Origin of the sequence: Pantoea sp. AN62, assembly GCF_050432985.1 — a bacterium.
GTDB classification, from domain to species: domain Bacteria; phylum Pseudomonadota; class Gammaproteobacteria; order Enterobacterales; family Enterobacteriaceae; genus Pantoea; species Pantoea brenneri.
Map to the genome: position 1 here is coordinate 1 of NZ_JBNPYB010000009.1, position 57671 is coordinate 57671.

The following is a 57671-nucleotide window of genomic DNA, read 5'->3' on the forward strand; positions in this document are numbered from 1 at the left end:
TCTGAATTTGCGGCGGGCTGGAGAAAGGGTAATTCTGAAAATGAAGGTTCCGACATTACTAAGTGAGCGTTGTATCTAATCCTGGGGGCAGGTCAGTTTTGCGATTAAACGTGAGCAGTAGAGGAAGAAATGCAAAGGGCTCATTCAGAGGAGGCACCAGTGCGGGCCGTTGCTGAGGCAACGTTATGCACGTTAGTGCAGCCTGAACAATGAGAACGCTATAAGACGCTGAGGAGATAATGATATCGAAAGAGATGGTGCATCCAGGAGGATTCGAACCTCCGACCGCTCGGTTCGTAGCCGAGTACTCTATCCAGCTGAGCTATGGATGCAACGGAAATCTGGGGGATTACGGAGCAGGTTGCTAACCGGCAAAACAGCAAAGTGAAGAGTGCATCGCGGATAATGTCTCAGCTTACTTTTCGGCCTGCGGGCCGTTGCTGAGGCAACGCTATCCTCGTTAGTGCAGTCTGACGATTTTCACGCTATGACACACTAAGGCACTTCCCTATCCGAAGATATGGTGCATCCAGGAGGATTCGAACCTCCGACCGCTCGGTTCGTAGCCGAGTACTCTATCCAGCTGAGCTATGGATGCATTGGGGAATTACTTTTTATGGACTTTCAGAAATCAACCTGGGAATGATACGAAGAATGGTGCATCCAGGAGGATTCGAACCTCCGACCGCTCGGTTCGTAGCCGAGTACTCTATCCAGCTGAGCTATGGATGCATTGATTTAATTCTTGTACAACGCAGGGTGCTAACTACTCACCATGAAAGGAATTGCTAGTTCACTTTGTTTTTATTCCGATGGTGCATCCAGGAGGATTACTCAGCTTGCGCTTCGCCCTGCGGGCCGTTGCTGATGCAACGTTAACCTCCTTAGTACGACCTGAACACTAATTGCGTCATGTCACACTGAGGCACTTCTCCATATTCGAAAATATGGTGCATCCAGGAGGATTCGAACCTCCGACCGCTCGGTTCGTAGCCGAGTACTCTATCCAGCTGAGCTATGGATGCATCGGAAATGGCGGTGAGGGAGGGATTCGAACCCTCGATACAGCTTTTGACCGTATACTCCCTTAGCAGGGGAGCGCCTTCAGCCTCTCGGCCACCTCACCTTACGCGTTCTTCCGAACTGCGCCGCTGAACTTTGTTTCCGCTCATCGGCACTGCGTGGCGCACATATTACTTTCCCGCACTTATAAGTCAAACAATTTTTCCGAAGGTTTGTTTGATTGAACAAATGACAGACAATTGGGGCAAAATGACGGCAAAAAGAGTGAATTATCAACAATGAAAGATGATGCAGTTAACAAAAAAGGGAATAAGAGGGAGAAAAGAAAAAGGAGGGAATGGGTCGATAAAGCGGTAGCGCCTCGCACAGGTGCGAGACGCTGAATCCGTTAAACGCTGGTTTGTTGCGTTTTTTCAGCCTGGATGCGTTGATAGATCTCTTCGCGATGCACAGACACTTCTTTCGGAGCGTTAACCCCGATGCGAACCTGGTTACCTTTAACACCCAGCACCGTTACAGTCACCTCATCACCGATCATGAGGGTTTCACCAACTCGACGAGTTAGAATAAGCATTCTTTGCTCCTTGAAAGATTAAAAGAGTCGGGCTTGTACAGGCTCCCGGCATTATCCATCATTTAACGCTGCACAATGAGTATGACAAATACACCAATGCACATCGATGCGCTAATACATTCTGCTGATAGTTAGTTTAGCCGAAATACACTACATCAACCTGACTTTGTCATTTGCTACTCTGACATCGTATGAAAAAGCGCCGGAACAACCGTTCTGACGCTTTATACGATGCCTTGTTTTAATTCACTTACAGACGGCTGCTGACCCAGTCCTCAACCCCTGCTAACGCGCCTTTCAGGGCCGCCACATCGGTTCCACCAGCCTGCGCCATATCCGGGCGTCCACCGCCCTTGCCGCCGACCTGCTGCGCCAGACCTGCAATCAGTTCACCGGCTTTAACCCGGTCAGTCAGATCTTTGGTCACGCCAGCGATTAACGACACTTTACCTTCCGCAACCGTCGCTAACACAATGATGGCCGAACCCAACTGGTTTTTCAGGTCATCCACCATGGTACGTAACATTTTCGGCTCAACGTTATTCAGCTCACTGACCAGCAGCTTCACGCCTTTCACGTCGATGGCACTGCTGCTCAGAGACGCGCTCTCCTGCGCTGCTTGCTGATCGCGCAGTTGCTGCAACTCTTTCTCCAGCGCCCGTACGTGATCCACCAGACCACGTACTTTTTCATTCAGGTTGCTGCTGTTGGCTTTCACCAGCTGCGCCAGATCGTGCAGCTGGCTGCTCTGCGCATTGACCTGCGCCAGGGCGCCTTCACCGGTAATCGCTTCAATACGACGAACACCCGCCGCAGTGCCTGACTCAGCCTGGATACGGAACAGACCGATGTCGCCGGTACGTGCCGCGTGCGTGCCGCCGCACAGCTCAACCGAGAAATCACCCATGGTCAGGACGCGCACGCGCTGATCATATTTTTCGCCAAACAGCGCCATGGCACCTTTAGATTTCGCCGCCTCAAGATCCATCACGTCGGTTTCAACCGGCAAGTTGCGACGAATCTGCGCGTTGACAATATCTTCGACCTGGCGAATCTCCTGAGGTTTCATCGCTTCGAAATGCGAGAAGTCAAAACGCAGGTATTTATCGTTAACCAGAGATCCCTTCTGTGCAACATGCTCACCTAATACCTGACGCAGCGCGGCATGCAATAAGTGGGTTGCAGAGTGGTTAAGACGGATACGCGCCCGGCGTGCCGCATCAACTTTTGCTTCAAGGCGATCGCCGATACGTAACTGCCCTGCCGTCAGCTTACCGATATGACCGATTGCCTGACCATATTTTTGTGTGTCCTGTACGCTAAATTCAGCATTCTTCCCTGTCAGCACGCCGGTATCGCCGACCTGTCCGCCTGATTCGCCATAGAATGGCGTTTCATCCAGTACCACAACCGCTTCCTGGCCTTCGGTGACTTCATTCACCGACTCGCCTGCCACGTACAGCGCTTTCACCGTCGCGGCTAAATCCAGCTGGTCGTAGCCTTTGAACGAGGACGCCGCATCGATACGAATAACGTTGCTGTAATCCGCGCCGAAACCACTCGCTTCACGTGCGCGCTGGCGCTGTTGCTCCATCGCCTGCTCGAAGCCCGCTTCGTCGATCTTCAGATTGCGTTCGCGGCAGACATCAGCCGTCAGGTCAGCCGGGAAGCCAAAGGTATCGTACAGACGGAAGACCGTTTCGCCATCCAGCGTATCACCCTGCAGTTTCGCCAGCTCTTCGTCCAGCAGCGCCAGGCCGCGTTCCAGAGTCTTAGCGAATTGCTCTTCTTCGCTTTTCAGCACCTGCTCAACCTGAGCCTGCTGACGCTGTAACTCTTCACCGGCCGATCCCATCACCTCAACCAGCGGCGCGACCAGCTTATAGAAGAATGCGTCTTTCGCGCCCAGCATGTTGCCATGACGTACGGCACGACGAATGATGCGACGCAGCACGTAACCACGGTTCTCATTCGACGGGATCACGCCATCGGCAATCAGGAATGCACAGGAGCGGATATGATCGGCAATCACGCGCAGTGATTTATTGCTCAGATCGGTGGCACCGGTCACCTGCGCTACCGCCTGGATCAGTTTCTGGAACAGGTCGATTTCATAGTTAGAGTTGACGTGTTGCAGTACGGCAGTAATGCGCTCCAGGCCCATGCCGGTATCAACCGACGGTTTCGGCAGCGGCAGCATGGTGCCATCCGCCTGACGATTGAACTGCATGAAGACGATGTTCCAGATCTCAATGTAGCGGTCGCCATCCTCTTCCGGGCTGCCTGGTGGTCCACCCCAGATGTGATCGCCGTGATCGTAGAAAATTTCGCTGCAGGGACCGCAAGGGCCGGTGTCGCCCATCTGCCAGAAGTTATCTGACGCGTAAGCCCCGCCCTTGTTGTCGCCGATACGGATAATGCGTTCGTGCGGCACGCCAATCTCGTTGGCCCAGATGGCATAAGCTTCATCATCGGTTTCATATACCGTAACCCACAGACGCTCTTTTGGCAGGCCGAACCACTGCTCGCTCGTCAACAGTTCCCAGGCAAAAGCGATTGCCTCTTTCTTGAAGTAGTCACCAAAGCTGAAATTACCCAGCATTTCAAAGAAAGTGTGGTGACGTGCGGTGTAGCCGACATTTTCAAGATCGTTGTGTTTGCCACCGGCACGCACGCAGCGCTGTGAAGTGGTCGCACGTGAGTAATCACGCTTGTCCTGGCCGAGGAAAACATCTTTGAACTGGTTCATTCCGGCGTTGGTAAACAGCAACGTCGGATCGTTATTCGGTACGAGGGAGCTGCTGGTTACAACCTGATGTCCCTTGCTATGAAAAAAGTCGAGAAACGCTTGACGGATCTCAGCAGTGCTCTTGCTCATATATATCCTGGAATCACGCTAACGAACGTTCCATCTTTTCCGCGATGCCACATCCTGGCGGCGCCTGATTAGAGGAACAAAAAGTGGGAATAAGATAAATTTTCTTCAGTGGGAAGTAAAATTACATCGGCTTTTAGTCGTCAAAATTTCTGAAAACGGACTGAATATCTTCGCTCATGAAGCCTTTTGACTGTAGATAGCGTAGTACTTTGGCTTTCTCTTTCCATTCTTTCGGTAACGGGTGTCCGAATTTACGTTCAGCCAGCTGGGCAGCACAGGCAGACCAGTCCACCTCGGTCTCTTCCATCGCAATATCAATCGCCTCGCGATCGATCCCCTTCTGCGCCAGTTCCAGACGTACCCGCTGTGAACCAAAACCTTTGCGGCTTCGGCTCTGAATAAAACGTTCGGTGAAACGCGCGTCGTTTAGCCAGCCATTTTCCTGGCACCAGTTGAGCACTTTTTCCAGCAGCTCTTCGGTGACGATTTCCGGCTCTTTCTGCTGTGCCCACGCCGCACGCTGCGCCGACTGTTGCAGCTTACGCGCTAATTCGGCACGACTGTGATCGCGCTGTCCAAGAATGCGCATCGCACGGTCGAGCAGACGAGAAAAAGAGACAATGTTGGGTTGGGGCTGGGATTGTTCAGACATACTGCGCACCTTGTACTAACGGGAAGGGGATTATGGCGACAGATCGGGAGAGAAGAAAGGTAAGAAAGAGAGGGTAAGTGGTAAAAAACAACGGGAGTGGATTTCTCCACCCCCGCGTGAGTGATTAGAAGTCTTCGTTCGCTTCACTGGCTGCGTTTTCAACTTTGTCAGCAGACTGCTCTGCGGCAAGCTTATCGTCAGCGCCGTTCAGTAACATTTCACGTAACTTCAGATCAATCTCGTTTGCGACAGCCGCATTCTCTTTGAGGAAGTTGCTGGCATTCGATTTACCCTGACCAATCTTATCGCCCTGGTAGCTGTACCATGCACCCGCTTTTTCGATCAGCTTGTGCTTCACGCCCAGGTCGACCAGTTCGCCGAAGGTGTTGATGCCTTCGCCGTACATGATCTGGAACTCTGCCTGTTTAAATGGCGCCGCGATTTTGTTTTTCACCACTTTAACGCGGGTCTCACTGCCCACCACGTTATCGCCCTCTTTGATAGCGCCGATACGGCGGATATCAAGACGGACAGAAGCGTAGAACTTCAGCGCGTTACCACCGGTAGTGGTTTCCGGGTTACCAAACATCACACCAATTTTCATACGGATCTGGTTGATGAAGATCAGCAGGGTGTTGGACTGCTTCAGGTTACCGGCAAGCTTACGCATCGCCTGGCTCATCATACGTGCCGCCAGGCCCATGTGTGAGTCACCGATTTCACCTTCAATTTCCGCTTTCGGCGTCAGTGCCGCCACGGAGTCGACAATGATTACGTCAACCGCGCCTGAGCGGGCCAGCGCATCACAAATCTCCAGCGCCTGCTCACCGGTGTCTGGCTGCGAACAAAGCAGGTTGTCGATGTCTACGCCCAGTTTCTTGGCGTAAACCGGATCCAGCGCATGCTCAGCATCGATAAAGGCACAGGTTTTGCCTTTACGCTGTGCTGACGCGATTACCTGCAGGGTCAGCGTGGTTTTACCTGAAGACTCTGGCCCGTAAATCTCAACGATACGGCCCATTGGCAGACCGCCTGCGCCTAACGCAATGTCCAGCGACAGCGAACCGGTAGAGATGGTTTCCACATCCATTGAGCGGTCTTCACCCAAGCGCATGATGGAGCCTTTACCAAATTGCTTCTCAATCTGGCCCAGCGCGGCAGCTAAAGCCTTTTGTTTGTTTTCATCAATCGCCATTTCAACTCCTAATCAAGCCGGGTAAACACGCACTCAGGGGTGCCTGCACTCTTTCTGTTGCCGACAATTATACTGTATAGTCATACAGTATCAAGTTTAATTTGTCAGAAATTCGCCATACAGCCGCTGTAGTGCCCAGGCGACGGACTGGCGGCGTACCGCCTCACGGTCACCGGAGAAATGCTGCTGAAAAGTCAGGACTTTATCCTGCGGACCGGCAAAACCGAACCAGACGGTGCCGACCGGTTTTTCCGCACTGCCGCCATCCGGCCCGGCAATACCGCTCACGGAGATGGCGTAGTCTGCCCGGGCGGCGTGCCTTGCGCCCAGCGCCATTTCGCGCACCACGGCTTCACTCACCGCTCCGTACTGTTCCAGCGACGTTGCCTGAACGCCCACCAGCTGCTGCTTGGCATCATTACTGTAGGTCACGAAGCCGCGTTCAAACCAGGCTGAGCTGCCACTGATGTCAGTAAACACCTTGGCAATCCACCCTCCGGTGCAGGATTCTGCACAGGTTACGGTGGCGTTTTGCTGCTTAAGTTTCTCACCGATCTGCGCGCTAAGCGCCTGCAACTGCCGATCATCCATCGTGTTTCTCCCTCAGGTGGTGCAATGAAAGTGGTGCAACACCGCCACTTTTTCAAGCCCTGTCTTAAGTATTGCCCGCTTTTTGCGGCCTGTTTTCCCTTAACCTCAGCTTTTTTTCACGGCAACGATAAAAAGACGCGGGAAAGCGAGCAGAACCTGACCATCGCGCTGCGCCGGATAGGCGCTGAGCAAACGCTGATGATAGGCCGCCAGAAAATCCGCCTGTTCGGCTTCATCCAGCATGGCCAGAAACGGGCGCAGGCCGGTCGCCTGTAGCCAGCTGATAATCGCCTGTGCATCGGCCATCACGTGATAATAGGTGGTGCGCCAGATATCCACGTCACAGCCGGTGCCGGTGAGCAGATCGTAATAGTCGCCGGTCGGGAGCAGCTGTTTACGGTCCGCCGTTTTGGCATCAATACGGGAATGCCAGGGTTCAGACGCCGCCACGTCGCGCATCAATCGATGCGAGGGCTCATTGAGATTATCGGGCATCTGCACTGCCAGCACGCCGCCGGGTGCCAGTTGTTCCACCAGATGGGGAAACAGCGTCGCGTGGTTATCCAGCCACTGTAGCGACGCATTGGCATAGATCACCTGCTGAGGCGTTTCTGCCTGCCAGCTGCGAATGTCCGCCTGTACAAAGCGGCAGTGCGGTAACCGTTCGCGCGCCTGGGCTAACATCGCTGCTGAACTGTCGAGCCCGCAGACCGTGGCCAGCGGCCAGGCTTCAGCCAGCAATTCGGTGCTGTTGCCCGGACCGCAGCCCAAATCGGTCACCTGTTCAACCTCTTCAACGCTGATGCGCGCCAGCAGTTCACGTGCCGGGCGGGTGCGTTCCGCCTCAAACTTGCGATACAACTCAGGATCCCACTCTTTCATGCTCACCTCCGGTTTGGTTATCTGACGTGACCGATCGATAAGACGCTTTAAACGCGGAAAAGTGCGACCTGTTGCTCATTTCTGAATCGAATGCTGGCGGTGCTGAGGCGGAATAATTAAGTTAAAACACTGTTTCATTTTCCCTAAACGCTACTCAGGAGTGAGTCATGACTGCAGAATCTGCCTTTGCCGGCGTCTGGTGTCCCTCGGTGACCCCGTTTAATGCGCAGGGTGCGATCGATATCGATGCGCTCGGACGCCATTTTTCGCGCCTCAACCGTTCAGGCATTGATACCTTACTGATCATGGGCAGTATTGGCGAGTTCGCCTCATTGACGCAGCAGGAACGTTTACAGCTGATTAAAGAAGCCCGTCCCCTATCGCCGCTGACAATGGTGGCTAATGTCTCCGCTACCTGCGTCGCGGATATGCTGTCGCTGGCTGAAGCGGCATGGGAAAGTGGTTACGACGCGGTGATGGTTCTGCCGCCCTACTACTACGGCCAGACGCAGAACCAGCTGATGCATTATTTTGAAACGCTCGATCAGCAGTTAGGCGGCAAGTGGTTTGCCTATAATTTTCCGGCGCGCACCGGCTGCGACCTCTCCCCCACGCTGGTCGCCGCGTTAGCAGCAAAACTGCCGAATTTCATCGGCATTAAGGATACCGTCGACTGCCTGTCGCATAACCGGGCAATGATTGACGAGACAAAAAAGGTACGCAGCGATTTTGCGGTGCTGTCGGGCTATGACGAATATCTGTTGCCCAATCTGCTGGCGGGTGGCGCCGGGGTAATCTCGGGACTGAACAATATTGTGCCGGAGGTTTTTGCCCAAATGATGCAGGCGTGGCGTGACGGCAATATGGCTGAACTGACGCGTATCCAGCAACAGATTGGCCGGATGATGGCGATTTACAGCATCGGTGATGACTTTGTGACCACGATAAAAACCGCGGTGTCGCGTCGCTATGATTCAATGCGTAGCGCATCGCGTAATTACGGTGGCACTTTAGACGCGCAACAGTGTGCGGCGCTCGATCGGTTATTCAGCTAATCAGCATTACGGGCGCCTCCCTGCGCCCGCCAGCCTCAGTTCTTTTTGACGAACTCAGACTTCAATTTCATCGGACCAAAACCGTCGATCTTACAGTCGATGTTGTGGTCCCCTTCAACCAGACGGATACTTTTCACTTTGGTGCCAATCTTCAGCGACGAAGAACTCCCCTTCACCTTGAGATCTTTAATCACTGTGACGCTGTCGCCATCTGCCAGCAGATTGCCGTTAGCGTCACGCACTTCCAGCGACTGATTGCTGCTGTCACTTTCCGCCTCGGTCCAGATATGACCACAGGAAGGACAGTTAAGGTTATCGCCATCTTGCCAGGTGTAATCGGCGTGACAGGCTGGGCAGGCAGGTAAAGACATAACGACTCCAGAGATAACAAGGGCTGATGGGCCTGAAAAAGGGCGTCATCATATAACCTTACAGTTGATAAGGACAGTCTTTATAGCATTCCGCCCTGCCGCGCCTTGCTAACGGCCTCGCCTAACTGCCACACCGCCATCGCGTAATGGGTGCTGTGGTTATAACGGGTAATGACATAAAAGTTGGGTAAACCGTACCAGTACTGATAGCTGGTGCCCAAATCAAGCCGTAGTAGGCTCACCTGGTCGTTGCCATTGAGTGAGCCCTGCGGTGACAGGCCGGAGGCAGCCAGCATGCCTACGCTGTAGCGGGTCTTGAAGCCATCTTCAAGCAAGGGCGCCTGACCACTGGCCGGGACCGCAATGTTTTCGCCGCTGCGCCAGCCGTGCTGCTGGAAGTAGTGCGCCACGCTGCCGATGGCATCAACCGGATCCCACAGGTTGGCGTGGCCATCACCGTTGAAGTCCACCGCGTACTCTTTGTAGGACGATGGCATGAACTGACCATAGCCCATCGCCCCGGCAAACGAGCCTTTCAGCGCCAGCGGATCGTCCTGCTCATTACGCGCCATCAACAGGAAGGTTTCCAGTTCGCTGCTGAAGTAAGCCGCGCGACGCGGATAGTTGAAGGATAAGGTAGCTAGCGCATCCAGAATACGCGTTTTCCCCATCACGCGCCCCCAGCGGGTTTCAACGCCAATGATGCCGACGATGATTTCAGGCGGCACGCCGTAGACCTGCTGCGCGCGTTGCAGCGCATCCTGATATTGATCCCAGAAGGCGACGCCGTTTTGGACGTTGTCCGGCGTAATAAACTTATTGCGATAGCGAATCCAGGCACCGTTAGGTCCCGGTGCCGGCGTATAGCTCGGTGCCTGGCGATCCATCAGGCGCAGCACATAGTCCAGCCGCTTTGCCTGACCAATAATGTTATGCAGTTGCTGGCGATCGAAGCCGTGCTTCTCCACCATCTGATCGATAAATTGTTCTGCCGCCGGGTTGCCGGCAAAGTCACCAAACATCGCGGATCCACTGTGCGACGGCTGGAGCAAGAATCCACCTTGCGGTGCAGCCAGCATCTTTTGCTGTTGGGGGACTTCAGGTTTGCTGCTGCAGGAGGCCAGTAACGGGATGAACGCAAGGAGAGCTAGCTTGAGACGCATCGGTAATCCATAAACGAGGGGGTAGATTCAGATGCGCTAATAGTAGTCGTTCAGCGCAACGACATACAGGTCAAATTCTTAAAAAAACGTCAAGAAACTGCCCCGAAAAACGGTCACCGGACGCGCTGTGCCGGTGACCGTCACCTCGTCAGCGGCGATTTCTCACCAGCTGATAACGACGGGTGAGATACTCCACCGGCGCGCTCCAGATATGCACCAGGCGGCAGAATGGAAACAGCAGGAATAACGTCATTCCCAGCACCATATGTAGCCGGTAGATCAGAGCCACGCCGTCAAGATGATGGGATGCACCGCCATGGAAGGTCACCACTGCCTGCGCCCAGCCCACCAGCTTCATCATCTCGCTGCCATCCATATGCTGTGCCGAGAAAGGAATGGTCAGCAGTCCGAGGGTAGCCTGCGCCACCAGTAAGCTCAGGATAAGGATATCGCCGACGCTGCTGGTTGCCCGCACCCGAGGGTTAGTCAGACGGCGTTTCAGCAACAGTGCGCCACCGGCCAGCGTCATCGCGCCAAACACGCCACCGGCAATCATCGCCAGTTTTTGCTTCACGTCGAGCGGCAGAAAGGATTGATACATCCAGTGAGGCGTCAGCATCCCGACGATATGGCCGAAAAAGATACCGATGATGCCGATGTGGAACAGGTTAGAGGCGAGCCGCATCCCTTTTTTATCCAGCATCTGGCTGGAACCGGCGCGCCAGCTGTACTGCCCGTAATCGTAGCGCAGCCAGCTGCCGACCAGAAAGACCGTCCCGGCAAGGTAGGGGTAAATATCAAAGAAGAAAGTGTTGAGAAAATTCATGCTGATTCTCCTGTGGCGCGCGGAGTAGCCTGAGCGATATCCAGATACTGCGGCGCAACCGCTGCGGCGAAACGGCGCTGATGCGCGGCCTGTTGCGCCGAGGCGCAGCCCTGTTCGCCAAGAAATTTAACCTGCTCCTCTTCCCAGACGGCATCCAGGGCCGCCGGGGTATCGTCGCGTGCTTCCTGTGCCACCTGCGGCCGTAAGGCGTCAGGCTGGATAGCGGTACCCGAAAGCGTTAACAGCGCACTGAACAGATCGGCATAGGGACTTTCACGTTCCACCAGCCGCGCCGCCAGGAGCGCCAGGATCGGCGCGATATCCTCTAAACCCTGACGCACCTCATCAGCCGTTTTACAGGCGAGGTATTCAAGGTAAAGCGGGAGATAATCAGGCAGCTCTTTGCTATCCAGCTCCAGTCCGTCGGCCCGATACTGCGCCAGCAGATCGACCATCGCCTGACCGCGATCGCGTGACTCACCGTGCACATGTTCAAACAGCAACAGCGAGGTGGCGCGGCCGCGATCAAACAGTTCGCAGTAATCAGCCTGAACGTCGAGCAGTGGCCGGGCGCAGAGCTGGTGGATAAAGTCCACCAGCCGTGCGCTCTGCGCTGGGTCGAGTTCAGGGGCGCTTTCCAGCGCCTCAATCAGGTTCTGATGGTGGCTAAACAGCGCCTCATCCGGGTAATCCAGCAGGCGCGACAGCACACGTAGCGCAATCATGATGCATCCTCCGGGCGTACGGTTTGTTTAGTGATGTCGATGGCATCGATACGGCGGCTGTTGAACAGGTTGAATTTGCTGTCGCTGCCGTGGCAGCCATCGCCGAAGCTAAAGCCGCAGCCTTTACTTTCCGGGAAGGCTTCACGTGCCAGTTCGCGATGGCTGGACGGCACCACAAAGCGATCTTCATAGTTGGCGATAGCCAGATAACGGTACATCTCCTGCGCCTGCGCTTCGCTCAGACCGACCTGTTCCAGCGCCCGGACATCGCGTTTACCTTCGACGCTTTCTGCCCGCTTGTAATGACGCATCGCCAGCATGCGTTTCAGCGCCAGCAGCACCGGCGCGGTATCACCGGCGGTCAGCAGGTTCGCCAGATACTCGACCGGAATACGCAGGCTTTCAACGTCCGGCAGCACGCCGGTGTGCGCCAGTGCACCACCGTCGACGGCTGACTGAATCGGTGACAACGGCGGCACATACCACACCATCGGCAGGGTGCGATATTCCGGATGCAGCGGCAGCGCCAGCTTCCAGTCCATCGCCATTTTGTACACCGGCGAACGTTGCGCCGCGTCAATCACGCTTTGCGCTACGCCATCTTTCAGCGCCTGGGCGATCACCGCCGGATCGTGTGGATCGAGGAAGATATCCAGCTGGCTCTGATAGAGATCTTTTTCGTTCTCTGCTGAGGCGGCCTGTTCAATACGGTCTGCGTCATACAGCAGTACGCCGAGATAGCGGATACGTCCGACACAGGTTTCCGAGCAGACGGTCGGCTGGCCGGCTTCAATACGCGGATAGCAGAAAATGCATTTTTCTGATTTGCCGCTCTTCCAGTTGAAGTAGATCTTTTTGTACGGGCAGCCGGTAAGGCACATACGCCAGCCACGGCATTTATCCTGGTCGATCAACACAATGCCATCTTCTTCACGCTTGTAGATGGCACCACTCGGACAGGTCGCCACGCAGGCAGGGTTGAGGCAATGCTCACACAGGCGCGGCAGATACATCATGAAGGTGTGTTCAAACTGGCCGTAAATATCCTTCTGGATATTGTCGAAGTTTTTATCCTGTGAACGTTTGGAAAATTCACCGCCGAGGATCTCTTCCCAGTTCGGGCCATTTTCGATTTTTTTCATCCGCTGACCGGTGATCAGTGAACGCGGGCGCGCAATCGGCTGGTGCTTACCGGCCGGCGCATTGTGCAGATGCTGGTAATCGAAATCGAACGGTTCGTAGTAATCATCCAGCGCCGGCACATCCGGGTTAGCGAAGATTTTTGACAGCACGCCGACACGGTTTCCCATGCGCGGCTCCAGCTTGCCGTTGATTTTCCGGATCCAGCCGCCCTTCCATTTCTGCTGATCTTCCCAGGCGTGGGGATAACCGACGCCGGGCTTGCTCTCTACGTTGTTGAACCAGGCATATTCCATCCCTTCACGACTGGTCCAGACGTTTTTGCAGGTTACCGAGCAGGTGTGGCAGCCGATACATTTGTCGAGGTTCAGCACCATGCCGACCTGTGAGCGAATTTTCATGGTTTTACCTCCTGCTGGCTGCCCTGACAGGCATCATTGCCTTCCCCGTCTAACCAGTTAATGTTGTTCATTTTTCTTACCACCACGAATTCATCGCGGTTAGAACCGACGGTGCCGTAATAGTTAAAGCCCCAGGAGAGCTGGGCATAGCCGCCGATCATATGGGTCGGTTTCGGACAGGTACGGGTGACGGAGTTATGAATACCGCCGCGCTGGCTGGTGATCTCTGAACCCGGAATATTCACAATACGTTCCTGGGCGTGATACATCATGGTCATCCCGGCCGGAATACGCTGGCTTACCACCGCACGCGCGGTCAGCGCACCGTTGGCATTGAACGCCTCAATCCAGTCGTTATCGACAATTCCCAGTTCACGGGCATCGTCTTCGCTCATCCAGACAATCGGTCCGCCGCGCGACAGGGTCAGCATCAGCAGGTTATCGCTGTAGGTGGAGTGAATGCCCCACTTCTGGTGTGGCGTCAGGAAGTTCAGCGCCTTCTCCGGATTACCGTTAGGTTTGCTGTTGAGCAACGGTTTGGCAGCACGGGTATCAATCGGCGGACGGTAGACCAGCAGGCTTTCACCAAAGGCACGCATCCACTCATGATCCTGATACAGTTGCTGGCGGCCACTCAGGGTGCGCCACGGAATCAGCTCGTGAACGTTGGTGTAGCAGGCGTTGTAGGAGACATGTTCGTCTTCCAGACCAGACCAGGTTGGGCTGGAGATGATTTTGCGCGGCTGTGCCTGGATATCGCGGAAGCGAATTTTTTCATCTTCCTTGTTCAGCGCCAGATGGGTATGGTCGCGGCCGGTAATCTCACCCAGCGCCTGCCAGGCTTTAACGGCTACCTGACCGTTGGTTTCCGGGGCCAGCGTCAGGATCACTTCTGCCGCGTCGATGGCCGTGTCGATATTCGGCCGTCCCGCTGCCGGGCCATCCGCTTTGACATAGTTAAGCTGCTTAAGGAAATCGACTTCTTTCTCAGTATTCCAGCCGATGCCTTTGCCGCCGTTACCCAGGGTATCAAGCAGCGGACCCAGTGAGGTAAAGCGCGCCCAGGTGGCCGGATAATCACGCTCTACCAGCATGATGTGTGGCGCGGTTTTACCTGGAATCAGCTCACATTCGCCTTTCTTCCAGTCTCTGGCGTCAAACGGCTGCGCCAGTTCGGCTGGCGAATCGTGCAGTACCGGCAGCGTGACCACATCCGTTTCTACCCCTAAATGGCCAGGGCAGAGATCGGAGAAGGCTTTTGCGATGCCCTTATAGATTTCCCAGTCGCTTTTTGAATCCCAGGCTGGATCGACCGCGGCAGAGAGCGGATGAATAAACGGATGCATATCCGAGGTATTCATGTCGTCTTTTTCATACCAGGTGGCGGTTGGCAGCACCACATCAGAGTAGAGGCAGGTACTCGACATACGGAAATCGAGGGTCACCACCAGATCCAGTTTGCCTTCAGCCCCCTGATCCAGCCACTCCACCTCTTCAGGCTTCACGCCGCCCTGCTTACCCAGATCTTTACCCTGAATGCCGTTTTCAGTACCCAGCAGGTACTTCAGCATATATTCGTGCCCTTTACCGGATGAGCCGAGCAGGTTAGAACGCCAGACAAACAGGTTACGCGGGAAGTTCTGCGGATCGTCTGGCTGTTCGGCGGCGAAACGCAGCGTGCCTTTTTTCAGACTCTCAACGGTGTAATCCAGCGGCGACAGGCCAGCGGCTTGCGCCTGTGCGGCGATACGCAGCGGGTTAACGTTGAGCTGCGGCGCCGACGGGAGCCAGCCCATGCGCTCAGAACGCACGTTAAGGTCGATCAGGCTGCCGCTGTAGCGACTTTTATCTGCCAGCGGCGACAGCAGTTCGCTGGTGGCGAGGGTTTCATAACGCCACTGGCTGGAGTGGTTATAGAAGAACGAGGTACTGTTCATCTGACGTGGCGGACGTTGCCAGTCGAGGCCAAATGCCAGCGGGGCCCAGCCGGTCTGCGGACGCAGTTTCTCCTGACCCACATAGTGCGCCCAGCCACCGCCGCTCTGACCGACGCAGCCGCAGAAGATCAGCATGTTCATCAGGCCACGGTAGTTCATGTCCATGTGATACCAGTGGTTCATACCGGCACCGACGATAATCATTGAGCGGCCGCGGGTCTTCTCAGCATTGTCGGCAAATTCACGGGCAATGCGGATAATATTCTGGCGCGAAACGCCGGTGATCTGCTCGGCCCAGGCCGGGCTGTACGCTTTCACCTCGTCGTAGTTTTGCGCGCAGTTGGCATCACCCAGTCCGCGCTCCAGACCGTAGTTTGCCAGCGTCAGATCGTAAACGCTGGTGACCAGCGCTTCGCTGCCATCGGCCAGTTGCAGACGTTTTACCGGCAGCTTATGCAGCAGGATTTCATCCAGCGCGACGCTGTTGAAATGCTCACTGGTGATCCCGCCAAAGTAAGGGAAACCAACTTCAACCACCTCGTCATGGCCACCCAGCAGACTGAGCTGCAGTTGAACTTCCTGCTGCGTCGTCCCGTCACGCTGCTCAAGGTTCCATTTACCTTTTTCACCCCAGCGGAAGCCGATTGAACCCTGCGGTGCCACCAGTTGGCCGGTCGCCTCGTTGATCGCCACCGTTTTCCATTCAGGATTATTATCCTGACCGAGACCATCGATCAGATCGCTGGCTCGCAGCTGGCGTCCGGCGGCGTAAAAGCCACCTTCACGCGGCTCCAGCAACACCAGCATTGGCATATCGGTATAACGACGCACGTAGTCGCTGAAATAGCTGACTTCGCGATCGAGATGAAACTCCTTCAGCATCACGTGGCCCATCGCCAGCGCCATTGCACTGTCGGTGCCCTGTTTCGGATTCAGCCACTGGTCGCACAGCTTGGCAACCTCGGCATAGTCCGGCGTCACCGCCACGGTTTTGGTGCCTTTGTAACGCACTTCGGTAAAGAAGTGCGCATCAGGGGTACGCGTCTGCGGCACGTTTGAGCCCCAGGCGATGATGTAAGAAGAGTTGTACCAGTCGGCCGATTCCGGCACGTCGGTCTGTTCGCCCCAGGTCATCGGTGATGCCGGAGGCAGATCGCAATACCAGTCGTAAAAACTCAGGCAGGTACCGCCAATCAACGACAGATAACGCGCGCCTGCCGCATAGGAGACCATCGACATCGCCGGAATAGGTGAGAAACCCATCACCCGGTCCGGACCGTAGGTTTTCGCAGTGCAGATGTTAGCGGCGGCGATCATCTCATTGACCTCCTGCCAGCTGGACCGCACAAACCCACCGCGGCCGCGCGCCTGCTTATAGCTTTTGGCTTTTTCCGGGTTGCTGATAATCGAGGCCCAGGCATCAACCGGATCGCTGTGCTGCTGTTTCGCCTCGCGCCACAGCTGAATCAGCTTCTTACGCATCAGTGGATATTTCAGCCGGTTGGCGCTGTAGAGATACTAGGAATAACTGGCACCACGCGGACAGCCACGCGGTTCGTGATTAGGCAGATCGGGACGGGTACGCGGATAGTCGGTCTGTTGCGTCTCCCAGGTCACCAGGCCATTTTTCACGTAGATTTTCCAGCTGCAGGAGCCGGTGCAGTTGACCCCATGCGTGGAGCGGACAATTTTATCGTGCTGCCAGCGACTGCGGTAACCATCTTCCCAGTCGCGGTTGCTGTTCAGTGACTGGCCATGTTCGCCAGAGAAAGGCTCCGCCAGCTGTTTAAAATAGCGAAACCGATCGAGAAACTTGCTCATCCGGAATACTCCTGAAGGCTTAATGTGACATTGCTAACTCTGCGTCGGTGAGGACGCAGAAAGTGAATAATGGCCGGCGCGCCACGCCGGCATTGTTGTTATCAGGCGCGGGACTTGCGTCCATAAACCAGCCAGGTAATGGCGATACAGCAGAGGTAAAACACCAGGAAAATTTTCATCGCGCCGGCTGGCGAGCCGGTCATAGAGAGCGAGAGGCCAAAGGTCTGCGGAATAAAGAAGCCGCCCAGCGCGCCAATCGCGGAGATAAAGCCCAGCGCGGCGGAGGTTTCAGTCCCGGCTTCACGCAGCGCCAGCGCATCGTCGCCGCCTTCGGCTTTAATGCGTTCCAGAGTGAGCTTGCGGAAAATCACCGCAATCATCTGATAGGTTGAGCCGCTGCCCAGTCCGGCAGTGAAGAACAGCCCCATAAAGATGGCGAAGAAAGCGATAAACGAGCCGTGGCCGTCAGCGCCCGGTAAGGTGAAAAACAGCAGTGCGGCAAACAGCGCCATCAGCACGTAGTTGATCAGCGTGACGCGGGTACCGCCGAAACGGTCAGAAATGATGCCGCCCGCTGAGCGGGCCAGCGCGCCAATAAACGGACCAAAAAAGGCGTAGTGCAGAATCACTACGTCCGGGAACTGCGTTTTGGTCAGCATGGCGAAACCGGCAGAAAATCCGATAAATGATCCGAACGTCGCCAGATAGAGCAGCGCCATCACCCACAGGTGTGGCCGTTTCAGTACCGGCAATTGCTCACGCAGCGAAGATTTCGCCGCCGCCAGGTCGTTCATTCCCAGCCAGGCGGCCAGCGTGGCGACCGCCAGCAACGGCAGCCAGATCCAGGCGGCGTTTTCCAGCCAGATCGCTTCGCCATTAACGGTAGTCTGACCCGCATCCGAAAAACCGAAGATGGCACAGGAGATCGCCAGCGGCGCGACAAACTGCATCACGCTGACACCGAGGTTACCGAGGCCGCCATTGATGCCCAGCGCGCCGCCCTGACGGGCTTTTGGAAAGAAGAAGCTGATGTTGCCCATGCTGGAAGCGAAGTTAGCCCCGGCAAAACCGCACAGCAGAGAAATAATCACAAAGGTGCTGAACGGCGTCTGGCTATCCTGCACCGCGAAACCGAGCCACAGGCAAGGGATCATCAGGATGCCGGTGCTAAAGGCGGTCCAGCGACGTCCCCCAACCAGCGGGATGACGAAAGAGTATGGAACGCGCAGCAGCGCGCCGGAAACCGACGGCAGTGCCGTCAGCAGAAACAACTGATCGGTAGTGAAACTGAAACCAACTTTATTCAGGTTGACCGCAACGGCGCTGAACAACATCCAGACGCAGAAGGCGAGCAGCAGACAGAAGACGGAAATCCACAGGTTACGGCTGGCGATACGTTTGCCGTGCGACTGCCAGAAAGCCTCATTTTCAGGCTGCCAGTCCTGGATTACCGCGCGGCGGGTGTCGGTTTGCAGAGGGACAGGTTGGGTCATAGCGTTCTCATCTACAGGATATTAATTGTGCATATCCTGCGCATCCGACCTGATGAGCAGCTTGATACAAATCAACGGCAAAGCAGGTAGTTATGCGACACTGGCGCGCAGATATCCCGGTTAAGTAGATGAACAGCCAGCAAATAACCTTTGTGAATCAGTGGTTTTTAAAACAGTTGCATAAAACCTGTCACAAGCGCGCCGGCAGTGGGAAATAAAGGAGTAGTCCATAAGGGGTATATAGCCACCCGTCTTCCCCGGTAAGATACCGCCTTTACTTCACTTCGCGATACGCGCGAATCCACTGAGCAGGAGCAGAGATGTGACGACAGAAAAGTTTACGCTCTTACTTATCGACGACCATCCGATGCTGCGTAACGGGCTGAAACAGCTGATCGCGCTGGATGAGAGGCTGGAAGTGGTGGCCGAAGCAGGCAACGGCATAGAGGGGGTGGCGCTGGCACAGCAGCACGATCCTGACCTGATCCTGCTCGATCTGAATATGCCGGGCCTCAACGGACTGGATACGCTGAGCCGGCTGCGCGAGATATCGCTCTCGGGTCGGGTAGTGGTTTTCAGCGTTTCTGATGATGAGGAAGATGTGGTCACCGCCTTAAAACGCGGTGCCGACGGTTATTTACTGAAAGATATGGAGCCGGAAGCGCTGCTGAAAGCCCTGCACCAAGCGGCGGCCGGGCAGACTGTCCTCAGCGAAACCTTAACCCCGATACTGGTGGCCCGCTTACGGGAAGATCGCCCGGCCCCGGCCCGGGATATCAATCAGCTGACCCGCCGTGAGCGCGATATTCTGCAGCTGATCAGCGCTGGGATGACCAATAAAGCCATTGCGCGCAAACTGGGCATCAGTGAAAGCACGGTCAAAGTTCACGTCAAATACCTGCTGAAAAAGATGAACCTGAAATCCCGGCTGGAGGCAGCCGTCTGGGCATTACAAAGCGGGCAACGTTAAGTAGCCGCGATCTGAACAGGAGACCGGCGGGATAAGGATTCAGGCAGCAGAATTCGCGAGCAGGCTCGCAGCCGCAGCTAAACAGCCGGAAAAACCGTTTTTTTCAGTCGCCAGCCGCGCCTGGTGTTTGATAGGGTGCCGGTCAGGCAACAACGGCTGAAGGTAACGGCGATGCATCAGACTGGTATATGCCCCGCCCTATTCGTTATCATCTGCTTATCCTGCACGCTGACGCTGAGCCGCTTCGGTTCAGCGACGTCGGCAGCCAGAATCTTACCGCTTTAAAAATGAGTTAAAACCCTATGCAAGAGCCAACCGAAAAGGATTTTCCTTCCCATACGCCGATGATGCAGCAATACCTGCGACTCAAGGCGGAACATCCTGACATTTTGCTGTTTTACCGGATGGGCGATTTCTACGAGCTGTTTTATGACGACGCCAGACGCGCCTCGCAGTTGCTGGAGATTTCACTCACCAAACGCGGCGCTTCGGCTGGCGAACCGATTCCGATGGCTGGCGTGCCCTATCACGCCGTTGAGAGTTATCTGGCGAAGCTGGTGCAGCTGGGCGAATCCGTCGCCATCTGCGAGCAGATTGGCGATCCCGCCCTGAGCAAAGGGCCGGTTGAACGCAAAGTGGTACGCATCGTCACGCCCGGCACTATCAGTGACGAAGCACTGCTGCAGGAGCGTCACGATAACCTGCTGGCGGCGATTGTTCAGAGCCCGCGCGGCTTTGGCTACGCAACGCTGGACATCAGTTCTGGCCGTTTCCGTCTGAGTGAACCGGGCGATGCGGAAACCATGGCAGCAGAATTGCAGCGCACTAATCCTGCCGAACTGCTCTATCCGGAAGATTTTCAGGCGATGTCGCTGATCGATCAGCGTCGTGGCCTGCGTCGTCGTCCGCTGTGGGAATTTGAGATCGATACCGCACGTCAGCAGCTCAATCTGCAGTTCGGCACCCGTGATCTGAACGGTTTTGGCGTCGAAAACGCGCATCTTGGCTTAAGTGCGGCGGGCTGTCTGCTGCAATATGTTAAAGATACCCAGCGCACTACCCTGCCCCACATCCGTTCCCTCAGTATGGAACGGCAGCAGGACAGCATCATTATGGATGCGGCGACCCGCCGTAACCTGGAGATCACCCAGAACCTGGCCGGCGGTACCGACAACACCCTGGCGGCGGTGCTGGATAAAACCGTCACCCCAATGGGCAGCCGGATGCTGAAGCGCTGGCTGCACATGCCGCTGCGCGATGCGCGCATCATCAATCAGCGTCAGGAGTCGATTGCCGAGCTGCAAAATCTCAGCGAAACCCTGCAACCGGTGCTGCGCCAGGTGGGTGACCTCGAGCGTATCCTGGCGCGTCTGGCATTGCGTACCGCGCGTCCGCGCGATCTGGCGCGGATGCGTCATGCGTTCCAGCAGCTGCCTGAGCTGAATCAGCTGCTGGCGGAAGTTGAGTCGACCCAGTTAAAACAGCTGCGTACCCAGATGGGCGAGTTTACCGCTTTACGCGAACTGCTGGAGCAGGCGGTGATTGAGTCGCCGCCGGTGTTGATCCGCGACGGCGGGGTAATCGCGCCCGGCTACAACGCCGAGCTGGATGAGTGGCGCGCCCTCGCCGACGGTGCCACCGATTATCTCGACAAGCTGGAGATACGCGAACGCGAAAAGCTGGGGCTGGATACCCTTAAGGTCGGCTTCAATGCGGTCCATGGTTACTACATTCAGGTCAGCCGCGGTCAGAGCCATCAGGTGCCGATGCACTATGTCCGCCGCCAGACGCTGAAAAATGCCGAGCGCTACATCATTCCGGAACTGAAAGAGTACGAAGACAAGGTGCTCACTTCGAAAGGCAAGGCGCTGGCGCTGGAAAAAAGTCTGTATGAGGCGCTGTTTGACCAGCTGCTGCCGCATCTGGAAGCGTTGCAGCTTAGCGCCGCCGCGCTGGCAGAGCTGGACGTGCTGAGCAACCTGGCGGAACGCGCCTGGTCACTCAACTATTGCCGTCCGGTGTTGCAGGACAAACCGGGGATTAAAATCAGCGGCGGCCGCCATCCGGTGGTTGAACAGGTTCTGAAAGAGCCGTTCATTGCTAACCCGCTTTCGCTGGCACCGCAGCGCCGGATGCTGATCATTACCGGCCCCAATATGGGCGGTAAAAGTACCTATATGCGGCAGACCGCGCTGATTGCACTGATGGCCTGGATCGGCAGCTTTGTGCCAGCTGATGAGACGCTGATTGGGCCGCTTGACCGTATCTTCACCCGTGTCGGCGCGGCTGACGATCTGGCGTCCGGCCGCTCGACCTTTATGGTAGAGATGACCGAAACGGCCAACATTCTGCATAACGCCACTGAAAACAGCCTGGTGCTGATGGATGAGATTGGCCGCGGTACTTCAACCTACGACGGGTTGTCGCTGGCCTGGGCCTGTGCCGAAAATCTGGCAAACCGCATCAAGGCGATGACGCTGTTCGCAACGCACTACTTTGAGCTGACCACCCTGCCGGAAAAAATGGAAGGTGTGGTCAATGTGCATCTTGATGCGGTGGAGCACGGTGACACCATCGCCTTTATGCACAGCGTGCAGGATGGCGCGGCCAGTAAGAGTTATGGTCTTGCTGTCGCCGCACTGGCGGGCGTACCGAAGGAAGTGATCAAGCGGGCGCGTAACAAGCTGAAGGAGCTGGAGACGGTTTCAAACCATACCGCCTCATCGACGGTGGATGGTTCGCAACTGCCGCTGCTGGTTGAAGAGACCTCGCCGGCGGTGGAAGCCCTTGAAGCGCTGGACCCGGATACCCTGACCCCACGTCAGGCGCTGGACTGGATCTATCGTCTAAAGTCACTGGTGTAATAACTGCGCGCATCGGGCTGAAGCCCGATGCGCGCAGGCTTTGCAGGCGCGCCAGGGTAAGGCGCTGAGCACTTCTTCTGCGGGTGAGTCGCTTATCTGCGGGCAACTATTATTTTAAATGGAAGTCCGTTGCCTGCAGGCAAATCAGTTCTCTGCGCGCAGATCGATTTTCTGCCGCAGAATCAGTTATCTGAACACAAATCGCTTATCGACTGGCAAAACATTTTTCTGCAGGTCAATCAGTTCTCTGTGAACAAATCACCTATCTGCACGCAAATCAGCTCCCTGAATGCAAATCACCTTTCACCCGGCAAATCACCTTTCTGCAGGCATAAAAAAAGCGGTGGTTTTCACCACCGCTTTTTAGATTCACACCTGAATCAGAGACTCACGACGCGATTATTCCCGAAAAAGTGCTTCGATGTTGAGGCCCTGCGCCTGCAGGATTTCGCGCAGACGACGCAAACCTTCAACCTGAATCTGACGGACACGCTCACGGGTTAAACCGATTTCACGGCCCACATCTTCAAGCGTTGCCGCTTCATAGCCTAACAGGCCAAAACGACGTGCCAGCACTTCACGCTGCTTGGCGTTCAGTTCGAACAGCCATTTGACGATGCTTTGTTTCATGTCATCGTCTTGCGTGGTGTCTTCCGGACCGTTGTCTTTCTCATCGGCCAGAATATCCAGCAGCGCTTTTTCAGAATCACCGCCTAACGGCGTATCGACTGACGTAATGCGTTCGTTGAGACGCAACATACGGCTTACGTCATCAACCGGTTTATCCAGCTGCTCTGCGATCTCTTCCGCGCTTGGCTCATGGTCAAGCTTGTGGGAGAGTTCACGCGCAGTACGCAGATAAACATTCAGTTCTTTAACAATATGAATCGGCAGACGAATGGTACGGGTTTGATTCATGATCGCCCGTTCAATAGTCTGACGAATCCACCAGGTAGCATAAGTTGAGAAACGGAACCCGCGCTCCGGGTCAAACTTCTCAACGGCACGAATCAGGCCGAGGTTACCTTCTTCAATCAGGTCCAGCAGGGCTAAACCACGATTGCTGTAACGACGGGCAATCTTCACTACCAGGCGTAAGTTACTTTCGATCATGCGGCGGCGGGAAGGAATGTCACCTCGCAATGCACGGCGAGCAAACAGCACTTCTTCCTCGGCCGTTAACAACGGAGAATAGCCAATCTCCCCGAGATAGAGCTGCGTCGCATCTAATACACGCTGCGTCGCACCCTGGGACAACAACTCTTCTTCCGCTACGTCGTTATCACCAGGTTCGTTTTCGACGAGAGCCTTCTCATCAAAAACCTCAGCTCCATTCTCCTCGAATTCCGCGTTCTCATGTAACTCGTTTACTTTCAGCGTATTCTGGCTCATAAGCGGCTCCTACCCGTGATTCCAGGGCAGAACATCAAAAGGTGCGTTCTGCCGGATTATCGCTGCGGTAAATAACGCAACGGGTTTACGGATTTCCCCTTGTAACGAATTTCAAAGTGTAATCTTACTGAACTGGTTCCGGTGCTACCCATGGTCGCGATCTTCTGCCCCGCCTTAACTTCCTGTTGTTCCCGGACCAGCATTGTATCGTTATGGGCGTAAGCACTCAGATAATCATCATTGTGTTTAATGATGATCAGATTACCGTAACCCCGGAGTGCGTTACCTGCGTAAACCACCCTTCCTGAAGCGGTGGCGACGACAGACTGTCCGCGCGTTCCGGCGATATCGATACCCTTGTTGCCCCCTTCGGCGGCAGAGAAGTTATCGATAATCTTACCATCGGTCGGCCAACGCCAGCTTCCTACCGGCGTAGAGCTATTGGTTGTGCTGCTGACCGTTGGCGGTGCGGTAACCACTGGAGCTGTTGTCGATGCAACATTTGCTCCTTTCGAAGGCAGCAGTTTACTGCCGCCCGAACTACCCGAATCATCAGAATACGTAATAACAGGTTGCTGTGCAACAGCGGCAGATTTAATTTGTGGCGCGGTCGGGACGCCGCCCTGCGTTGCATCAGCAACGGTAATGGCATTGCCACCGGTAATCGGCTGGCCGGAACCGTTGCCGATCTGCAAAGTTTGCCCGACATTCAGGCTGTAAGGCGCAGGAACGTTGTTACGCTGGGCTAAATCACGGAAATCGTTGCCGGTAATCCAGGCGATGTAAAACAACGTGTCGCCGCGTTTTACGGTATATGTTTCACCGGAGTAGCTACCTTTAGGAATATTCTGATAACTGCGGTTGTACACAATTCGGCCGTTTTGCGTCTCAACATTATTATTGGTACTAATCATTCCACCACTGCTGGGCGCAGATGCTGCATTTCCGCTTAACATTCCTCCCTGCCCCGGCATAGTGGGAACACCGCCTGAGGCGCTTGCCGCGCCACTCTGGCTGCTGTTCATGCCGCCACCATCACCAACGCGGCTAATGGGTGCTTGTGTGTTGTCGCTGGAGCTACAGCCTGCCAGCCAAAAACCTACCAGTGAAAGCGCCGCCAGACGGCGTAACTGAAAAATTGTGCTTCCCGTGCTCATTGATCCCCCGTGATGGCAACCCTGATGTACCTGTTTCACTGTACTTGCCAGCAGAATACTCTGCACGGCGCGATAAAATATGCGTTTTCGTTGATTAAAATGGATAGTAACAATATCAAGTACGTGGTGCCATGAAACAGTTGTGAAGAAATACGAAGCGGGTCAGGCGAGATCGCCCTGAACCAGCGGCACAAACCGCACCGGCTCAATCGTCTCTTCAATAATTTCTTCGCCCTGACGACGCAGACGTTTCAGCACCTGCTGGTCTTCACCAACTGGCAGCACCATAATGCCGCCTTCTGCCAGTTGCGCTATCAGCGCAATCGGAATTTCAGGCGGGGCGGCGGTGACGATGATGGCGTCGAACGGCCCGCGTGACGGCCAGCCCTGCCAGCCATCGCCATGTCGGGTCGAGACATTATGCAGATCGAGCTGCTTCAGTCGGCGCTTGGCCTGCCACTGCAACCCTTTGATGCGCTCAACCGAATACACATGATCCACCAGATGGGCAAGAATCGCGGTCTGATAGCCGGAACCGGTGCCGATTTCCAGCACCCGTGAATGCGGATTCAGCGCCAGCAGCGCCGTCATTCGCGCCACCATATAAGGTTGCGAGATGGTCTGGCCGGAGCCGATCGGCAGAGCCACATTATCCCAGGCCTTGTGTTCAAAAGCCTCGTCGATAAAACGTTCACGTGGCACATCGCTGATGGCTTTCAGCAGGTTTTCATCATCAATCCCCTGCTGACGCAGCTGTGACAGCAATGTCTCAATACGCCGATTCACCATGCCAGATTCACCTCAGCTTTAGCCAGCCAGTCATTCAGCACATCCTGCGCGCTGTGCGCGGTCAAATCGACATGCAGAGCCGTGATCGAAACATAGCCCTGATCAACCGCGGCAAAGTCGGTATCCGGGCCTGCATCCAGTTTCTCACCCGGCGGGCCAATCCAGTAAAGCGTATTGCCGCGCGGATCCTGCTGGGCGATCACCTGATCGGCAGGATGCCGGCTACCACAACGCGTAACGCGGATGCCCTTCAGCTCGGCCAGCGGCAGATCCGGCACGTTGATGTTAAGAATGCGGCCAGTGCGCAGCGGTTGCTGAGTCAGGGCCTTAAGGATAGCGCAGGTGACCGCTGCCGCAGTGGCATAGTGCTGGTGGCCATTAAGCGATACCGCGACGGCGGGTAAGCCAAGATGACGCCCTTCCATCGCCGCCGCCACCGTGCCGGAGTAGATCACATCATCGCCCAGGTTAGGACCGGCGTTGATACCGGATACCACGATGTCGGGACGCGGCTGCATCAGCGCGTTGACGCCCAGATAGACGCAATCTGTCGGGGTGCCCATCTGCACCGCAATATCGCCATTCTCATGAGTAAAGGTGCGCAGCGGCGTTTCCAGGGTTAAGGAGTTCGAGGCACCGCTTCGGTTACGATCGGGCGCGACGACCTGCACGTCAGCAAAGTGCCGCAGGGCTTTCGCCAGCGTTTGAATACCTGGCGCATGAATGCCGTCATCGTTGCTGAGCAATATCCGCATTTTGTTCTGACCTTTTTTTATTCGACTGGTCGCCGTGACTGGACCCGTTTGAACTGCATGGCAACAGGTGAAGACCGGACAGCGATTTTTGCATTCTAGCGAGGCACGCAACGAAGTGGTAGGCGTAAATCATACTACTGCGGGGGTTTGCCGCAACAATACCCACAATCGGGGTAATGTTGCAGCAGGGATTACTCGTCAATATTATCAAGCGCATCGGCGTGGGTGAGCAGTTCTCTCACCACGCTGGTGGCAAAGCTACCCGCAGGCAGCCAGAAAGCCAGTTCCAGCGTCGCCTCATCACACCAGTTCCAGTGCAAATCCCGCGGCACCACCAGCATCGCCCGGCGGGCGGCATCGACACGTTCGCGCGTCATCAGACTCAGCAAGGTGGTGGCATCAGCCAGCGCCTGCTGTTCAAAAGCCAGCGCATCGGCCTGTGGCCCGGCTTCACCATCGCCGGGCAACGGAGCGGTAATGCGCAGCTCGTGCTGATCGACGCGTGTTTGTAAGGATACAAGTTCATCGGGCTGGGCGACGAACCAGCTGCCGCGACCGGTAAGCTGCAGCGCATCACCGTTCATCACCTGGCTGAGACTACCCTGCTGTTGCAGGCGCGCGCTGGTGACCTGATTAAACAGTGCACTGCGCGCAGATGACAGCAGCAGGCTGCGCTTATTCCGGTCGCGCACCATAATCTCATTGCGCGCCCACTTCTCCGCCATGATCAGATTGTTGCCGTTGCGGCCAAAACGCTGCTCGCCAAAATAGTTCGGCACGCCAGCATCGCGTATCTGCGCCAGCCGGGCTTCCGCCGCCTGCCGATCGCTGATCTGGCGAATGACCAGACGGAAAGCATTGCCCGCCAGCGCACCGATGCGCAGCTTACGCTTGTGGCGCACCGCCTGCAGAATCTCTACCCCTTCCAGTGCAAAACCGCGCAGATCCGGCATCGCATTGCCCGGCAGGCGAAAACAGAGCGTCTGCTCGGTAACCGCATGCCGATCTTTCATGCCGGCGTAGCTCATATCACGCGGGTGAATGCCGAGGTATTTGGCCAGCGCTTCAGCGACAAAGCGGGTATTGGCACCCACTTTGCGGATGCGCACCAGCAGATGCTCGCCTTCCCCATCCGCGCCATAGCCGAGATCCTCAACCACCACAAAATCTTCTGGCTTAGCTTTGATTACGCCGGTAACAGCAGGCGCACCGTGCAGATAATGCAGCATCACTGGCTGTCGGCTTTGAGCAGCAGGGCCACCGCCTCACAGGCGATCCCTTCGCCACGACCGGTAAAACCAAGCTTTTCGGTGGTAGTGGCTTTTACGTTGACCGCATCCATATGGCAGCCGAGATCTTCAGCGATATTGATGCGCATTTGCGGCACGTGTGGCAGCATTTTCGGCGCCTGGGCAATCAGGGTGACATCGACGTTGCCGATGCGGTAGCCTTTGGCTTCAATACGTCGCCAGGCTTCACGCAGCAGGCCGCGGCTGTCTGCGCCTTTGAAGGCGGGATCGGTATCCGGGAACAGCTTCCCGATATCACCCATTGCCACCGCGCCTAACAGCGCGTCAGTCAGCGCATGCAGCGCCACGTCGCCATCAGAATGGGCGATAAAACCGTGTTCAAACGGGATTCGCACGCCGCCAATCACCAGCGGACCCTCGCCACCGAAGGCGTGAACGTCAAAACCGTGACCGATACGCATCATGCGCTCTCCTTTAATTGAATCTGACTCAGATAAAAAGCCGCCAGCGCCAGATCTTCTGGCCGGGTGACTTTGATGTTATCGCTGCGTCCGCTCACCAGCTCCGGATGGTAGCCGCAGTACTCCAGCGCCGACGCCTCATCCGTGATGGTCGCGCCTTCATTCAGCGCGCGCGTCAGGCAGGCGGTGAGCAATGCATGCGGGAAAAATTGCGGGGTTAAGGCGTGCCACAGATCCTCGCGCTCCACGGTATGGGCGATGGCCGCTTTGCCCGGCTCGCCCCGCTTCATGGTGTCGCGCACCGGGGCAGCGAGAATCCCGCCAACGTGGCTCTGATGCCGCACGTTTAGCAGACGCTGAAGATCGTCCGGATGGAGGCAGGGGCGCGCCGCATCGTGCACCAGCACCCAGGCGGAGCCTTTCGCTGCCTGCAGTCCGGCCAGTACCGATTCAGCGCGCGTCTCTCCGCCGATGACCCGCACCACACGCGGATCGCGTGCCAGCGGCAACGCGGCAAAATGCTGGTCATCGGGACTCAGGGCGACAATCACCAGTTTGATAGCGGGATGGGAAAACAGGCGTGCAATGCTGTGTTCCAGAAGGGTGTGCTGACCAATCGTCAGATACTGTTTAGGACAGGTTGCCTGCATCCGGCTGCCGATCCCGGCAGCGGGCACCACGGCAATCACATCCGCAAGGGAGGACAGATTGTTCATGTTTTATCGTTGTTGGTTAAGCGCTGCTTGTTGCGCGTTGCGTTTGTTCTGGTCAGGCACCAGGCGATAGAAGGTTTCACCAGGCCTAATCATGCCCAATTCATTGCGTGCGCGTTCCTCGATCGCTTCAGAGCCGCCATTGAGATCGTCAATTTCGGCAAACAGTTGATCGTTACGCGATTTAAGTTTGGCGTTATTCGCCTGTTGCACCGCGACGTCATCGTTGACGCGCGTATAGTCATGGATGCCATTTTTTCCCAGCCACAATGAATATTGCAGCCAGCCAAGCAGCACCAATAGCAGTAACGTCAGTTTTCCCATCCCGCCCCCTAAAAACGGCCCAATCATCCCATAACTTTGCGCAGGACTCCACACCAGCGGCGAAAATGGCGCGCTTTGCTGCGCGTCTGCGCAAAATATGAATCAGTGGGGTAAACCAGGCGGGAAAAGTTTTGTAACCTGCCGATGCGTTTGCACATCAGCGTGGCGGCAATGGCGGTTACCAGCCGGAGAGAAAGGCGAACATTAACCAGAACAGGCAAATCACCAGAATCACCGTGGCGAGTGTGGTCCACAGCAGTTGTCCACGCAGTAAGGTGTTAAGCGCGATACCCATCAGCACCGATACCGGCAGCAGCGCAAGGAAGAACGGCCAGGTGTAGAGAAAGAAAAACAAGGTGTTAGAGCCGTACAACAGGAACGGTATGGCCAGGGCGCACCAGTAAGCAACAAAGCCGATGATGCCGCCCGGCAGTGATGAGTGCGGCTCATCCCGGGTGCGTTCATCTTTGCGAGCCAGCATGGGGGTAATGTTTTGCATAGGGGTCCTGTTGACGCGAAGGCGGCAAATCAGCTTCGATTTGCCGCTGTCTGTTCAGGATCTGATGATATCGCGGTCACGCAGCAGGTCTAACAATTGGGCGGCAAGTTTTGTAACCAATTGTTCGCCCTCAAGCTGGATATCCGGGCTTTCTGGCGCCTCGTATACGCTATCGATACCGGTGAAATTACGCAGTTCACCAGCGCGTGCTTTGCGATAGAGTCCCTTGGGATCGCGCGCTTCGCATACCGCCAGCGGCGTATCGACAAACACCTCAATAAACTGGCCCGGTTCCAGCAGATCGCGCACCATCTGACGCTCAGCGCGGTGCGGCGAAATAAAGGCGGTCAGCACCACCAGTCCGGCGTCCACCATCAGTTTCGCCACTTCGCCGACCCGACGAATGTTCTCTTTGCGATCGTCATCGCTGAAGCCGAGATCGCGGCACAGCCCGTGACGCACATTGTCGCCATCCAGCAGGTAGGTGCTGACGCCAATGCGATGCAGCGCCTGCTCCAGCGCGCCCGCCACGGTTGATTTTCCCGAGCCAGACAGCCCGGTAAACCACAGCACCACGCCCTGATGGCCATGCTGCTGTTCACGTGCGGCGCGGGTCACCGGATGGTCATGCCACACCACATTATCATCGTGGCCGGCCATTATTGACCGCCCAGCAGATCGCGCGCGTTCCAGTGTGGGAAATGACGGCGCACCAGCGCATTCAGTTCCAGCTCGAAGGCGCTGAACTGTCCCTGATGGGTCGGCGCATCCTGTTTCGGCTGATGGATCATGCCGGCACCCACGGTGACGTTGCTCAGGCGATCGATAAAGATCATGCCGCCGGTCACCGGGTTCTGTTGATAGCTGTCGAGCACCATCGGCTCATCAAAGGTCATCTCAATCAGGCCAATGCCGTTGAGCGGCAGCGAATCGACATGGCGCGTTTCCAGCGAGTTGATCTCCACCTGATGCAGCACTTTCTCAACCCGGCCACGCGCTTTTTTGCCGGCGATTTTCACGTCGTAGCTCTGGCCAGCCTGCAACGGCTGCTCTGCCATCCAGACCACATCCACGCTGGCGGACTGGACGGCACTCAGCTCAGCGCTGGCATCCACCAGCAGATCGCCACGGCTGATATCAATCTCATCCTGCAGCACCAGCGTAATCGCTTCACCGGCCCCGGCTTCCTGCAGATCGCCATCAAAGGTCACAATGCGGGCAATGCTGGATTCGACACCAGATGGCAGCACTTTGACCCGCTGTCCAACCTGCACGCTGCCCGACGCCAGCGTACCGGCATAGCCACGGAAATCGAGGTTCGGACGGTTAACGTACTGGACCGGGAAACGCATCGGCTGATGATCCACCACCCGCTTCAGTTCAACCGTCTCCAGCACGTCAAGCAACGTCGGGCCGCTGTACCATGGCATAGTCTGGCTGGCTGACGCCACGTTATCCCCTTCCAGCGCCGACATCGGCACAAAGCGAATATCGAGATCTTCCGGCAGCTGGGCAGCAAAATCGAGGTAATCCTGTTTGATTTGCTCGAAGATATCCTGTTTGTAATCCACCAGGTCCATCTTGTTGATCGCCACCACCAGGTGTTTGATGCCCAGCAGCGTCGAGATAAAGCTGTGACGACGGGTCTGATCCAGCACCCCTTTACGCGCATCAATCAGCAGGATCGCCAGATCGCAGGTTGACGCGCCGGTCGCCATGTTACGGGTGTACTGCTCGTGGCCCGGAGTATCGGCAATGATAAACTTGCGCTTTTCGGTAGAGAAATAGCGATAGGCCACATCAATGGTGATGCCCTGTTCCCGCTCCGCCTGCAGACCGTCTACCAGCAGCGCCAGATCGAGCTTTTCGCCCTGGGTGCCGTGACGCTTACTGTCGTTATGCAGCGAAGAGAGCTGATCTTCATAGATCTGACGGGTGTCATGCAGCAGGCGTCCAATCAGGGTACTTTTGCCATCATCGACGCTGCCGCAGGTGAGAAAACGCAGCAGGCTCTTGTGTTGTTGTGCGGTCAGCCAGGCTTCAACGCCGCCCTGGTCGGCAATCTGTTGTGCAATTACGGTATTCATCTGGCGTCTCCTTAGAAATAACCCTGACGTTTTTTCAGTTCCATCGAACCGGACTGATCGCGGTCGATCACCCGACCCTGACGCTCACTGGTGGTGGAGACCAGCATCTCTTCAATGATCTCCGGCAGCGTCTGCGCCTCAGATTCCACCGCGCCGGTCAGCGGCCAGCAGCCGAGAGTACGGAAACGCACCATGCGCTGTTTGATCACTTCACCCGGCTGCAGGTTGATACGATCGTCATCGATCATCATCAGCATGCCATCGCGTTCCAGTACCGGACGCGGTGCGGCGAGGTAAAGCGGCACGATCTCAATGTTTTCCAGGAAGATGTACTGCCAGATATCCAGTTCAGTCCAGTTCGACAGCGGGAAAACGCGGATGCTTTCGCCCTTGTTGATCTGGCCGTTGTAGTTGTGCCACAGCTCCGGACGCTGGTTTTTAGGGTCCCAGCGATGGAAGCGGTCACGGAACGAGTAGATACGCTCTTTAGCGCGCGACTTCTCTTCATCACGACGTGCGCCACCGAAAGCAGCATCAAAACCGTATTTGTTCAGCGCCTGCTTCAGCCCTTCGGTTTTCATGATGTCGGTATGTTTGGCGCTGCCGTGCACAAACGGGTTAATGCCCATCGCCACCCCTTCCGGGTTGCGGTGAACCAGCAGCTCCGCGCCCATCGCTTTGACGGTGCGATCGCGAAATTCGTACATTTCGCGGAATTTCCAGCCGGTGTCCACATGCAGCAGCGGGAACGGCAGCGTGCCAGGATAAAAGGCTTTACGCGCCAGGTGCAGCATCACTGAGGAGTCTTTACCGATTGAGTACATCATCACCGGGTTGCTGAACTCCGCCGCCACTTCGCGAATGATGTGGATACTCTCCGCCTCCAGCTGACGCAGATGAGTGAGTCGTTTTTGGTCCATGATTTTCCCTCAAGCCAGATTGACAACGGCGGACTCGCGAGCCCCCTGCTGTGCCGAATGTTGAAACCAGGCGAGTTGCCCGTGCAAATTGACCACTTCTCCGATCACCAGCAGTGCCGGAGTGGGTGCCGAGGCGGCCAGCGCCTCGAGTTGTTCTAAGGTACCGGTCACTACCTGTTGATCCTGACGGGTGCCGCGGCTGATCACCGCCACCGGCGTCGACGGCGCGCGGCCGTGCTGAATCAGCGCTTCGCTAATCAGCGCCGCCTTCACCGTGCCCATATAGATCGCCAGCGTCTGACGCGCACGCGCCAGCGACGGCCAGTCAATGTCGTCACCATCCGGACGACAATGACCGGTAATAAACATCACGCTCTGCGCGTAATCGCGGTGAGTCAGCGGAATACCGGCGTAAGCGGTGGCTCCGGCGGCGGCGGTGACGCCCGGCACCACCTGGAACGGAATGCCAGCCTGCTGTGCCGCCTGCAGCTCTTCGCCGCCGCGGCCAAAGATAAACGGATCGCCCCCCTTGAGGCGCACAACCCGCTTGCCCTGCAGCGCCAGCTTAACCAGCATCTGATTGGTCTCTTCCTGCGGCACCGAATGCGCACCCGCCCGTTTACCGACGCAGATGCGATCTGCATCGCGGCGAACCAGCTCCAGCACCTCGTCACTGACCAGATGGTCATACAGCACCACATCGGCCAGTTGCATCACCTGAAGGCCACGCAGCGTCAGCAGACCGCTGTCGCCCGGACCGGCCCCCACCAGAATAATTTCACCCTGTCGGCCTGGTTCATCGAGCAGCTCACGGTCCAGCGTGCGTTTCGCCTCATCCACATTGCCAGCCGACATCTGGCTGGCAAACAGGCCGTTGAATGCCCGCTCCCAGAAACGGCGGCGGTCAGACATGCGGTGAAAACGCTGTTTAACTTTGTCACGCCACTGTCCGGCCACCTCAGCCATCTGGCCGAGGTTAGCGGGCAGTAGCGTCTCCAGTTTTTCACGCAGCATACGCGCCAGCACCGGCGCAGTGCCGCTGGAGGAGATCGCGACCACCAGCGGTGAGCGGTCAACAATCGAGGGGAAGATAAAGCTGCATTTCGGTTGATCGTCCACCACGTTCACCAGCTTCTGGCGCGCGTTGGCAGCCTCGAAGACCGCCGCGTTGAGGGCATTGTCATCGGTGGCGGCGATCACCAGGAACACGCCGTCGAGCTGGGCAGGATCAAACGCGGTCGCCAGCCACTCCAGCTGCTGCGTCTCGAGCAGCGCCTGCAGTTCAGGGCAGAGTTCGCGCGCGGCAATCTGCACGCGCGCACGCGCACGACGCAGCAGTTCAATTTTTCGCGCTGCGATATCTCCACCGCCGACAACCAGAACCGGGCGGCCAGAGAGATCGGCAAAAAGGGGCAGATAGTCCACGTTAACCTTAGTGTTGTAACTTTGCGTTAACGCGACTATACGTCCCTGAGTTTATCCAGATGAAATTACGAATTGGAATGAGTAGTTACCGAATGGAATAACGGCCCCGCTAAGCACAGAACAATTTGATCTTAACGACGGATAATTAATGGGTTATCCGTGACCGTGCTCACAGATTATCGGCTGGCGGAAGCCGCAAAAAACCGGCTGTCCTCCATCAAAAACAGACAATGGCCAGCCGAAGCGCCGTTCGCTACGCCAGCCGGCCTGATTCTGTCGATAGTGCACCGCAGCAAAAAGGCTATAATAGCGCCCGGCATGACGGGCCCGGTGCAGCATGCCGGACCGGTATCTGAAAAATGAAAAAGGATGCACTATGTTTTCTTCCCTCCGATTGAGGGCGGCGGCGGTTTTAATTGGCGCGCTAATTTCCCCGCTGGCACTTGCCAGCCAGCCCGGCCACTTTGCCGAACAGCAGGTTCGCCACATCGCCACCTGGTTCCCTGGCCGGATGACCGGCAGTCCAGCCGAACTGATGGCGGCCGACTATCTGCAACAGCAATTTACCGCACTCGGTTTCAAGACCAATACCCGGCAGTTCAACACCGGCTATAACTGGCAGGAAAACGACGGCAAGTTACGCTGGCGTAAGCTGACGGCGACCTCGGTGATTGCGGCCCGCGCCGGCAGTGAACCGCAGGAGATTCTGATCGTCGCGCATCTGGATACCTGGACGCCGCACAACAGCAGTCAGACTAACCAGAACCTCGGCGGCCTTCGCCTGCAGGGGGTGGATGATAACGCCTCAGGCCTCGGCGTGATGCTGGAACTGGCGCAACAGCTCAGTCAGCGACCACTGCACTACGGCGTGCGCTTCGTGGCGCTCAGTGCCGGTGAGGCGGAGATGCACGGTATGGACGATTACGTTGAACGGATGAGCGCCAGAGAGAAGAAGAACACCCTGCTGGTGATCGATCTCAACAGCCTGATTACCGGCGATCACCTCTATTTCAATAGCGGAATGAATACGCCACGAGCGGTACGCAAGCAGACCAGCGAACGCGCCCTACTACTGGCGCGCCAGCACGGCATTTCTGCCGCCAGTCATCAGTTAAACCGCAAGGATGCCGACGGCCTGAACGCCTTTGATAAAGCGGGCTTTCCGCTGCTTGACGTGACGGCCAGCAACTGGACGCTGGGCAACCAGGACGGGGCGCAGCAGCGTCATCGCAGCAGCCATTTTCCTGAGGGTACCACCCGACATCAGACCGATCGGGATAACCTCAGTTACCTCGACCGCTGGCTGCCCGGCCGGATTACCGTCCGCACCCGCGACAGCGTTAACGTTTTGCTGCCGCTGCTGAGTGAGCTCACTAACCCTAAAGTCTAAGGAACGGTTATGTACGTCGTGTCTCTCGATTATTTTCGTCCGATGGAAGAAGTAGAAGCGTTGCTGGCAGCGCATATTGCATGGCTGGATCGCTATTTTGATGCTGGAGCAGTGATCGCAGCGGGACGTAAAGATCCGCGGACCGGCGGGTTACTGCTGGTAAAAGAGATGCCGCGCGAGCAGCTGGATGCGCTGCTGGCGGAAGATCCGTTTGTTGCGGTGGCGCACTACACGGTGACCCGCGTGAACGTTACGCGGGCGGCGACCGAGTTTGCGGGCCTGAAAGGTCTGTAAACAACCGGCTTCTCTGGCGGCATAACCGCAGAGAAGCCGGACACAAAACCATTACCCTTCGTGCAGACCGCACTCGCGCTTGAGGCCGAAAAAGCGCGTCTCTTCTTCTGCCATCCCGGGCTCCCATTTGCGGGTAGTGTGGGTATCGCCGACCGACAGATAGCCTTGATCCCACAGCGGATGGTATTTCAGATTGTGCTGCTGCAGGTACTGATGAATCTGGCGGTTATCCCAGTCGATGATCGGCAGCAGCTTAAACACCCCGCGCTGCACGCCGAGCACCGGCAGATTGGCCCGGCTGCCGGATTGATCGCGACGAAGGCCAGCAAACCAGGTCTGCGCACCGAGCGTTTCCAGTGCGCGATTCATCGGTTCCACTTTATTGATGTCGTTGTACTTCTCAATTCCCTCAACGCCCTGCTCCCACAGCTTGCCGTAGCGCGCTTCCTGCCAGGCCGGTGAGGTCTCAGCACGGAACACCTTGAGGTTAAGATTGAGCTGGTCTGCCAGCTCATCAATAAAGCGATAGGTTTCCGGGAACAGGTAGCCGGTATCGGTGAGGATCACCGGGATATCGGGCTGCTGACGCGTCACCATATGCAGTGACACCGCCGCCTGAATGCCGAAGCTGGAGGAGAGCACATAGGCGCCCGGCAGATTCTCCAGCGCCCAGCTCACACGCGCTTCAGCAGACGACTTCTCCAGCTGCGCATTGGTGGCCGCCAGCGCCATCGCGCGCTGGACTTTGGACATTTCATTCAGTGCTGCGAGGTCAATCTGACTCATTTTGCCTCCTCCCAGAAATCGCGCGCCGGGTCCAGCACAGGCGCAACGATGCCCGCGCGGATCACGAAGTCACCAAAGCCTTCAGCGGCATGGCGCTCTTTGGCCCAGCGTCCCACCAGTTCATCAATGGTGGCGAGAATTTCGTTTTCGTTAATGTTTTCACGGTACATCCGCGGAATGCGTGTGCCGATGCGATTGCCGCCGATATGCAGGTTGTAGCGGCCTGGCGCTTTGCCAACCAGACCGAGTTCAGCCAGCATGGCACGGCCGCAGCCGTTGGGACAACCGGTAACGCGTAACACTATGTGCTCATCACCCACGCCGTGACCGTGCATGATCGCTTCGACTTTGGTCACGAAGGCAGGCAGGAAGCGTTCAGCTTCAGCCATCGCCAGCGGACAGGTCGGGAACGCGACGCAGGCCATTGAGTTCTCACGTTGCGCCGAGACGTTTTCCATCAGCCCATGCGCACGGGCAATCGCTTCAATCTTCGCTTTCTCGCTTTCCGGCACGCCCGCCACAATCAGGTTCTGGTTGGCCGTCAGGCGGAAATCGCCCTGGTGGATTTTGGCAATCTCGGCCACACCGCTTTTCAGCGGACGGTCGGGATAGTCCAGCAGACGACCATTCTCAATAAACAGCGTCAGGTGCCATTTATTGTCGATGCCTTTAATCCAGCCAATCCGATCGCCACGGGTAGTGAATTCGTATGGACGAATCGGTTCAAAGGTGACGCCAGCCCGCTTCTCCACTTCCGCTTTGAAGGTATCAACGCCGACGCGTTCCAGGGTGTATTTGGTTTTGGCATTCTTACGATCGGTGCGGTTACCCCAGTCGCGCTGGGTGGTCACCACCGCTTCGGCCACATCAAGGATCTTCTCCAGCGGGAAATAACCAAACTCGCTGGCGGTACGGGCGTAAGTGGCTTTGTTACCGTGCTCAATCGACAGTCCACCACCGACCAGCAGGTTGAAGCCCACCAGCTTGCCCTTCTCGGCCACGGCGATGAAGTTAAGATCGTTGGCGTGCAGATCCACATCGTTATGCGGCGGGATCACCACGGTAGTTTTAAATTTACGCGGCAGATAGGTCTCACCGAGGATCGGTTCTTCATCGGTGGTAGCGACTTTCTCCTGATCCCACCAGATCTCAGCGTAGGCACGGGTCCGCGGCAGCAGGTGCTCAGAGAGTTTTTTCGCCCACTCGTACGCTTCCTGATGCAGTTCCGACTCCACCGGGTTAGAGGTGCAAAGCACGTTGCGGTTAACGTCGTTGGCGGTTGCCAGCGCATCCAGTCCGACTTCATGCAGCATCTGGTGAGTCGGTTTAACGTTCTTTTTCAGAATGCCGTGAAACTGGAAGGTCTGACGGTTGGTCAGACGGATGCTGCCATACAGGGTCTTCTCGCTGGCAAACTTGTCGATCGCCAGCCACTGCGTTGGGGTAATAATCCCGCCCGGCAGACGGCAGCGCAGCATCATCGCATGACGCGGCTCAAGCTTCTGCTCAGCACGCTCGGCACGAATATCGCGGTCGTCCTGCTGGTACATACCGTGAAAACGGATCAGCAGGAAGTTGTCGCCGGTAAAGCCGCCGGTCAGGCCCTCTTCGAGATCTTCACGAATGGTGCCGCGCAGATAGTTACTCTGCTTCTTCAGGCGCTCAGCGTCGGCTAATTTGCCTTCTACAACCAGCGGTCCAGGGTGTTTTTCGCTCATTAGTAAACGTCTCGCTGATAACGGCGCTCAATGCGCAGCTCACTTAAAAATTCGTCGGCCGCTTCACGATCCATTCCGCCGTGCTCGACCACCACATCCAGTAATGCCTGCTCAACGTCCTTCGCCATGCGATTCGCATCGCCGCAGACGTAAAGGTGCGCGCCTTCCTGCATCCAGCGCCACACTTCCGCTCCGTTGGCGCGGATCTTATCCTGTACGTACACCTTCTCTGCCTGATCGCGTGACCAGGCCAGATCGATTCGGGTCAGCAGACCCTCTTTCACATATTTCTGCCACTCCACCTGATAGAGGAAATCATCGGTGAAGTGTGGATTGCCAAAGAACAGCCAGTTTTTGCCGCTGGCACCGTCGTTTTCGCGCTGCTGCATAAAGGCGCGGAACGGCGCGATGCCGGTGCCTGGTCCAATCATGATCACCGGTGCGTCCGGGTTAGCGGGCAGGCGGAAATTATCGTTGTGCTCGATAAACACCCGCACTTCGCCCTCTTCTTCGACCCGATCGGCCAGCCAGGTTGAGGCGCCGCCGCCGCGCTGGCGACCTTCAATATCAAAGCGTACTGCACCGACGGTGATATGCACTTCAGTATCGGTTTCCGCCTGCGAAGAAGCGATGGAGTAGAGCCGCGGCGTCAGGGGACGCAGTAGTGAGGTCAGCTGCGCTGCACTCAGTTCCGCCGGCGCCAGCCGGATCATGTCAACAATCGGATAGCGCTGCGCATACTGTTGCAGCCGGGCTTTATCATCGACCAGCGCCAGCAGCTCGGCATCACGCGACAGCTGGGCATACTGCGCGACGATCTGCGCCGTATTAACCGTCAGCTCAAAATGTTTTTGCAGCGCTTCGGCCAGCGGCAGGGTCGCGCCCTGTACCTCAACCGGCTCGTCCCCTTTCAGCCAGACCAGTTCCAGCAGTTCGCTGACCAGGGCGCTATCGTTTTCATACCAGACACCCAGCGCATCGCCGGGCTGGTAGCGCAGACCTGACTCACCAAGATCGATTTCGATGTGGCGGACATCTTTGTCAGAATCGCGACCGGTAATTTTCTGGTTCACCGCCAGCGTGGCGCTGAGCGGCGCCTCTTTGGTGTACGGGCTGGTAGTGACTTCATTGACGCTGCCCGCGGCAGTGGCGGCGGCCTGCGTCGGTGATTCGGTCGGCACGCGCTGCTTTAAAATCTCTGTCAGCGCACTGCGCCAGGCCGTGGCCTGATCGGCATACTCAACGTCAGCATCCACCCGATCCAGCAACCGCTCTGCGCCCAGTTCCGCCAGCCGGCTGTCAAAATCTTTGCCTGCTTTGCTGAAAAACTCATAAGAGGTGTCGCCCAGGCCAAACACCGCAAACGCGGTGCCATCCATTTTCGGGGCCTTTTTCGACATCAGGAACTTATGCAGCGCCACCGCCTCTTCCGGCGGCTCCCCTTCACCCTGGGTGGAGGTCACCACGACCAGCAGCTTTTCCTGACCGATTTGTTTGAATTTATAATCGCCGGCATTCACCAGGTTTACATTCAGTCTGGCTGCCTGCAGGTCATCACGCAACTGTTCAGCCAGGCGGCGGGCATTGCCGGTTTGCGAAGCCGAGAGCAACGTAATCGCTGGCGCTTCTGCTGCGGCCGGTGCCGGGGCGCTGGCCACTGCGTTACCCGGGGTCTGTTCTACCCTGCCCCAGAAATAACCTGACAGCCACGCCAGCTGGGTGGGGGAATAATCGGTCGTCGCCGCCTGTAAGCGAGCGAGTTGTTCCGGGGAGAGCGGAAGCAGTGAACCTGGTGCCTGAGTCGTCATCGCGTTAAAAATTCCAGTATCAGAAGTCCGGACCGTAAAATGGCGGAAGAGTGCGTAGGTTACCGGCCCGTATATTAACGATTAAATACACCTTCGACATATCAAATAACCAAAATGACTAAATGGTTTTCCTGGTAGGATTAATCGGCAAAAGTGGTAAGTAAAGCGGCGATATATCAGTTAATTAGCTGGGACCGGGGAAGGAAATGGGCCACAACGCGGGCGCATTGTGTGATCTGAGTGCGAAAAATACGGTTATCAGGTAGAATTTAGCGGTTTTTTAATGTCTGAGAACCACTATGTCTACCACTTTATTTAAAGAGTTCCAGTTCGAAGCCGCACACCATTTACCTAACGTGCCGGCCGGACACAAATGCGGTCGTCTGCACGGTCATTCCTTCCTGGTTCGTCTGGAGATTACCGGCGAAGTGGATGCGCACACCGGTTGGGTGATCGACTTTGCCGAATTGAAAGCGGCGTTTAAGCCGGTCTACGATCGTCTCGACCACTACTATCTCAATGATATTCCTGGGCTGGAAAACCCGACCAGCGAAGTGCTCGCAAAATGGATTTGGGATCAGATGAAGCCTCGCCTGCCGCTGCTCAGCGCAGTGATGATCAAAGAGACCTGTACTGCCGGTTGCGTCTACCGCGGTTAACGCTGTCGGATCGAACCCTTCGATCCGGCGCTGCTGCTCCCCTGATTCCCCGAAACGGTTAACTCACCTGCGGACCGCACGCCTGCCCGGTCACCCCATGGCTGAGGTGCCGCTGCCTACCGCCCGCTTCTGTCAGGCGATATTGAGATATTTGTGGGTTTGCATCGACAAACGCCAGTTGCGCGCAATGCAGGTCTCGATGCAGAGTCGGGTCGCTTCATCTTTGCGGCTGATCGGCTGTAAGGCAATGATGCGCGATTTCGCGTCATCAAGGCTGGCCAGCAGCGCATCCAGTGCCTCGATATCACGCTGGCGCGCCACCGGATGTTTGATTTCATCGGCCCGAACCAGCGCCTGCGGCAGCACATCGTAGCCGCCACGCATATTAACCTTGGGTGAAACCGTCACCCAGGTCTGTTCAGAACAGCGGATCTCATGGGTGCCGCTGGTCTCTATCTGGCACTGGAAGCCGTGCTGCTCCAGCACCGTGGTTAACGGACGCAGATCGTAAATCGCCGGTTCACCGCCGGTGATCACCACATGGCGCGCGGTCCAGCCCTGCTGCTGGATGGCGTTCAGCAAGGTTGCCGCATCGGCATCGCCCCAGGCATCACTTTCCACGGTTTTAATTAAAATATCGCCCAGCGACGTTTCCCGATCCGCCCGCTTTTCCCAGGTATGTTTAGTATCACACCAGCTACAGCCCACCGGACATCCCTGTAAGCGGATGAAGATGGCGGGTACGCCGGTATAAAAACCTTCGCCCTGTAGCGTCTGGAACATTTCGTTAATCGGGTATTGCATTACGGACTCGCTTGAAAAAAACAGGGCGCTGATTATGGCAGATTTGCCGCGCAGCTCAACCACGCGTTGTGCCTTTTCTCCGCGCCGGACAAAAGCTAAAACGTCACAAAGAGAGACTTCAGACGGCTAACAGGCTCAAAAGGTGGATGGCAAGGATCGAATAACAAAGCGTCCCGCGCAAAGGACAAAAATGTCGGGAGCGTTTTTGAACAACGCAAAGCGTTGGCCCGGTAACGGGCGCACCTCAGGGATGAGGTGCGTAATCGCGCGGGCCGAGCCGGCAGGGATGACGCTTTTGCGTCTTTGCGATCGGGCCTTGCCATCCGCGTCCGCACACCGCCACCAACAAAAAAGCCCCGCACAAGGCGGGGCTTCAGAGGCCGATAATGTCACTTAACGCGACATCAACGCACAGTCATTACTGACCTTTAACTTCTTTCAGACCGTTGAATGGCGCTTTAGAACCCAGCGCTTCTTCGATACGGATCAGCTGGTTGTACTTAGCAACACGGTCAGAACGGCTCATTGAACCGGTTTTGATCTGGCCCGCTGCAGTACCTACCGCCAGGTCAGCGATGGTTGCATCTTCGGTTTCGCCTGAACGGTGAGAGATCACGGCAGTGTAGCCCGCGTCTTTCGCCATTTTGATCGCTGCCAGCGTTTCGGTCAGAGAACCGATCTGGTTGAATTTGATCAGAATGGAGTTAGCGATACCTTTTTCGATACCTTCTTTCAGGATTTTGGTGTTGGTCACGAACAGGTCATCACCCACCAGCTGGATTTTGTCGCCCAGAACTTTAGTCTGATACGCGAAGCCATCCCAGTCAGATTCGTCCAGGCCATCTTCGATAGAGACGATCGGATACTGCTTAGTCAGATCTTCCAGGAAGTGGGTGAACTCTTCTGAAGTAAAGGCTTTACCGCCTTCACCGGCCAGCACGTATTTGCCATCTTTGTAGAATTCAGAGGCCGCACAGTCCATCGCCAGCGTGATGTCTTTGCCCAGCTCGTAGCCTGCTGCTTTTACCGCTTCAGCAATAACGGCCAGCGCTTCAGCGTTGGAACCCAGGTTTGGCGCATAGCCACCTTCGTCACCTACCGCAGTGCTCATGCCTTTGCTTTTCAGCACTTTCGCCAGGTTATGGAATACTTCAGAACCCATACGGATCGCTTCTTTCACGTTTGAAGCGCCAACCGGCTGAATCATGAATTCCTGGATATCAACGTTGTTGTCGGCATGCTCGCCGCCGTTGATGATGTTCATCATTGGCAGTGGCATAGAATATTTGCCTGGGGTGCCGTTCAGTTCAGCGATGTGCTCATACAGTGGCTGACCTTTAGAGGCTGCCGCCGCTTTCGCCGCCGCCAGTGACACGGCCAGAATGGCGTTAGCACCGAAGTTGGATTTGTTCTCAGTACCGTCCAGGTCGATCATGATTTTATCGATGTTCGCCTGATCTTTCGCGTCTTTGCCTTTTACCGCTTCAGCAATCGGGCCGTTTACCGCAGCAACAGCTTTGGTCACGCCTTTGCCCAGGAAACGAGATTTGTCACCGTCACGCAGTTCCAGTGCTTCGCGTGAACCAGTAGAAGCTCCTGATGGCGCTGCTGCCAGACCAACGAAACCGCCTTCCAGATGCACTTCTGCTTCAACAGTCGGGTTACCACGTGAGTCGATAATTTCGCGACCGATGACTTTTACGATTTTGGACATTACGTTTTTCCTCAGTACAAGTTAGTCAATCCTAAGACAAACAACGCGCGAAAAGTTCGCGCGCTGCTCGTGAATCTTACTTCGCTAAACGCTTCTGATGCTCATGTGCCGCTTTCACGAAGCCGGCAAACAACGGATGGCCATCACGTGGTGTCGAGGTAAACTCCGGGTGGAACTGGCAAGCCACAAACCACGGATGGTTCGGGATTTCGATAATCTCAACCAGTTGATCATCCCCTGAGCGACCCGCAACCCGCAGACCGGCTGCTTCAATCGGCTTCAGCAGCATGTTGTTAACTTCATAACGATGGCGATGGCGCTCAACGATGGTGTCAGAACCGTACAGCTGGCGAACCTGGCTGCCCGGCGTTAACTGACACTGCTGGCTGCCCAGACGCATGGTGCCGCCCAGATCGCTCTGCTCGCTGCGCACTTCAACGTTGCCGTTTTCGTCACGCCATTCGGTAATTAACGCCACTACCGGATATTTACAGTCTGGCACAAATTCAGTGGAGTTGGCGCCTTCCATCCCGGCGACGTTACGGGCGAACTCCATCAGTGCCACCTGCATGCCAAGACAGATGCCGAGATACGGCACGTTATTTTCACGTGCGTACTGCGCGGTCATCAGCTTGCCTTCGACGCCACGGTAACCGAAGCCACCAGGAATCAGAATCGCATCCAAATCTTTCAGTAATTCGACACCGCGTGATTCGACATCCTGCGAGTCGATCAGTTTGATGTTCACGGTGACGCGATTTTTCAGGCCGCCGTGCTTCAGCGCTTCAATCACCGATTTGTAGGCATCCGGCAATTCAACGTACTTGCCCACCATCCCGATGGTGACTTCACCGCCCGGATTGGCTTCTTCGTAAATCACCTGCTCCCACTCGGCCAGATTGGCTTCCGGTGCATTCAGATTGAAGCGTTTGCAGATGTAGTCATCCAGGCCCTGCGACTTCAGCATGCCCGGGATCTTGTAAATCGAATCGACATCTTTCAGCGAAATAACCGCTTTTTCCGGCACGTTACAGAACAGCGCGATTTTGGCGCGTTCGTTGGCTGGCACGGCGCGGTCAGAACGGCAGATCAGCACGTCAGGCTGAATACCGATAGAGAGCAGCTCTTTGACCGAGTGCTGGGTCGGTTTGGTTTTCACTTCACCGGCTGCTGCCATATACGGCACCAGCGTCAGGTGCATATACATGGTGTGCTCACGGCCTACATCCACCGCCATCTGACGAATGGCTTCAAGGAAAGGCAGTGATTCGATATCGCCGACCGTGCCGCCGATTTCGACCAGCACCACATCGTGGCCTTCGCCGCCTTCAATGATGCGCTCTTTAATGGCGTTGGTGATGTGTGGAATCACCTGAATAGTGGCACCCAGATAGTCGCCGCGACGTTCTTTACGCAGCACTTCAGAGTAGATACGGCCAGTGGTGAAGTTATTACGACGCGACATTTTAGTGCGAATGAAGCGCTCGTAGTGACCCAAATCCAGATCGGTTTCAGCCCCATCATCAGTGACGAAAACTTCACCGTGCTGAGTCGGGCTCATGGTGCCTGGATCCACGTTGATATACGGGTCCAGCTTCATGATGGTCACGTTAAGACCACGGGCTTCGAGAATGGCTGCGAGGGAGGCTGCGGCAATGCCTTTACCCAGAGAGGATACGACCCCGCCGGTCACAAAAATATAATTCGTTGTCATGCTGAACCTGAGAGTTTAGGTTTAAAGACGGTGGAATAACCAGGACGGGAAAACAGTATACTGGAAACCGCTATCAGCCACAATTGATGAATCACAGCCATCCTCCAACGCAGTGCTGCGGCTAACATAGCGGATAGCCGTTAATGAAATGTTGATGTACGTCACAAAGTTGTCGCCGCGCTGAATCGTGTAAGCTCAAGCGGCGATTTTATACACAGCGCTGGAATAATCAGCATTTCTCGCTGATTTTCACCTGCTGCCAGGCCGCTTCCATCTGTTCCAGCGTGGCGCCAGGCATGCTCAGCCCCTGCGCGGCAATGATCGCTTCAACCTGGCGGAAGCGGCGCTCAAACTTGTCATTAGCCTTTTGCAGCGCGGTTTCAGCTTTGCTGCCAAGATGGCGCGACAGGTTCACCGTGGCGAACAGCAGGTCACCGATCTCCTCCTCCAGCTTCTGGCTGTCCACCACACTTTGCTGCGCCTCGTGCATCACTTCATCGATCTCTTCGTGCACTTTGGCGACCACCGGCCCCAGCGTGTCCCAGTCAAAGCCGACATTGTGGCAACGCTTCTGGATTTTATGGGCGCGCATCAGCGCCGGCAATGCTCTGGGAATATCGTCCAGCGCCGAATGCTGGGCTTTTTCCGCCCGCTCGGCAGTTTTTATCGCTTCCCAGTTTTTCAGCACCTCGCCGCTGGTTTCCGCGCTGGCGTCAGCAAAAATATGTGGATGACGGCGCTCCAGCTTGTCGCTAATGGCGTGGCAGATATCCTCGAAGGTAAAGCGATCCTGCTCGCTGGCCATCTGGGCATAAAACACCACCTGGAACAGCAGATCGCCCAGTTCGCCGCGCAAATCGTCAAAATCCTCGCGCTGGATAGCGTCCAGCACTTCATAGGTCTCCTCCAGCGTATACGGGGCGATGGTGGCGAAGGTCTGCTCACGATCCCACGGACAGCCGTGTTGCGGATCGCGCAGGGTTTTCATAATGCCAAGCAGGCGATCGATGGCGTTCATTCAGGAAAATCCTTTGCGGTTGGTCTTGAGGTGGCGCGTATACGGCGCCTGAAGTGCAGCACGCCAGCCCGGCCGTTCGCCTCTGCGGCGAAAACCGGACCGGCGGCCAGTAGTATCAGTGTAAACGGCGGGCGTCGATGATATCAGAGACCTGATTCAGGCGTGCCAGTACCCGTCCCAGCACCTGATGGTTATAAATCTCGATATCCATGTCGATAGTCGCCAGCTGCTTTTTGGTATCGCTGCGGCTCGACACGCCCAGTACATTGACTTTTTCATTGGCGAGGATGGTGGTGATATCGCGCAGCAGCCCGCTGCGATCGTTGGCTGTCACCCGTACCACCAGCGAATAACCGCTGGAGTAACTTTCACCCCATACCGCGTCAACGATGCGTTCCGGCGCATGGGAGATCAGCTCAGCCAGCTGGTCACAGTCGGCACGGTGAATCGAAATACCGCGCCCCTGGGTAATAAAGCCGACGATATCGTCGCCCGGAATCGGCTGGCAGCAACGTGCAATGTGGTGCATCAGGTTGCCCACGCCCTCGACCACCACGCGCCCGCTCTCTTTGCGCGACGGTGGCGTGTAGGACTTCTGGGTCAACTGGCGCAGCGCTTCGCGGTCTTGCTCTTCGGCGCTCGGCTTGTTGAGCCGGGCCTGCAGGAAATTAACCATCTGGTTAAGGCGAATATCACCACCACCAATCGCCGCCAGCAACTCCTCCAGAGAAGTAACGTTATAGCGCGGCAGCAGCAGCTTCTCCGCTTCACGCAGGCTGATATCCAGCTGATTCAGCTCGTTATCCAGAATCTGCCGTCCGGCGATGATGTTCTTATCGCGATCCTGCTTGCGGAACCAGTTGTGAATCTTTGACCGGCCGCGGCTGGTGGTGATATAGCCGAGGTTAGGGTTGAGCCAGTCCCGGCTCGGGTTCGGCTGTTTCTGAGTGATCACTTCAACCTGATCGCCCATCTGCAGTTGATAGGTAAACGGCACGATACGGCCGCCGATTTTTGCGCCGATGCAGCGGTGACCGATGTCACTGTGGATGTGGTAAGCGAAGTCGAGCGGCGTTGAGCCGGCGGGCAGATCCACCACATCCCCTTTCGGTGTAAACACGTACACCCGGTCATCGAACACCTGGCTGCGCACCTCTTCCAGCAGTTCACCGGAATCCGCCATCTCTTCCTGCCAGCTGATCAGCTTACGCAGCCAGGCGATACGCTCTTCATGCCCCGCTGCGCCGCGTGCGCTGCTGGAAGTCGGCCCCTCTTTATATTTCCAGTGCGCCGCTACGCCCAGCTCGGCATCTTCGTGCATCTGGCGGGTACGGATCTGGATCTCCACCGTTTTACCCTGCGGGCCTAACACCACGGTGTGAATTGACTGGTAGCCATTTGGCTTGGGGTTTGCCACGTAGTCATCAAACTCGCTCGGCAGATGACGATAAAGCGTGTGGACCGTGCCCAGCGCGCCGTAGCAATCCTGTAAGCGCTCAGCGACGATGCGCACCGCCCGCACGTCGAACAGCTCATCGAAAGCCAGCGACTTCTTCTGCATCTTGCGCCAGATACTGTAGATATGCTTCGGCCGGCCATAGACTTCGGCACGTACGCCCTCTTTGGCCATCTCTTTACGCAGATTGTTGACGAAGTTGTCGATGTACTGCTCACGGTCAATGCGTCGTTCATGCAGCAGTTTGGCGATGCGTTTGTATTCGTCGGGATGCAGATAGCGGAAGCAGTAATCTTCCAGCTCCCACTTCAGTTGACCAATGCCGAGCCGGTTGGCCAGCGGCGCATAGATATTGGTACTCTCTTTAGCCGCCAGCACTCGCTCATCTTCCGGCGCGTCTTTCATTTCGCGCAGGTTCATGATGCGTTCGGCCAGTTTGAGCACCACGCAGCGGAAATCTTCCACCATCGCCAGCAGCATCCGGCGGACGTTATCCACCTGCTCAGACGCCATCGAGTCATTGTGAATCGCTTTCAGCTGACGGATCGCGTCCATATCGCGCACGCCATGCACCAGCGAGACAATGCCTTTGCCGATGGTTTTTTCCAGATCTTCTTCGCTCACCACTTCATCGTTAGCCAGCGGGAAGATCAGCGCCGCACACAGGCTTTCAATATCCATACTGAGCATCGAGAGGATTTCGACCATCTCGATGCCGCGCCACAGCAGCAGCGACTGATCGGGATGGCCCTGGGTTTGCGCTTCACAGTAGCGCCAGGTTTCGGCGACGCGTTGACATGATTGCGGGTTAGCAATACCGAGACTGGCGATCCACTGGTCGAGGGCGAATTCCCCCTCAGTATTTAAATGCGCACTTCTGACCGCAACCATATCCTCTCCTGCACAGCGACTTAGCCCATCGCTTCTGTTTTTCTGAACAGCACCATGGATTCGAGATGACGGGTATGAGGGAACATATCCAGCATCGCGACCCTTTCCAATTGGTAGCCCGCTGACAGCAATGTCTGGCTGTCACGCGCGAGTGTGGTGGGATTACACGAAACATAGACCACGCGTTCTGGTGCAAGTTTAACCACATGCGCCATAACGCCAGCAGCCCCGGCACGAGCCGGATCGAGTAATACCTTGTTAAATCCCTGTGCCGCCCACGGCTGGCGCGACACGTCTTCCTCCAGGTTATGCTGGAAAAAGCGAACATTTTTAAGATTATTCAGCTCAGCATTATACGCTGCCTGCCGTACTAATGCTGCAATGCCCTCCACACCAACTACATTTTGTACGAAGATTCCGATAGGAAGTGTGAAGTTTCCCATACCGCAAAACAGGTCCAGCACCTGGTCTTCCGGCTGCAGATCGAGCCAGCTTAGCGCCTGTGCCACCATCTGCTGGTTCACCGCATCATTTACCTGAATGAAATCCTGTGGACTGAAGGTTAGCTTAAGTTGATGAGAGTGATAAAACGGCTTCGCTTCGGTTAACGGCGTTAATGTCTCATCACCTGCATCCAGTAACAGCATCAGCTGATGCTTATGCGAAAACTGTTCCAGCTTTTCACGGTCTTCCGCCTGCAGCGCATCAAGATGGCGCAGGATCATCAGTGGACCGTTGTCCGCCAGCACCAGCTCAACGTGGCCGAGGCGCCTGACGGCGCGTAAGCCACTCAGGCACTGACGCAGCGGCGTGATCAATGCCTCAAGTTCGGGCATCAAAATGGGGCATTGCTGGATATCGACCAGATCGTTGCTCGCTTCCTGGCGGAAGCCCATCTGCAGGCGCTGCTGCTTGTTGTGCCACTGCAGGCCCAGCCGGGCGCGACGGCGATAGCCCCAGGGCTCACCGGCAATCACCTCATCAACCGCCACCGGCTGCTGTGCCGCCTGGCTCAGCATCCGGCTCAGCGCCCGGGCTTTGCTCTGCTGCTGCAGTGCCACTTCCACATGCTGCTGCTGGCAGCCACCGCAACGCTGAAAATGCGGACAGCGCGGCGTGACGCGCGCCGGACTGGTGTTTAACAGCCGCGTCACTTTCGCTCGGGCAAATTGCCGTTTATCCTCTGTCAGCGTAATTTCTGCCTGTTCGCCAGGCAGCGCACCGCTGACAAAAATGGTTTTGCCTTTATGACGCGCCACGCCCTGCCCGAACGGATCAAGCTCTTCAATGGTGACGGTAAGGCGTTGTTGCGTCGCCACGCGCTGTTTTGCAGCGTAAAATTGCGCCATAGTGTTGTTAATTCTCTTTCTCTAAAAACGATGTGCACAGGTTTGTCGACGGATGCACAGGGACGTTAAGCCGGAGTAGCCAGGCGACTATTATGACCAAATACAGCCTGCGGGCGCGAATGATGATTTTAATCCTGGCACCCACGCTGATGGTTGGCCTGCTGCTCAGCTCATTTTTTGTGGTGCATCGCTACAACGAACTGCAACGGCAGGTGATGGATGCCGGTGCCAACATCATCGAACCGCTGGCGATCTCCAGCGAATACAGCATGACCTGGCATAATCGCGATGCGATGCGCGAACTGGTCAGTCTGCTGCACCGCCGCCACTCCGGTATTGTCCGGGCGATTTCGGTGTTCGACAACCATAACCAACTCTACGTCACCTCCAACCACAAGCAGAACCTGAGCCTGCTGCAGCAGGATGATATTCGCGCCCTGCCCGATGATGTCTCAATGGAACGGCACGGCAGTCTGCTGATTCTGCGTACCCCGATTACCACCGAACGCTATGACGTGGACGAATTACCGGATGAAGATGCCAAACCGGCGGGTAATCCGCTGGGCTATGTGGCGATTGAGCTGGATCTGCAGTCGGTGCGGCTGCAGCAGTACAAAGAAGTGTTTGTCGCGACGCTGATGCTGCTGTTCTGTCTCTGTATTGCGATGCTGTTCGCCTACCGCCTGATGCGCGACGTCACCGGCCCGATCCGCAATATGGTCACCACCGTGGACCGGATTCGTCGGGGTCAGCTCGACAGCCGGGTCGAAGGCTACATGCTGGGGGAGCTGAGCATTCTTAAAAACGGCATCAACGCGATGGCGATGTCGCTTACTGCCTACCACGAAGAGATGCAGCATAATATCGATCAGGCGACCTACGACCTGCGCGAGACGCTGGAGCAGCTGGAGATTCAGAACGTTGAGCTGGATCTGGCGAAAAAACGGGCACAGGAAGCCGCCCGCATCAAGTCCGAATTTTTAGCCAACATGTCGCATGAACTGCGCACGCCGCTGAATGGCGTACTCGGCTTTACCCGTCAGATGCTTAAGACCCAGTTGCGCGCCACCCAGCGCGATTACATGCAGACCATTGAGCGCTCGGCCAATAATCTGCTCAGCATTATCAACGATGTACTCGACTTCTCGAAGCTGGAAGCGGGCAAGCTGATGCTGGAGGCGATCCCCTTCCCGCTGCGCGCCACGCTAGATGAAACCCTGGTGCTGCTGGCACCGTCGGCCCATGACAAAGGTCTGGAGCTGACGGTAGTGTGCGACAGCAGCGTACCGGATAACGTGATTGGCGACGCGCTGCGCCTGCAGCAGATCCTGATCAACCTGATTGGCAACGCGATTAAATTTACCGAAAAAGGCACCATTGGCCTGCGCGTCGGACAGCGGGTAATCACCCATACCCGGGTCGAGCTGGAAATTCAGGTCGAGGATACCGGTATCGGCATCTCTGAGCAGCAGCAGACCCAGCTGTTCCAGGCGTTCCGTCAGGCGGACGCCAGCATTTCTCGCCGTCACGGCGGGACCGGACTGGGGTTGGTGATCACCCAGAAACTGGTGCGGGAGATGGGCGGGGAAATCACCTTCAGCAGCCAGCCCGATCACGGCTCCACCTTCGTGATTCGGGTGCAGTTGGATCTCAACCCGAATGCGCCAGGTATGCCACGGGTGCTGGAGGCGCTGTCGCATGCGCGTATCGCCTATGTGGAAGCCAATCCTGCAGTAGCCCGGGCGGCACTGGAGATGTTAAGCGCGACGCCGCTGCAGATCGATTACAGCGAGACGCTGGAGGGCTTAAGCGAGGCGCACTATCCGCTGCTGCTGATGGCGATGCCGGTTAATGTCAGCCAGCATCAGTTACTGGCGGAAAGCCAGATTAATGCCCTGCTGGATCGGGCCGATCATGTGCTGATGGCACTGCCCAGCCCGATGATGCTGCTGGCCGATGAGCTGAAGGTGCGCGGCATTGATAGCTGTATCGCTAAACCGATCTCTCTGACCCGCCTGCTGCCGATGTTGCTGGATCTGCACACCCGTCAGAGCAGTGAACTGCCGCTTTCGCCGCGCCTGCCGTTAACGGTGATGGCGGTGGATGACAATCCGGCCAATCTCAAGCTGATCGGCGCTTTACTTGAGGAGCAGGTACAACGCATCGTGCTGTGTAACAGTGCCGAACACGCGATTCGCGAAGCCCGCCAGCAGGCGCTGGATGTGATCCTGATGGATATTCAGATGCCTGATATTGACGGTATCCGCGCCAGCGAAATCATTCGCAGCCTGCCACATCATGCCAGTACGCCGATTGTCGCGGTCACCGCCCATGCGATTGACGGCGAGCGCGAACAGCTGATTAAAGCGGGGATGAATGACTATCTGGCCAAACCGATTGATGAAAGTAAGCTAAGCCAGCTCCTGGCGCGCTACACGCCACCGCCAGCCGCCGCAGTTCCGGAACTGCCGCACATTCTGCCGACGCTCGACTGGCAGCTGGCGCTGCGACAGGCAGCCAACAAGCCGGATCTGGCGCGCGATCTGCTGCGGATGCTGCTGGAGTTTTTACCTGAGGTCCACGCAAAAATCGCGCAGTTTATGGCCAGTAATGAGGTGAGCGCGCTGCGTGAGATCATTCACAAGCTGCACGGCAGCGCCAGCTACAGCGGCGTGCCACGCATGAAGCAACTTTGCCATCAGCTGGAGCGCGAACTGCTTCAGGCCAGCGATATTGCCGCGCTGGAACCTGAACTGCTGGAGTTGCAAGATGAGATGGAGAATGTCGCCAGAGAAGCCCGGCGGATACTGGGCGTCGAATAATACCGGCACGGCATTGCCCTGCTGCCGCACCGGCGGGTGACTCAGCCTTCATCAGACAGCGCGTCATCAGCAATGCCGACGCGCTGAATTGCCCGCCCGGTTAGCGGAAACCGGCCAGCTTCAGCGTCGCCGCGACGTTACGTGCGGTCAGCTGGACGTTCCTGCCGGCGCTGGCCAGCGCCTCGTCCAGTGAACAGATGCTGTAGAGCACGCTGAATACCGCATCAATACCGTGCTGATGCACCACGCCGACATCCGCCGTCAGGCTGCCAGCGATGCCGATTACCGGCTTATTGAAGCGTTTTGCCACGCTGGCGACGCCAATCGGCACCTTGCCATTAATACTCTGGCTGTCGATGCGCCCTTCACCGGTAATCACCAGATCGGCGTCCCTGACCTGTTCCGCCAGCCCCAGCGCTTCGGTGACAATCTCAATACCGCGGCGTAAATCAGCCTGACAAAACGCATGCAGCGCCGCTCCCATACCTCCCGCCGCGCCACCGCCGGGAATATGCAACACATCGATATCCAGATCGCGGTGAATAATCGCCGCGTAGTGGGCCAGCGCCTGGTCAAGCTGCTGCACCAGCGCCGGCGTCGCCCCTTTTTGCGGGCCGAAAATCGCCGAGGCACCCTCTTCGCCGGTCAGCGGATTGGTCACATCACAGGCCACCTCGATCCGGCACTGTGAAATGCGGCTATCCAGCTGGCTGATATCAATCGAGGCGAGGTCAGGCAGTGCGCCGCCGCCATAACCGATTTCACTGCCCTGGGCGTTCAGCAGTCGGGCACCGAGCGCCTGCATCATGCCAGACCCGCCGTCATTGGTGGCGCTGCCGCCGATGCCGATAATGATATGTCCGACGCCCTTATCCAGCGCGTTTTTAATCAGTTCGCCGGTGCCAAAGGAGGTGGTCACCCGCGGATCGCGTTGCGCGGCGGGCACCCGTTCGAGGCCACTGGCAGCCGCCATTTCGATATAGGCCGTGCGCTCGTCACCGGACAAACCATAAAAAGCGTCGACCTGCGCGCCAAGCGGCCCGGTAACCTTTAACCTGACGATTTTTCCTTTCGTCGCCGCCACCATCGCTTCTACCGTGCCTTCACCACCGTCGGCGACCGGTATTTTCACATAATGCGCATCGGGGAAAATTTCACGGAAACCCGTTTCTATCGCCGATGCCACATCCAGGGCGGACAAACTCTCTTTATATGAATCCGGTGCGATTACGATTTTCATAGGCAATCCGAGCGCTGTTAAGGGATTGAAATGCTCTGAAACCAGTCCGGCATCCGCAGACACCGGCACCGGGTTTTAGCGGGCGATTTCAACCTTCGCTAACTTCTCATAATAGCAGGCAAGCGCGCTGTGGTCGGATGAACCCTGACCATCATTACGCAGCGCCTGCATCATCTCCATCACCGCCGCCGTCAGCGGCAGGTGCGCGCCAACGCCGTGTGAGGTATCCAGCGCATTCGCCAGGTCCTTGATATGCAGATCAATACGGAAGCCGGGCTTAAAATTGCGATCCATCACCATCGGCGCTTTGGCGTCCAGCACGGTACTGCCCGCCAGGCCGCCACGGATCGCCTGATAAACCAGATCCGGATTAACGCCCGCCTTGGTTGCCAGTGATAACGCTTCGGACATCGCGGCAATGTTCAGTGCCACAATCACCTGATTAGCCAGCTTGGTCACGTTGCCCGCCCCGATATCGCCGGTATGGACCACCGAGGCCGCCATCGCTTTCATGATGTCGTAGCAGTGATCGAAGACCGCTTTGTCGCCGCCCACCATCACTGACAGCGTGCCTTCGATCGCTTTGGGTTCGCCGCCGCTGACCGGCGCATCCAGCATTTTGATCTGCTTTGTCGCCAGCGCATCGTGAACTTCGCGGCTGGCAAGCGGGGCGATTGAACTCATGTCGATCACAATCAGGCCCGGTTTTTCCGCCGCGATAATGCCCTCTTCGCCGAGACAGACCTCTTTGACCTGTGGCGAATTAGGCACCATGGTGATCACCACGTCACACTGCTCAGCCAGCTCTCTGGCTGATTTCGCAACGGTCGCGCCCAGCTCAACCAGTTCCGCTTCGTTCTCAGGATTATGGTCACGGACCACCAGCGAATAACCGGCTTTCACCAGATTTTTACTCATTGGTTTGCCCATGATTCCCAGGCCGATAAATCCAATTTTCATTGCGTTTCCCCTTGATTGATTAGCGCTTAAATTTGTCGCAAAGCGCCTGTGTGGCGTTGCGGAACACACCGAGATCGCTGCCGACCGCCACGAAGGTTGCGCCCCATTCCAGGTAGCGGCGCGCATCGGCTTCCACCGGCGCCAGAATGCCGCTGGGTTTGCCCGCGGCTTTGGCGCGTTCGAAGATGTGTTTAATCACTTTCAGCACTTCCGGGTGTGCTGGCTGACCGAGATAGCCGAGAGCGGCGGAGAGATCGCCCGGGCCAACAAAGATGCCGTCAACTCCATCTACCGCTGCGATGGCGTCGATGTTGTCCACCGCCTGCTGGGTTTCAATCTGCACCAGCACGGTGATGTTGTCGTTGATGCTGCTGTTGTAGTCCGGCAGGGTGCCGTACATGTTGCTGCGATGCGAAACCGACACGCCGCGGATGCCGGCGGGAGGATAGCGGGTTGATGCCACTGCGCGCAGCGCTTCCTCTTCCGTCTCAACAAACGGCACCAGGAAGTTACTGAAGCCGATGTCGAGCAGCCGCTTGATGATTACCGGCTCATTGCAGGGAGGACGCACCACGGGCGCACTGTGACTGCCCTTCAGCGCCATCAGCTGCGGCACAAAGGTGGTGATATCGTTTGGCGCATGTTCGCCATCCAGTACCAGCCAGTCAAAACCGGCCAGACCTAAAATCTCGGTAGAAATCGGGCTGGCAAGCGCACACCAGCTGCCGATCAGGGTTTCACCCGCTAACAAACGACGACGAAATCCATTCGGCCAGGCTGCATTACTCATGGTTAACTCCTGTGGCGGTGGCTCCCCGGGGGAGCCGAAAAGGTTAACGTACCAGGCAGGGACGTTTATTGTCGTAGGTCCATCCCGGCACCAGAAATTGCATCGCCTGAGCATCATCGCGTGCGCCCAGCCCCTGCTTCTGATACAGCGCATTGGCCTGCATCACCTGATCCATATCCAGCTCAACGCCGAGACCCGGTTTCTGCGGCACCTGCACCATGCCGCCTTTGATCTGGAACGGCTCTTTGGTCAGGCGCTGATTGCCCTCCTGCCAGATCCAGTGGGTATCAATCGCGGTGATTGCGCCCGGCGCGGCGGCGGCAACGTGGGTAAACATCGCCAGCGAAATATCGAAGTGGTTATTCGAGTGCGAACCCCAGGTCAGGCCAAAGTCATGGCACATCTGCGCAACCCGCACCGAGCCCTGCATTGTCCAGAAATGCGGATCGGCCAGCGGAATATCGACCGACTGCAATGACAGCGTATGGCCCATCTGCCGCCAGTCGGTGGCGATCATATTGGTGGCGGTCGGCATACCCGTGGCGCGACGGAACTCCGCCATCACTTCCCGTCCTGAGTAGCCCTGCTCTGCACCACAGGGATCTTCAGCGTAGGCCAGCACATTTTTCAGTTGCTTACCCAGCATGATGGCTTCGTTCAGCGACCAGGCGCCGTTAGGATCGAGGGTGATACGCGCCTCGGGGAAACGCTTCGCCAGTGCGGTAACTGCTTCTGCCTCTTCGCCACCGCGCAGTACGCCGCCCTTCAGTTTGAAATCGTTAAAACCGTATTTTTCATAAGCCGCTTCCGCCAGCCGTACCACCGTCTCCGGGGTTAACGCCTCTTCGTGGCGCAGGCGATACCAGTCACAGGGATCGCTCTCCTGGCTCTGATAAGGCAGGGACGTCTTGCGGCGGTCGCCGATATAGAACAGATAGCCGAGCATCTCAACGCGGTCGCGCTGTTGTCCGTCACCCAGCAGCGAGGCCACATTCACCTCCAGATGCTGACCCAGCAGGTCGAGCAGCGCCGCTTCAATGCCGGTCACCACATGGATAGTGGTGCGCAGATCAAAGGTCTGGGTGCCGCGCCCGCTGGCATCCCGATCGGCAAAGGTGCTGCGCACCAGGCTGAGGATGTTTTTGTATTCACCCACAGTTTTGCCAATCACCAGCGAAGCCGCATCTTCCAGCGTCTGACGGATTTTTTCACCGCCCGGGATTTCGCCGACGCCGGTGTGGCCAGCGTTATCCTTGATAATCACAATGTTGCGGGTGAAGAACGGCGAATGCGCGCCGCTGAGGTTAAGCAGCATGCTGTCGTGGCCGGCAACCGGAATGACCTGCATGGCGGTAACTTTCGGTGTTGAACTCATCTCCTGCTCCTTATGCTGTTGCGCGGCCAAATGCCGGGCGCTTACGGTCGAATGTCCAACCGGGAATCAGATATTGCATCGCTGTGGCGTCGTTACGGGCACCCGCAGGCAGTGACTGGAAAAGCTGATGGGCCTGATGCACGCGGTCCCAGTCAAGCTCGATGCCGAGGCCTGGCGCATCCGGCACGGTGATTTTGCCGTTGCGGATTTGAAGGGGATTTTTGGTCAGGCGCTGATCGCCCTCCTGCCAGATCCAGTGGGTATCAATGGCGGTCGGATTACCCGGTGCCGCTGCGCCAACGTGGGTAAACATCGCCAGCGAAATGTCGAAGTGGTTATTGGAATGGCAGCCCCACGTCAGGCCCCATTCGTCGCACAGTTGCGCCACCCGCACGGCACCGCTCAGCGTCCAGAAGTGCGGATCGGCTAACGGAATATCGACTGCGTTGAGCATCACCGCGTGGTTCATCTCGCGCCAGTTGGTGGCGATCATGTTGGTGGCGACCGGTAAGCCAGTGGCGCGCCGGAACTCCGCCATTACCTCGCGTCC

At 56.6% G+C, this 57671-nt stretch carries 46 protein-coding genes, 5 tRNA genes and 1 pseudogene (1 of these 52 running past the window's edge); 7 read left to right on the forward strand and 45 right to left on the reverse strand.

Going from position 1 to position 57671, the window contains the following annotated elements; genetic code table 11:
• Positions 1–255 precede the first annotated feature (255 nt).
• The 11 genes from FHW04_RS11800 to tam all read right to left on the reverse strand — a co-directional run bounded on the left by FHW04_RS11800 (position 256) and on the right by tam (position 7795).
• A tRNA-Arg gene (locus FHW04_RS11800) sits at positions 256–332 on the reverse strand.
• Positions 333–521: 189 nt separating this feature from the next.
• A tRNA-Arg gene (locus tag FHW04_RS11805) sits at positions 522–598 on the reverse strand.
• 57 nt (positions 599–655) lie between these two features.
• A tRNA-Arg gene (locus tag FHW04_RS11810) sits at positions 656–732 on the reverse strand.
• A gap of 216 nt (positions 733–948) precedes the next feature.
• Positions 949–1025: transfer RNA gene (locus FHW04_RS11815), tRNA-Arg, on the reverse strand.
• Between the two features lie 8 nt (positions 1026–1033).
• Positions 1034–1126: transfer RNA gene (locus FHW04_RS11820), tRNA-Ser, on the reverse strand.
• Positions 1127–1411: 285 nt separating this feature from the next.
• Positions 1412–1597, reverse strand: a complete 186-nt coding sequence (gene csrA / locus FHW04_RS11825; protein WP_008927091.1) for a carbon storage regulator CsrA — start codon at positions 1595–1597, stop codon at positions 1412–1414.
• A 250-nt stretch (positions 1598–1847) separates the two neighbouring features.
• The gene (alaS, locus tag FHW04_RS11830) at positions 1848–4475 is read right to left on the reverse strand and encodes an alanine--tRNA ligase (RefSeq protein ID WP_069728902.1); all 2628 of its coding nucleotides are present in this window, start codon (positions 4473–4475) and stop codon (positions 1848–1850) included.
• A gap of 133 nt (positions 4476–4608) precedes the next feature.
• Positions 4609–5127: a regulatory protein RecX gene (locus tag FHW04_RS11835; RefSeq protein ID WP_031374768.1), complete on the reverse strand. Its 519-nt coding sequence runs from the start codon at positions 5125–5127 to the stop codon at positions 4609–4611.
• 124 nt (positions 5128–5251) lie between these two features.
• Entirely contained in the window at positions 5252–6322 is a 1071-nt protein-coding gene (recA, locus tag FHW04_RS11840) for a recombinase RecA (RefSeq protein ID WP_031374767.1), read from the reverse strand.
• A gap of 96 nt (positions 6323–6418) precedes the next feature.
• Entirely contained in the window at positions 6419–6913 is a 495-nt protein-coding gene (pncC, locus tag FHW04_RS11845; RefSeq protein WP_046289604.1) for a nicotinamide-nucleotide amidase, read from the reverse strand.
• Between the two features lie 105 nt (positions 6914–7018).
• Complete coding sequence (gene tam / locus FHW04_RS11850) at positions 7019–7795, reverse strand: trans-aconitate 2-methyltransferase (RefSeq protein WP_089561190.1); 777 nt, start codon at positions 7793–7795, stop codon at positions 7019–7021.
• 167 nt (positions 7796–7962) lie between these two features.
• Between tam and FHW04_RS11855 the strand changes: the two genes are divergently transcribed.
• Entirely contained in the window at positions 7963–8850 is an 888-nt protein-coding gene (locus FHW04_RS11855) for a dihydrodipicolinate synthase family protein (RefSeq protein ID WP_031374765.1), read from the forward strand.
• A 35-nt stretch (positions 8851–8885) separates the two neighbouring features.
• Here FHW04_RS11855 and FHW04_RS11860 read toward each other — a convergent pair whose 3' ends face one another.
• The 7 genes and pseudogenes from FHW04_RS11860 to FHW04_RS11890 form a co-directional block, all read right to left on the reverse strand.
• The gene (locus FHW04_RS11860; protein ID WP_031374764.1) at positions 8886–9221 is read right to left on the reverse strand and encodes a zinc ribbon domain-containing protein YjdM; all 336 of its coding nucleotides are present in this window, start codon (positions 9219–9221) and stop codon (positions 8886–8888) included.
• 80 nt (positions 9222–9301) lie between these two features.
• A complete protein-coding gene (mltB, locus tag FHW04_RS11865) occupies positions 9302–10384 on the reverse strand; it encodes a lytic murein transglycosylase B (RefSeq protein WP_031374763.1) in 1083 nt (360 codons plus the stop codon).
• Positions 10385–10532: 148 nt separating this feature from the next.
• Entirely contained in the window at positions 10533–11210 is a 678-nt protein-coding gene (narI, locus tag FHW04_RS11870; protein WP_031374762.1) for a respiratory nitrate reductase subunit gamma, read from the reverse strand.
• Positions 11207–11935, reverse strand: coding sequence for a nitrate reductase molybdenum cofactor assembly chaperone (narJ, locus tag FHW04_RS11875; protein ID WP_069728901.1), 729 nt, complete (start codon positions 11933–11935; stop codon positions 11207–11209). The genes narI and narJ overlap by 4 nt, the downstream gene beginning before the upstream one ends.
• Positions 11932–13476 carry a nitrate reductase subunit beta gene (gene narH / locus FHW04_RS11880; protein ID WP_031374760.1) on the reverse strand — a complete coding sequence of 515 codons (1545 nt, stop codon included), beginning with the start codon at positions 13474–13476 and terminating at the stop codon, positions 11932–11934. The genes narJ and narH overlap by 4 nt, the downstream gene beginning before the upstream one ends.
• Positions 13473–17234, reverse strand: a pseudogene (locus tag FHW04_RS11885) (nitrate reductase subunit alpha). The gene narH and the pseudogene FHW04_RS11885 overlap by 4 nt, the downstream one beginning before the upstream one ends.
• Positions 17235–17335: 101 nt before the next feature.
• Positions 17336–18727: a NarK family nitrate/nitrite MFS transporter gene (locus FHW04_RS11890; RefSeq protein ID WP_046289603.1), complete on the reverse strand. Its 1392-nt coding sequence runs from the start codon at positions 18725–18727 to the stop codon at positions 17336–17338.
• Between the two features lie 322 nt (positions 18728–19049).
• On the opposite strand from FHW04_RS11890, the gene narL reads away from it, so the two are divergent.
• Positions 19050–19697, forward strand: coding sequence for a two-component system response regulator NarL (gene narL, locus FHW04_RS11895; RefSeq protein ID WP_031374758.1), 648 nt, complete (start codon positions 19050–19052; stop codon positions 19695–19697).
• A 302-nt stretch (positions 19698–19999) separates the two neighbouring features.
• Positions 20000–22561, forward strand: coding sequence for a DNA mismatch repair protein MutS (gene mutS, locus FHW04_RS11900; RefSeq protein ID WP_046289601.1), 2562 nt, complete (start codon positions 20000–20002; stop codon positions 22559–22561).
• Positions 22562–22960: 399 nt separating this feature from the next.
• Here mutS and rpoS read toward each other — a convergent pair whose 3' ends face one another.
• From rpoS to cysG, 13 genes are all read right to left on the reverse strand, one after another.
• On the reverse strand, positions 22961–23953 hold the full coding sequence (rpoS, locus tag FHW04_RS11905) for an RNA polymerase sigma factor RpoS (protein ID WP_031374757.1): 993 nt from the start codon (positions 23951–23953) through the stop codon (positions 22961–22963).
• Between the two features lie 56 nt (positions 23954–24009).
• The gene (gene nlpD / locus FHW04_RS11910) at positions 24010–25110 is read right to left on the reverse strand and encodes a murein hydrolase activator NlpD (protein WP_031374756.1); all 1101 of its coding nucleotides are present in this window, start codon (positions 25108–25110) and stop codon (positions 24010–24012) included.
• Positions 25111–25272: 162 nt separating this feature from the next.
• Positions 25273–25899: a protein-L-isoaspartate(D-aspartate) O-methyltransferase gene (locus FHW04_RS11915; RefSeq protein WP_031374755.1), complete on the reverse strand. Its 627-nt coding sequence runs from the start codon at positions 25897–25899 to the stop codon at positions 25273–25275.
• Positions 25893–26654: a 5'/3'-nucleotidase SurE gene (gene surE, locus FHW04_RS11920; RefSeq protein WP_031374754.1), complete on the reverse strand. Its 762-nt coding sequence runs from the start codon at positions 26652–26654 to the stop codon at positions 25893–25895. Before surE ends, FHW04_RS11915 begins: the two co-directional genes overlap by 7 nt.
• Positions 26655–26845: 191 nt before the next feature.
• The gene (gene truD / locus FHW04_RS11925) at positions 26846–27886 is read right to left on the reverse strand and encodes a tRNA pseudouridine(13) synthase TruD (RefSeq protein WP_094106380.1); all 1041 of its coding nucleotides are present in this window, start codon (positions 27884–27886) and stop codon (positions 26846–26848) included.
• Complete coding sequence (gene ispF, locus FHW04_RS11930) at positions 27883–28365, reverse strand: 2-C-methyl-D-erythritol 2,4-cyclodiphosphate synthase (RefSeq protein WP_031374752.1); 483 nt, start codon at positions 28363–28365, stop codon at positions 27883–27885. Before ispF ends, truD begins: the two co-directional genes overlap by 4 nt.
• The gene (gene ispD / locus FHW04_RS11935) at positions 28365–29081 is read right to left on the reverse strand and encodes a 2-C-methyl-D-erythritol 4-phosphate cytidylyltransferase (protein ID WP_069728897.1); all 717 of its coding nucleotides are present in this window, start codon (positions 29079–29081) and stop codon (positions 28365–28367) included. The genes ispF and ispD overlap by 1 nt, the downstream gene beginning before the upstream one ends.
• Before the next feature lie 3 nt (positions 29082–29084).
• Positions 29085–29402, reverse strand: a complete 318-nt coding sequence (gene ftsB, locus FHW04_RS11940; protein WP_031374750.1) for a cell division protein FtsB — start codon at positions 29400–29402, stop codon at positions 29085–29087.
• A 178-nt stretch (positions 29403–29580) separates the two neighbouring features.
• A complete protein-coding gene (locus FHW04_RS11945; protein ID WP_089561191.1) occupies positions 29581–29901 on the reverse strand; it encodes a DUF3561 family protein in 321 nt (106 codons plus the stop codon).
• 54 nt (positions 29902–29955) lie between these two features.
• Positions 29956–30561 (reverse strand): adenylyl-sulfate kinase, encoded by a 606-nt coding sequence (gene cysC / locus FHW04_RS11950; protein WP_031374748.1) that lies wholly within the window; start codon positions 30559–30561, stop codon positions 29956–29958.
• Positions 30561–31988: a sulfate adenylyltransferase subunit CysN gene (cysN, locus tag FHW04_RS11955; RefSeq protein ID WP_031374747.1), complete on the reverse strand. Its 1428-nt coding sequence runs from the start codon at positions 31986–31988 to the stop codon at positions 30561–30563. The genes cysC and cysN overlap by 1 nt, the downstream gene beginning before the upstream one ends.
• A gap of 11 nt (positions 31989–31999) precedes the next feature.
• Complete coding sequence (gene cysD, locus FHW04_RS11960) at positions 32000–32908, reverse strand: sulfate adenylyltransferase subunit CysD (RefSeq protein WP_031374746.1); 909 nt, start codon at positions 32906–32908, stop codon at positions 32000–32002.
• A gap of 9 nt (positions 32909–32917) precedes the next feature.
• On the reverse strand, positions 32918–34333 hold the full coding sequence (gene cysG, locus FHW04_RS11965; RefSeq protein ID WP_046289599.1) for a siroheme synthase CysG: 1416 nt from the start codon (positions 34331–34333) through the stop codon (positions 32918–32920).
• A gap of 376 nt (positions 34334–34709) precedes the next feature.
• Here cysG and FHW04_RS11970 point away from each other — a divergent pair, with 376 nt between their 5' ends.
• Entirely contained in the window at positions 34710–35723 is a 1014-nt protein-coding gene (locus tag FHW04_RS11970; RefSeq protein ID WP_031374743.1) for an aminopeptidase, read from the forward strand.
• A 9-nt stretch (positions 35724–35732) separates the two neighbouring features.
• Positions 35733–36017 (forward strand): YciI family protein, encoded by a 285-nt coding sequence (locus tag FHW04_RS11975; protein ID WP_089561192.1) that lies wholly within the window; start codon positions 35733–35735, stop codon positions 36015–36017.
• Between the two features lie 51 nt (positions 36018–36068).
• On the opposite strand, the gene FHW04_RS11980 is transcribed toward FHW04_RS11975, so the two are convergent.
• From FHW04_RS11980 to cysJ, 3 genes are read right to left on the reverse strand one after another with little or no spacing between them, the layout of a single operon-like run.
• Positions 36069–36803, reverse strand: coding sequence for a phosphoadenylyl-sulfate reductase (locus FHW04_RS11980; protein WP_046289598.1), 735 nt, complete (start codon positions 36801–36803; stop codon positions 36069–36071).
• Entirely contained in the window at positions 36800–38521 is a 1722-nt protein-coding gene (cysI, locus tag FHW04_RS11985; protein WP_031374741.1) for an assimilatory sulfite reductase (NADPH) hemoprotein subunit, read from the reverse strand. Before cysI ends, FHW04_RS11980 begins: the two co-directional genes overlap by 4 nt.
• On the reverse strand, positions 38521–40329 hold the full coding sequence (cysJ, locus tag FHW04_RS11990; RefSeq protein ID WP_089561193.1) for an NADPH-dependent assimilatory sulfite reductase flavoprotein subunit: 1809 nt from the start codon (positions 40327–40329) through the stop codon (positions 38521–38523). The genes cysI and cysJ overlap by 1 nt, the downstream gene beginning before the upstream one ends.
• A 299-nt stretch (positions 40330–40628) precedes the next feature.
• Between cysJ and queD the strand changes: the two genes are divergently transcribed.
• Positions 40629–40988, forward strand: coding sequence for a 6-carboxytetrahydropterin synthase QueD (gene queD / locus FHW04_RS11995; protein WP_069728893.1), 360 nt, complete (start codon positions 40629–40631; stop codon positions 40986–40988).
• Positions 40989–41120: 132 nt separating this feature from the next.
• Here queD and queE read toward each other — a convergent pair whose 3' ends face one another.
• The 6 genes from queE to rlmD all read right to left on the reverse strand — a co-directional run bounded on the left by queE (position 41121) and on the right by rlmD (position 49934).
• Positions 41121–41792, reverse strand: a complete 672-nt coding sequence (queE, locus tag FHW04_RS12000; protein WP_089561260.1) for a 7-carboxy-7-deazaguanine synthase QueE — start codon at positions 41790–41792, stop codon at positions 41121–41123.
• 418 nt (positions 41793–42210) lie between these two features.
• On the reverse strand, positions 42211–43506 hold the full coding sequence (eno, locus tag FHW04_RS12005; protein WP_069728892.1) for a phosphopyruvate hydratase: 1296 nt from the start codon (positions 43504–43506) through the stop codon (positions 42211–42213).
• Positions 43507–43582: 76 nt separating this feature from the next.
• Positions 43583–45220, reverse strand: coding sequence for a glutamine hydrolyzing CTP synthase (gene pyrG, locus FHW04_RS12010; protein ID WP_031374736.1), 1638 nt, complete (start codon positions 45218–45220; stop codon positions 43583–43585).
• A gap of 229 nt (positions 45221–45449) precedes the next feature.
• The gene (gene mazG / locus FHW04_RS12015) at positions 45450–46238 is read right to left on the reverse strand and encodes a nucleoside triphosphate pyrophosphohydrolase (protein ID WP_031374735.1); all 789 of its coding nucleotides are present in this window, start codon (positions 46236–46238) and stop codon (positions 45450–45452) included.
• Positions 46239–46353: 115 nt separating this feature from the next.
• Positions 46354–48585 carry a GTP diphosphokinase gene (gene relA, locus FHW04_RS12020; RefSeq protein WP_031374734.1) on the reverse strand — a complete coding sequence of 744 codons (2232 nt, stop codon included), beginning with the start codon at positions 48583–48585 and terminating at the stop codon, positions 46354–46356.
• Positions 48586–48605: 20 nt separating this feature from the next.
• Complete coding sequence (gene rlmD, locus FHW04_RS12025; protein WP_031374733.1) at positions 48606–49934, reverse strand: 23S rRNA (uracil(1939)-C(5))-methyltransferase RlmD; 1329 nt, start codon at positions 49932–49934, stop codon at positions 48606–48608.
• Between the two features lie 92 nt (positions 49935–50026).
• Here rlmD and barA point away from each other — a divergent pair, with 92 nt between their 5' ends.
• Complete coding sequence (barA, locus tag FHW04_RS12030) at positions 50027–52756, forward strand: two-component sensor histidine kinase BarA (protein WP_031374732.1); 2730 nt, start codon at positions 50027–50029, stop codon at positions 52754–52756.
• Positions 52757–52856: 100 nt separating this feature from the next.
• On the opposite strand, the gene FHW04_RS12035 is transcribed toward barA, so the two are convergent.
• The 5 genes from FHW04_RS12035 to FHW04_RS12055 all read right to left on the reverse strand — a co-directional run.
• Positions 52857–53996 (reverse strand): glycerate kinase, encoded by a 1140-nt coding sequence (locus tag FHW04_RS12035; RefSeq protein ID WP_031374731.1) that lies wholly within the window; start codon positions 53994–53996, stop codon positions 52857–52859.
• 75 nt (positions 53997–54071) lie between these two features.
• Entirely contained in the window at positions 54072–54956 is an 885-nt protein-coding gene (garR, locus tag FHW04_RS12040; RefSeq protein ID WP_046289597.1) for a 2-hydroxy-3-oxopropionate reductase, read from the reverse strand.
• Between the two features lie 19 nt (positions 54957–54975).
• Positions 54976–55746, reverse strand: a complete 771-nt coding sequence (gene garL, locus FHW04_RS12045; RefSeq protein ID WP_031374730.1) for a 2-dehydro-3-deoxyglucarate aldolase — start codon at positions 55744–55746, stop codon at positions 54976–54978.
• Positions 55747–55789: 43 nt separating this feature from the next.
• Complete coding sequence (gudD, locus tag FHW04_RS12050) at positions 55790–57121, reverse strand: glucarate dehydratase (RefSeq protein ID WP_031374729.1); 1332 nt, start codon at positions 57119–57121, stop codon at positions 55790–55792.
• A gap of 10 nt (positions 57122–57131) precedes the next feature.
• On the reverse strand, positions 57132–57671 hold the end of the coding sequence (locus FHW04_RS12055) for an enolase C-terminal domain-like protein (protein WP_031374728.1). Its footprint extends 807 nt past the window's final position; only the last 540 of its 1347 coding nucleotides appear in the window; its start codon lies beyond the right edge, outside the window; its stop codon occupies positions 57132–57134.

Coding starts and splice junctions, on each gene's coding strand:
- mazG (WP_031374735.1), bottom strand. CDS start 46,238: ATGAACGCCATCGATCGCCTGCTTGGCATTATGAAAACCCTGCGCGAT.
- ftsB (WP_031374750.1), bottom strand. CDS start 29,402: ATGGGAAAACTGACGTTACTGCTATTGGTGCTGCTTGGCTGGCTGCAA.
- garR (WP_046289597.1), bottom strand. CDS start 54,956: ATGAAAATTGGATTTATCGGCCTGGGAATCATGGGCAAACCAATGAGT.
- FHW04_RS11970 (WP_031374743.1), top strand. CDS start 34,710: ATGTTTTCTTCCCTCCGATTGAGGGCGGCGGCGGTTTTAATTGGCGCG.
- eno (WP_069728892.1), bottom strand. CDS start 43,506: ATGTCCAAAATCGTAAAAGTCATCGGTCGCGAAATTATCGACTCACGT.
- tam (WP_089561190.1), bottom strand. CDS start 7,795: ATGAAAGAGTGGGATCCTGAGTTGTATCGCAAGTTTGAGGCGGAACGC.
- FHW04_RS11975 (WP_089561192.1), top strand. CDS start 35,733: ATGTACGTCGTGTCTCTCGATTATTTTCGTCCGATGGAAGAAGTAGAA.
- cysD (WP_031374746.1), bottom strand. CDS start 32,908: ATGGACCAAAAACGACTCACTCATCTGCGTCAGCTGGAGGCGGAGAGT.
- pyrG (WP_031374736.1), bottom strand. CDS start 45,220: ATGACAACGAATTATATTTTTGTGACCGGCGGGGTCGTATCCTCTCTG.
- cysN (WP_031374747.1), bottom strand. CDS start 31,988: ATGAATACCGTAATTGCACAACAGATTGCCGACCAGGGCGGCGTTGAA.
- relA (WP_031374734.1), bottom strand. CDS start 48,585: ATGGTTGCGGTCAGAAGTGCGCATTTAAATACTGAGGGGGAATTCGCC.
- ispF (WP_031374752.1), bottom strand. CDS start 28,365: ATGCGTATCGGTCACGGTTTTGACGTTCACGCCTTCGGTGGCGAGGGT.
- rlmD (WP_031374733.1), bottom strand. CDS start 49,934: ATGGCGCAATTTTACGCTGCAAAACAGCGCGTGGCGACGCAACAACGC.
- rpoS (WP_031374757.1), bottom strand. CDS start 23,953: ATGAGCCAGAATACGCTGAAAGTAAACGAGTTACATGAGAACGCGGAA.
- gudD (WP_031374729.1), bottom strand. CDS start 57,121: ATGAGTTCAACACCGAAAGTTACCGCCATGCAGGTCATTCCGGTTGCC.
- recA (WP_031374767.1), bottom strand. CDS start 6,322: ATGGCGATTGATGAAAACAAACAAAAGGCTTTAGCTGCCGCGCTGGGC.
- FHW04_RS11890 (WP_046289603.1), bottom strand. CDS start 18,727: ATGACCCAACCTGTCCCTCTGCAAACCGACACCCGCCGCGCGGTAATC.
- cysI (WP_031374741.1), bottom strand. CDS start 38,521: ATGAGCGAAAAACACCCTGGACCGCTGGTTGTAGAAGGCAAATTAGCC.
- surE (WP_031374754.1), bottom strand. CDS start 26,654: ATGCGGATATTGCTCAGCAACGATGACGGCATTCATGCGCCAGGTATT.
- FHW04_RS11855 (WP_031374765.1), top strand. CDS start 7,963: ATGACTGCAGAATCTGCCTTTGCCGGCGTCTGGTGTCCCTCGGTGACC.
- FHW04_RS11835 (WP_031374768.1), bottom strand. CDS start 5,127: ATGTCTGAACAATCCCAGCCCCAACCCAACATTGTCTCTTTTTCTCGT.
- queD (WP_069728893.1), top strand. CDS start 40,629: ATGTCTACCACTTTATTTAAAGAGTTCCAGTTCGAAGCCGCACACCAT.
- narI (WP_031374762.1), bottom strand. CDS start 11,210: ATGAATTTTCTCAACACTTTCTTCTTTGATATTTACCCCTACCTTGCC.
- FHW04_RS11860 (WP_031374764.1), bottom strand. CDS start 9,221: ATGTCTTTACCTGCCTGCCCAGCCTGTCACGCCGATTACACCTGGCAA.
- mltB (WP_031374763.1), bottom strand. CDS start 10,384: ATGCGTCTCAAGCTAGCTCTCCTTGCGTTCATCCCGTTACTGGCCTCC.
- barA (WP_031374732.1), top strand. CDS start 50,027: ATGACCAAATACAGCCTGCGGGCGCGAATGATGATTTTAATCCTGGCA.
- narH (WP_031374760.1), bottom strand. CDS start 13,476: ATGAAAATTCGCTCACAGGTCGGCATGGTGCTGAACCTCGACAAATGT.
- nlpD (WP_031374756.1), bottom strand. CDS start 25,110: ATGAGCACGGGAAGCACAATTTTTCAGTTACGCCGTCTGGCGGCGCTT.
- ispD (WP_069728897.1), bottom strand. CDS start 29,081: ATGAACAATCTGTCCTCCCTTGCGGATGTGATTGCCGTGGTGCCCGCT.
- pncC (WP_046289604.1), bottom strand. CDS start 6,913: ATGGATGATCGGCAGTTGCAGGCGCTTAGCGCGCAGATCGGTGAGAAA.
- queE (WP_089561260.1), bottom strand. CDS start 41,792: ATGCAATACCCGATTAACGAAATGTTCCAGACGCTACAGGGCGAAGGT.
- garL (WP_031374730.1), bottom strand. CDS start 55,746: ATGAGTAATGCAGCCTGGCCGAATGGATTTCGTCGTCGTTTGTTAGCG.
- cysJ (WP_089561193.1), bottom strand. CDS start 40,329: ATGACGACTCAGGCACCAGGTTCACTGCTTCCGCTCTCCCCGGAACAA.
- FHW04_RS11945 (WP_089561191.1), bottom strand. CDS start 29,901: ATGCAAAACATTACCCCCATGCTGGCTCGCAAAGATGAACGCACCCGG.
- FHW04_RS11915 (WP_031374755.1), bottom strand. CDS start 25,899: ATGGTGAATCGGCGTATTGAGACATTGCTGTCACAGCTGCGTCAGCAG.
- FHW04_RS12035 (WP_031374731.1), bottom strand. CDS start 53,996: ATGAAAATCGTAATCGCACCGGATTCATATAAAGAGAGTTTGTCCGCC.
- FHW04_RS11980 (WP_046289598.1), bottom strand. CDS start 36,803: ATGAGTCAGATTGACCTCGCAGCACTGAATGAAATGTCCAAAGTCCAG.
- mutS (WP_046289601.1), top strand. CDS start 20,000: ATGCAAGAGCCAACCGAAAAGGATTTTCCTTCCCATACGCCGATGATG.
- narJ (WP_069728901.1), bottom strand. CDS start 11,935: ATGATTGCGCTACGTGTGCTGTCGCGCCTGCTGGATTACCCGGATGAG.
- csrA (WP_008927091.1), bottom strand. CDS start 1,597: ATGCTTATTCTAACTCGTCGAGTTGGTGAAACCCTCATGATCGGTGAT.
- cysC (WP_031374748.1), bottom strand. CDS start 30,561: ATGGCCGGCCACGATGATAATGTGGTGTGGCATGACCATCCGGTGACC.
- alaS (WP_069728902.1), bottom strand. CDS start 4,475: ATGAGCAAGAGCACTGCTGAGATCCGTCAAGCGTTTCTCGACTTTTTT.